Here is a 57,671-nt window from a genome sequence, read left to right as displayed (position 1 = left end):
ACTGGTTGTTAATGAAGTTGATCACTTGCGCGATGTTTTTACTGCACGGGCCTAATACCAAAGGCGCCTGTTGGTCTTGTAGCAAGCTAAGACCTGTCTTAAATTTCTTGATCCAGCGGCCGCCTTCTGGCGCATCAAGATAGCCTTCTTTGCGCCCTTGTTTGCCTGCTTCACGGGGCACTTCAAGCCACGCCAGCTCATCGCCGACCACCGCCTGCTCGATGACATAAAGCGTCTTATGCGTCAGCGATTGCACCGTCTCATTGTGATAACTTTTGTAGTATGTCTCGAGCATCTCAAGCAGTGCTACGTCGTTACTTTTGACCACGACCGCCAGATCGGCAAAGACAAACTCACGCTGGTGCTCGCAGGCTGTTTTGGCTTGTTTAAGTTGCGCCGTATCGAGAATATTGCTCACCATCATTGTGCTGCTCCCTTTGTGACACTAGCGACCACATGCTCGGCGTAAGCTTGGGCTGCATCTAAACCACAGCCTTCTAGTGCGCCTTTAAAACCACCAAAGGCCGACACTTCAAACACCACTGGGCCTTGATCGGTCAGCGCAATGTCTACCGTGGTAAAACTAAGGTTGAAGCAGGCTTGCGCCTTACGACCAAGCTCGATTAGCTCGTCGCTCGGCTCGAATTTTTCGTAATGACCGCCGCTATGAATCGTGGTATTCCAGGAGTCTTTATTACCCACGCGTGCGTAGGTGCAGTAATACTCGCCGGCGACAAACACCATGCCCAGATCACGACCATCTAAGTTTACGGTCTGCTGGATATAGTACAGATCGTTATCTTCGCGATAGGCTTTGAGCGCCGCGCGTAGCTCGGCTTCGGGCTGGTCTGCAGTGAGCATCATCATGCCGCGCGCCTTGGTCGAGTACAGCGGCTTAAGCACGATCGAGCCAAACGCTTGTAAGGTGGCAAAGGCCTGCTCTGGGCATTCGGTAATGCGAGTTTTGGGCATCGGCACGCCGCCTTGCTGCAGCGCTAAGGTGCCACTTAAACGGTTGATCAAACCACCGATAGCGTCTGCTGAACTAAACACCGGCACGCCCAAGCGCTCTAGATGTGACACCATCAAAACACGATCTTCAGCGGCAGGCGCGTACACTTGGCTGATCTTTTTCACGATCACGCCGTCTAATTGCGCCAGATCCAAATCCTTGTACATCACTTGATTGGTGTCCAAGCGTAATTCCACTTGGGCCATATCAATGACAGCGCGAAAACCAGTCAAGGCTTCAAGACGATCGGCTAACACTTCGGTTGACCACTTTCCTGGGATGCCGATCACCCCGATTCTAGGTTTATTCACTGTATAACTCCTTTAAGGGAAGCTTAAATTTTGCTTCTTTCTCTGACGCCAACGACGCCAGTTTTTCTAACAAATATCGTGCCCGTAAATGCATGCGCGACGATAATTTTTTATCCAATATAAAACGCGTCGAAGTGGCAAAAGAACGCGCCAAGCCCACCGCCAAACGCAGCTCAAAGGTGTCATCATCATGGCGTTTGGCAAAGCGTTTACCAAATTGATAAATCTGACGCGCCGCATCCATCATGATGTCGCGCTGGGAGGTCTCAAGCACCTGCAAGCGATAAATAGACACCATCAACACCGACAGATCCTGCACATAATCAAAATAGTCCGAACGATGCAGGTCGATGAAATACACCTGCTGTTTGACGTCATCGTAGATCACGTTATCGACGTTAAAATCGCCATGAATCAACACCGAAAACGGTGCTTTCCAATTGGCTTCTTTGTGACCCACTTGATCAATCAAGCGCTCAAAACTAGGTCGCACGTGCCCACAAATCACCTGCTCTTTGCTAAAAAAGTCTGGATGTACCGCTTGGCTGTCTTTGATGCGTTTACGCAGCTGCTGCATAAAGTCGGCAAATGCGGGCTCTTTCGTAAGGGTCGTGCCCCAAGTGCGATTTAAGGTCTGAAATAAGGTACTTAGCGCCTCTTGTAAGGGCTGAGCTTGACCCGCCAGCAACAATGCTTCGAGCGTGTTGCCTGGGATATGCTCAATCAGTAGCGCCGAAGTATCACCTTTGGCGCTAGTCTGTGCTAAGACATCTGGCGCCAGCGCAGGATCCACTTTGCGCCAGTGCGCCACGCCCTGCACTTCTTCGTCGATTTTGCTGCGCTCGCCCTCTTTGTACACCGCCAGCACTTGCTGCCCAGTCTCGTTTTCATGGGACAAGGCGGCGATGGCACTGCCTGAACGGGTTAGCGCTAGGCGGCGCACTTTAAGATCACTCAGGTCATAATTAAGAGAGGTCGAAGCATTTTTAAGATGGCTGTAATTATTAAGCGTCGCCACTTGGCCCAAGTCGACTTTGATCAAGGCGTCTGCTACTTGCTCTAGTTGAGCAATCAATTGCTTAAGCCCAAAATTGGCCAACAACGCTGCTTGCAGTTGCGCATCACTAAGGCCTGCTTTATGGTTCAAGGTTTGGGTTTGAATCTCGTCATACAGTGCCATCAACTTACGCGTGCGACGACCCAGCTTAATGCCCGTGCGGCGCACATCTTGGTCAAGGCCAAACTTGATTAACTTGAGCGAGCGCTCAATGCGCTTCACCAACTTACGACAAGCGCCAGCACTTGGGTGAACGTAGCTTTCGCTTAAGGTGCCTTCTTCGACACAGAGTAAAAACTGCTGGGCGAGGCTTTCTAGCGCCAGCGCCAAACTGCGCACGGCGACGGTTTGATTATAATAAGGGGTGCCTGCTTTACGGCGCTCCAGTAGATTGGCGCAGCCTAGCTCAATTTTCTCGCGCAGGGTTTGCACATAGCCCTTACGGGCGCGGACACGGCTCGCAATATGAGTGGAGCCTAACTTAAAAAACAACTCAGTGTATTCGCAGTGTTTTTCAAGCTCATTCAGTAAGAAATACAAATCATCCTGAACAACTAAAAGGGATGGATTGGAAGACATGAACAATCGCTTTTGGTAAATATTGACGCCACCCTAACCGATGCAAATGACACTTTTGTTACCTTGTCATATTTACACACTCCTTACACATTGAACGCCAAGCGCTCATGTTGTGTCAAAACAAGCACGCAGGTTCACTTTTGCACCGAATGAACCTTTTTACTTCCACGCTCAAGCGCCACGGTTATGTTACGTTGAGATGACAGTGTTAACTGATCTGTTTTTAAGTCATTGAAAAAGGAGCAACAGGATGAAGAAACTTTTACTGACAACCACACTAATGGCCGCAAGCACAATGTCTATGGCTGCCACGGACATGAAGGTATCCGAAGCGTTGGACGCACGTGATGACAGCATCGCTACCCTGACTGGCACCCTAGGGAAATCACTGGGCCATGAGCGTTATGAATTCAGCGATGACAGTGGCACCATGGTGGTCGAAATCGACCGTGATATCAGCCGACACATTGATCTGAAAAGCGGCCAAGATGTCACCCTTTATGGTGAGATCGAACGCGAACACGACGGCAACGAGCTAGAAGTCGACTTCTTGAAAGTCAACTAAGTCATTGCCCAGCGCTTAAAGAAGGTGTCCTCTGGGCACCTTTTTTTATGGCTCTGGCACTGCTGCGCCAACCCTCGTAAAATACCTGCTGTTCACTTATAAGACAGCGATAATACTGACATGTCTGACGCCTTAAAAATCACCGAGCAATCACCGCCGAGCGACTTAGCGCCCTTTATCGAGAGCTTTTGGCGCATTGATAATCCTCATGATCAAGATGAAGACGTGGTGACCTTTCCTGATGGCGGCATCGACTTATACTTTTTTCAAAATGCCGAGTGCCCGCTGCACATCTCCTTGGTCGGCCTAGAAACTCAAACACAGGTCGCCAGTATGCCCAAGCGCTCTAGCTTGTTAGGTGTACGTTTGAAGTTGTTGGCCGCCGAATACCTGCTGCATCGCCCGATCGCTGAGCTACTCAACACCCGCACCACCCTTGATAATGGCTACGCCCAGATCACGCCCGAAACCTTCAAAAGTTTCACAGCGTTTTGTCAAACACTTACCGAGCACTTCGAAGTACAGCTCACGCAAACAAGCCTTGTAGATCCGCGCAAAATGGCCATGTCAGAAGCCATCTACTTGGCGCACGGCAATGTCAGTGTCAGTGAGATCGCTGATCACGCCTCTTGGAGCAGTCGTCAGATCAACCGCTACTTTAATAAATGGTTGGGGCTACCGATGAAAAGCTACTGCGACATTCTGCGTTTTCGTCATAGCTTCGACACCTTAAAAGCGGGTGAGCTCTACCCCAGCGAAGGCTTCAATGATCAGTCCCATTACATCAAGTTGATTAAGAAGTACTCAAGCCTGACACCCAAGCAACTAGCACGTGATGAAAGTGACCGATTTATACAATTATTGACACAAAAATAGCGTTAATCTCCTTTCGCAATTGATAATCACTAACAACAACATTTCTAATAGTAACTATTACGAATGGAGACATCATGAAATCCCCGCTGAAAAACAGCCCTTACCTTGTGGCGACCTTGGTTTGCTATTCAGTCATCACCCCAGCCCTTAGCCATGCTGAGCCCTTTCGCTTGTCACCGATCTTGGTCAACGACTACGTCGAGGAAGACAACGACACCGAATCCGTCGTGGCCAAAGAGCTTTGGGTGGGCGGCAAAGTTGCCACTAGCATCCAAGATACGCCCGCGTCCGTCTCAGTGATCACGCAAAAAGAGATCGAACAACGCGGCGCCGCCACCACCGAGGAAGTACTGGAATACACGCCTGGCACCATGACTGGCTACTTCAGCAGCGACGATCGTAATGACTACTACCAAATCCGTGGCTTTGACGCGACCACTTACCGCGATGGTCTGACCCTTGGCTCGCTACGCGGCGTCCGTGAAGATGCGTTTGCCTTTGAGCGCGTCGAAGTGATCCGCGGCGCCAACTCTACCTTGTTTGGCCCGGCAGATCCTGGTGGCTCGATCAACTTCGTCACCAAGCGCCCGAAATTCACCCCGTTTGGCAACGCCTTTGTCAGCTACGGCTCTTATGACCACAAAGAAGTCGGCGTCGATGTCGGTGATACCCTAGATCAAGACAAAACCCTCGCTTATCGCCTAACCGCAAAAGTCAAAGACAGCGACCGCGAATACGACTACTCCAAAGACGACTCACAGTTCATCATGACCGGCCTCACTTGGGAGCCGACTGATGCAACCAGCGCCACGCTGATCTTTGATTATCTGAAAACCGACAGTACGCCCAACAGCGGTGGCGCGCCGTTTGATAAAGAATACGATCGCAGCCGCTTCTTTGGTGACCCAGCGTTTAACGACCAAGACGTAGAGCGCACCAACATCAGCGCACAAATCAGCCACGACTTGGGCAATGGCTTTAAGCTGCGCTCTAACTTGCGCTACAGCGATCTCACCAACGACTACGGCTACACCTACATCAGCGACTCGATAGATCGTACCGGTAGCATTGTGAACCGTGGCTACCTCACCTCACAAAGCGACGCCGAGCAATTCAACGGCAACTTAATGGCCCAATATGACCACTCGTTTAGCCGCCTCGACAGCAGCACCGTGGTCGGCATCGAATACCAAGACTCGACGTCTTCAAGCTTTAGCTCTTATGGTCTTGCTGATCCTATCGACTTGAACAATATTGTTTACTCAGACGGCCCAAGCGCCCTGACGCCATACGCCGATCAAACCACGGACTATCAAGCCAAGGCCGCGTTTATCCAGCAAAACTTCGCCCTCGACGACAAGTACATCGTCTCATTTGGCGCGCGCCATGATGATATCGACTTAGCGCAACAGAATTACTTTGCCGGCACAGATGCCAAACGTAGCTTCTCAGAAAACACCGTGCGCTCGGCGTTTACCTATAAGTTCAATGATGAAATCTCGGCTTACATCAGCCAAGTCGAATCCGTATCACCACCGAGTATCGGCACCGAACTGGTACGCGGCGAACAAACCGAGATCGGCGCCAAATACGCCCCAGCGAATATGAACGCCCTCTTCTCGATCGCTGTGTATGAGCTAGAGAAAAGCAACGTCAACATTGCCGTGACCCAAGCCAATGGCAGCATCGAACGCGAAGTGGTCGGTAAAAACGAAGTCAAAGGCATCGATCTAGAAGCCCGCGCCGAACTGACTGACACCCTCAGTATCTCCGGCGGCTACTCGTACATCGACTCGGAAGTCACCCAGGACGATCAATACCAAGGCAACGACTTCACCACCACGCCGCAGCACAGCGCTTCACTTTGGGGACACTACCAACAAGAAGCCCTGAGCCTAGGCCTCGGTGCACGCTACGTCGGCAGCTACTACTTTGACGCAGCCAACAGCAAAAAAAGCGATGACGCCATCACCTTCGACGCCAGCGTCGGCTACGCCCTCACCCAAGCGACCGACCTTAAACTCAACGTGAAAAACATCCTCGACGAACAACACGTCGTCGGCTCCGGCTCGGCTGACTACTACAACCCAGGCCGAGACATCAAACTTACCCTCAGCCACGCTTGGTAAGAGATAAGTTCCGCACTCTTACCTAAAGATTGATAATGCGCCATAGCGAGGCATTTTGCTTTGCATGGCGCATTTTTGTGCACTGTTTATTACCCACAATGACCTCAACCCCACCTAACCATTTCGCCAAAATAGTTGCTTGAGTAGGCGTCTGCCGCTTTTACTCCTAGCTTTCGAAATAATTTATTTTTATTAAAAAACATAAAAACAGGCAACAAAACGTCGCTAACGTCTAAAAAAACACTAAAAAACCTATCAAAGGTAGTGAGTGTTATCAGAGCAGGATGCTTAAATTGGCACGAACAGTGCAAATATATTTTTACGTTCGTATCCTTGGCAGATCGGACTACACAATTTGCAAAATGGAAAGCTAGGGTTCCGGTTTCTTTTGAAATGTCTGGTCCAAGAGCTTTCGACCTTGATGTTGTTTCAAGGTTACACGGCGGGACAAAAGCCCGGGAGACCACATGGCGATTTGCCAAGGGTACTCCATGTGTAACAAAAACAAACTGAAAAGGTGATCATCTATGCCATTCCAATCAAAAAAAACACCCGCTTTATTGTTGGCTTTTTTAGCCTCTTCACAAACTTTTGCACAAGATAACTTTAAAGTCTGCTGGTCGATTTACGCAGGCTGGATGCCTTGGGCTTACGCCAATCAATCCGGCATCATCGATAAATGGGCTGATAAATACGACATCAATATCGATGTGATACAGATTAATGATTACGTAGAGTCCATGAACCAATACACAGCTGGTCAGTTTGACGCCTGCACCATGGCGCAAATGGACGCGCTTACCATTCCTGCTGTGGGAGGTGTCGACAGCACAGTATTGATTGCTGGTGATTACTCTAATGGCAACGACTCCATCATTTTGTTTGAGCAAGACAACTTAGAAGACATCAAAGGCCAAGATGTCAGCTTGGTTGAATACAGCGTCTCTCATTACCTATTGGCACGTGGACTTGAAAGCGTCGGCATGAGCGAGCGTGATGTGCAGGTGATCAATACTTCCGATGCAGATCTTGTATCTGTCTTTGGTACGGGCGATATCCAAGCTGCGGTGACTTGGAACCCACTTGCAAATGAAATTCTATCGATGCCCAAAACTTACGATGTGTTCAACTCTTCGCAAATACCCGGTGAAATAATTGATGGTTTAGTCGTTAATACTGAAACGCTCAACGCTAACCCTGCCTTAGGCAAAGCACTAACGGGCGCTTGGTACGAGATCATGTCACTGATGTCAAAAGATACTGCGGAAGCAAAAGAAGTACGCAGCATGATGGCTGAGGCGGCTTATACGGATCTAGCCGGTTACGATGCTCAGCTTGCCAAAACACACATGTACTATTCCCCTGAAGCCGCGTTAGAGCTGGTAAATAGCCCCAAACTTGTCGACACCATGAAACATGTTGCCGAGTTCTCATTTGAACATGGTCTATTAGGTGAAGGAGCCCCGAGTGCTGACATCGTTGGTATCGAAATGCCTGCCGGTATTTACGGTAACGCCGATAACATCAAACTGCGCTTTGACAACCGCTACATGCAAATGGCCGCTGACGGCGAACTGTAACCGTTCCCAATAGACGAGCTGCGCGCCAGCGCGCAGCTCGTACCAAAGAACCTTGCATGAAGACATACCTATGAAAAAACTAATTAACTACGCTCCGTCCTCTACTAGCACCATACTGCTTGGATTGTTGCCATTCGCATTGTTACTGCTCTTATATGTGATGAGCTCAGAGGCGCGCCTAGCCATTAATCCAAACGACAAACTACTGCCTTCATTAGGACAAATGGGGGATGCCATGTACCGTTTGGCCTTTGAGCCCAGTCGTCGCACCGGTGAGCTAGTCTTTTGGCAAGATACGTTGAGCAGCTTAATGCGCCTTGGAGCAGGCGTCGCCATCGCCGCCTTGTTTGGCTTGCTGGTGGGCCTATTAACTGGCGCTTTGCCAATATTATTTGCCAGCTTGGCTCCGCTACTGACTGTAGTGTCTCTCATTCCACCTTTAGCCATTCTACCAATTTTGTTCATTATTATCGGCCTTGGAGAAGCCTCCAAAATAACCTTGATCGCGATTGGCGTTGCTCCATTTATCGCTCGCGATCTTCAACGACGGACACAGGAAATTCCGTCTGAGCAATTGGTGAAAGCGCAAACCCTCGGCGCGAGTACCTCGCAAATTTTAATAAGCGTATTACTACCTCAAGTGATGCCCAAACTTATTGATGCCATACGCTTGTCATTGGGTACAGGTTGGTTATTTTTGATCGCCGCCGAAGCAATCTCATCTACCGATGGCTTGGGTTACCGAATTTTTCTAGTGCGACGCTACATGTCTATGGACATCATTTTACCTTACGTCGCTTGGATTACCCTGCTGGCCTTTTTAATTGATTATCTCCTAAGCACTCTTAATAAACGTTTGTACCCTTGGAGTACGGAGGGCAAAGCATGAGCAAGGTTTTAATTGAAGCGCACAACGTCGGCAAACAATACGGGCAAGACATTATCCTAGAGCATGTCAACACCACCGTGCACGAAGGTGAATTTATTACCTTGGTCGGCGCCTCTGGCTGTGGCAAAAGCACCTTTTTAAAAATGATCTTAGGCATTGATCAACCCTCTTCTGGCAAGCTGCTACTTAATGGTGAAAGCATGCCAGAAGAGCCTGGATCAGATCGTGGCATTGTTTTTCAGCAATATTCTGTCTTTCCTCATATGACCGTTTTAGACAATGTGATTGCTGCGAAAGGCTTTCAAAAAGCGTCTTTAACTGGCTACTTGTTTGGCAAAGATAAGCGTGAAGCCAAACAAGCCGCTACCGACATTCTCACCCAAGTAGGCCTCAGTCACGCACTGGATCGCTATCCACACGAACTGTCTGGCGGCATGAAACAACGTCTTGCCATCGCTCAAGCCATCATCTGTAAGCCAAGAATTTTACTACTTGATGAACCGTTTGGCGCACTAGATCCGGGTATTCGAGCCGATATGCACGCGCTCATTCTAGACCTTTGGAAAAAGCATAAATTGACCATTTTCATGGTGACCCATGACTTAAAAGAAGGCTTTTATTTAGGCACTCGACTCTGGGTCTTCGATAAGTTGCGCCATGACCCACAAGCCCCTAATGCATACGGTGCATCCATAACCTACGACTTACCTGTGGGCGAAACGCACGATCAGCTATATCAGCAAATAGATGATCGAATTCGCCCAAAGCCAGCTCCCATTCACGCTTTCACTGACACAATGGAGACAACCCCATGAATCACTACGAAACGACTATCCCAGCCGCTAGCCACTGGTCACTGCGTGTGCGGCGCGGCACACAAATCACCCTGACAGATGTCACCGGAGGTGCCAATGTAGGCATGGTTTTTTACAACCCAGAGAACCTACTCGAGCGTTACAATGCCCCAGACACGCTAAAAGGGCAGCATACTTTTAAGCTCACCAAAGGTCACTGCCTGTATTCTGATATGGGGCGAATTTTCGCCTCGATTATTGAAGATAGCGTAGGCTGGCATGAAACCGTCAGCGGCAACAGTCATGCCTCTCACGTTGAGTCCAAATGGGGAAAGCGTGATTACCAAAATGACCGCAATGATTGGATGCAAAATGGCCAAGACGCCATGTTGGTAGAAATGGCGAAATATGGTCTGACGCAAGCCGACCTTACTGCCAACTTAAACTTGTTTAGCAAAGTAGAGGCCGACGCCGAAGGCAACATGACACTGGTAGAGGATAACAGTGCACCAGGCAGTCAAATAACCTTGCGCTTTGAAATGGATACACTGGTGATTCTACATACTTGCCCACATCCATTGAGCAAAGCCCAAGACTACCCACGTAAACCCATTGAGCTGCGTTTGGAAAAAGCAGCGCCTGTTCAAGACGACGATTACTGCAAAAACTTGCGCCCCGAGAACCAGCGCGGTTTTGCCAACAACGCCTTATATCACTTTGCAATGGAGGCCTAAGCCATGATCAAAGAAAGCCTACTTAACCCAGACGATGCTCAGCAAAAATACAAAGTCGATGCCGGTGATTATTTCATGCGCTATATCCCAGCAGGCGCCACCTTCCGCTTTGTTGATTTAGAAGGTAATCAGGCGGCAGACACTTTGTTCTACAACGCCCACAACCCAGCCGAGCGCTACAGCGCGACCGATACGATACGCGAACAAGGCAATGTCTATCTAACCGCTGGATCACAACTGCGCTCCAATGAAAATAACATCATGCTGGAAATCGTCGCTGATACCTGTGGTCGCCATGACACCTTAGGCGGCGCCTGCGCCACCGAAAGCAATACTGTGCGCTACGATCTTGAAAAACGCTGTATGCATGCCTGTCGTGATAGCTGGATGTTGGCGATAGCCGAACACCCAGAGTTTGGTTTGGATAAACGAGATATCAGCCACAACATTAACTTCTTTATGAATGTACCGGTGACACAAGCGGGTGGGTTGACGTTCGAAGATGGCATCTCGGCCCCAGGCAAGTACGTAGAAATGAAAGCCGAAATGGATCTAATTGTACTGATTTCAAACTGCCCGCAATTGAATAATCCATGTAACGGCTACAACCCAACGCCCATCAACGTATTAGTTTGGGAAGCATAATCCCCCCCTCGTTTTTAGAATTAGCCCTTTCAGTGGACGACCACTGTCATAAAAAAAGACCGGGACGACCCGGTGAAGGTTGAACTATGTTTCACACAGTCCTAATTGCCAACCGTGGCGCTATTGCTGTACGCATTATCCGAACCCTTAAACGCTTGAACATCAAAGCGATTGCTGTGTACGCAGAATCGGATGCCAACAGTCGTCACGTCAAGCTGGCTGATGAGGCCTATTCTTTGGGAGAAGGCAGCGCCAGTGATACGTATCTTAAGGTTGATAAGCTACTTGAGATCGTCAAAAAATCAGGCGCTCAAGCGGTACATCCAGGCTATGGCTTCCTTAGTGAAAACGCCAGTTTTGTGCGACGCTGTGACGCTGAAGGTATTGCTTTCATCGGCCCGACCGACGAACAAATGTTAGCGTTCGGTCTAAAACACCGTGCTCGTGAGCTCGCAGAACAGGCCAATGTGCCATTATTACCTGGCTCAGAGCTCCTTAAAGACCTCGACACTGCTTGCCAAATCGCACAACAGATTGGCTATCCTGTGATGCTAAAGAGCACGGCTGGCGGCGGAGGCATCGGCATGCACTTATGTCACAGTGAAACAGAATTAAAGGCCAATTTTGACTCGGTTAAGCGTCTTGGTGCCAACAACTTTGCCGATGATGGTGTGTTTCTTGAGAAGTTCATCGCACGTGCCCGCCACATCGAAGTGCAAGTGTTTGCAGATGGCAAAGGTCAGGCGATTGCGTTAGGCGAGCGAGACTGCTCCAGTCAACGCCGCAACCAAAAGGTCGTGGAAGAATGCCCTGCCCCAAATTTAACTGACGCGATACGCCAGCAGCTGCACAGCACGGCCGAATCACTATTGGCATCTGTGCACTATCGTAATGCTGGCACCGTCGAATTTATCTACGACATGGATACCGACTTATTCTATTTCCTAGAGGTCAATACACGCCTTCAAGTAGAGCATGGTGTCACCGAGGAAGTGTACCGCGTTGATCTAGTCGAATGGATGTTACGCCTAGCGGCACAGGAGCCAATGGATCTCTTAGCTATGCGCCAAGCTCTCACACCTAGTGGCCATGCCATCCAAGTGCGCGTCTATGCAGAAGACCCGTATAAAGACTTTCAACCAAGTCCTGGGTTGTTAAGTTATGTGGCGCTACCACCAAGCAACACCAACGATAACGTTGCAGGCCCTCGTATTCGCATCGACCATTGGGTCGAAAGTGGCATTGAAATCCCCCCCTACTTTGATCCCATGATTGCCAAAGTTATCGTCCACGACCAAGATCGTGAGCAGGCCCTAGACTTGCTCGGTCAGACGCTGGCAGAGTGTACGCTGTATGGCACCCAAACCAACCTTGATTACCTACAGCAATTATTAGCAGACGAACACCTAATCAAAGGGCAAATCAGCACACGCTACCTAAACGACTTTGACTATCAGCCAGCACGCATTGATGTCACAAGCGGCGGCACTCAAACCACTTTACAAGACTTCCCTGGTCGCCAAAATCACTGGAATGTAGGTGTGCCGCCATCTGGCCCATTTGATAACTACCATAGCCGCCTTGCCAATCGCCTATTAAATAACAGCATCGATTCGGCCACTATGGAGATCACACTACAAGGGCCAACGCTAAAGTTCAGTTATGACACAGCAATCGCGCTATCAGGCGCACATATTGATGCCAAACTTAATGCCCAGAGCTGCGCGCTAAACCAGATTATTTACGTAAAAAAGGGCCAAACACTTTCACTTGGACGGATCAAAGAAGCTGGTGCACGCACCTATCTAGCAGTGGCCGGCGGGTTTGAGTGCCCAGATTATTTAGGCTCTAAATCTACCTTCACACTGGGACAATTCGGTGGCCATAATGGCCGCGCTCTGCAGGCAGGCGATGTCCTGACAGCAGGTCAAGCGACGGCGCTAGATAGCTTTGCCAAATTACCTGACTCACTAGTACCGACATTAGGTCATAAGCACGAGTTGCGCGTCATTTACGGCCCACATGGGTGCCCTGATTTCTTTACCGATGAAGACATTGATATGTTCTTTGGGACTGGCTGGGAAGTTCACTACAACTCTAGCCGCACCGGAGTCCGCCTGATCGGTCCAAAGCCCAAATGGGCACGTAAAGATGGCGGCGAAGCGGGCCTTCACCCTTCTAATATTCATGATAACGCCTATGCGTTCGGCAGTGTCGACTTCACCGGTGACATGCCAGTTATCCTTGGCCCTGATGGCCCATCACTAGGAGGCTTTGTCTGTCCCGCAACCGTAATCAGTGCCGATCTATGGAAGCTTGGCCAGCTACGTGCGGGGGATACGGTACATTTTGTACCTGTCACACTAGACGATGCAGTCGCCTTAGAAGCCGCACAAAACAGTGCATTAGCAACGCTTGGTGACATGAATCTGACACCTTGCTCTTGTGGCATCACCTCACCGATTCTTAAAACTCTAAGCGCCGACACATTTGGCGACGACATCGTCTACCGAGCACAAGGGGATCACTTCTTATTGGTCGAGTATGGTGAGCAAATCTTGGACATTCGCTTGCGCTTTCGTGCCCATGCGCTGATGCAATGGCTAGAGCAAAACCCTTTTGCGGGAATGAAAGAGCTGACACCAGGTATCCGCTCGTTACAGATTCACTACGATAGCCAGCAGACCCGTCACACCGAGCTATTAAAGATACTGGAGTCAGCCGAGCGTACCTTAAGCCAAAAGCTGGATGCTTTAACAGTACCTTCGCGCACTGTGTACCTCCCCCTATCTTGGGACGATCAAGCCTGCCAAGAGGCGATTGATAAATACGCCCAATCCGTCCGCTCAAACGCACCTTGGTGTCCAAGCAACTTAGAGTTTATTCGTCGTATCAATGGCTTAGAAAGCATTGATCAAGTCAAAGAGATCGTCTTTAACGCAAGCTACCTAGTAATGGGGCTTGGCGATGTCTATTTAGGCGCGCCTGTCGCAACACCGATCGACCCGCGCCACCGACTGGTTACGACCAAATACAACCCAGCCCGTACTTGGACGGCTGAAAACTCAGTTGGCATTGGTGGCTCATATCTATGTGTGTACGGCATGGAAGGCCCAGGCGGATACCAGTTTGTCGGTCGTACCTTACAAATGTGGAATCGCTATCGCCAAACCAGCGCTTTTACTCAGCCATGGCTATTGCGCTTCTTTGATCAGATTCGCTTTTATGAAGTGTCTCACGACGAACTACAAGACATACGTGCGCAATTCCCACACGACAACTATCCGATTCGCATCGAAGAAAGCAGCTTCTCACTGTCTGAATATCAAGCGTTCATCAATGACAATGAGGCAGACATTGAGCACTTTAAACAATCACGTAATAAAGCATTTGCTCAAGAGCTAGAACGCTGGCATGCCAACGGCCAATTCCACTTTGACCAAGAGGAAGCCGAAAACGTAGAGATCAATGTAACCTGGAGTGAAGACGCGATTGTGGTCGATAGCCCAGTATCTGGAAGCGTATGGCAGACACAAGTCTCAGCAGGTGAGCACGTCAAAGCCGGCCAGCTGCTGGTAATTTTAGAATCGATGAAAATGGAGATTCCATTGCACGCCCCACAAGATGGCGTGGTATCGGACCTATTATTAGAGAATGGCAGTCGTGTGAATGCTGGGCAGGCCGTTGTCGTTATGGAAGAAACAAAATTGGAGGCCTTAGCATGAGTATAACTCCCCCGCTTACAGACATCCGTGATATGGGCATTGGCGCACTGCGCCAAGCCTACCTTGAGGGGGCTCTGACACCATCACAGGTAATGTCAGACATTCGCGAACGCGCTCAAGCATACCGCCAACATAATATTTGGATTCACTTGTTATCCGAAGTAGAGCAATCTGTATGGCTCGACGCTCTGGCCGACAAATCTCCCGAATCTCATCCACTCTGGGGTATTCCGTTTGCCATCAAAGACAATATTGATCTTGCCGGTATACCGACAACCGCAGGGTGCCCTGAGTTTGCATATACCCCTGATAGCTCGGCAAAAGTAGTACAGCAACTGATTGATGCTGGCGCCATCCCGGTTGGTAAAACCAACCTAGATCAGTTCGCCACGGGCCTCAATGGCACACGCTCACCTTACGGCGCCTGTCATAATGCATTTGACTTTGACTACATCAGCGGCGGCTCAAGCTCCGGCTCGGCCGTTGCTGTTGCACTGGGCTTATCAAGCTTCAGCCTCGGCACCGATACCGCTGGCTCTGGTCGAGTACCTGCCTGCTTTAATAACCTAGTAGGTGTCAAACCAAGCATCGGTCTACTTTCGGCAACAGGGCTCGTGCCCGCTTGTCGAAGCCTAGATTGCATCACCATTTTTGCTTACAACACAGATGATGCCAATATCGCTCTCGCTACGGCGGAAGGCTTTGATGCCTCAGATGGTTACAGCCGTACCAATCCATATAGCAATCAAGCGCGCCAGTATGGTCTGCGCACTGGCAACGTTAAAATAGGCGTCATCCCTACGTCGCAATTGAAATTTTTTGGCGATCATGACTATGAAACGGCTTACCATGACACCCTCAACAAATTAACAGCACAAGGGTTTGAGCTATATGAGATTGACTATACTCCGTTTGATGAAGTCGCCAAGCTGTTATACGAAGGTCCTTGGGTAGCCGAGCGTTATATTGCCACCCAACCACTGATCGACGATCATCCTGAAGCCATTTTTCCAGTCGTGCGGGACATTATAGAACCTGGATCGAAGCCTGCCGCGACCGCTCTTTTTCGGGCTCAATATCGTCTTAATACTCTAAAGCAAACGTGTCTAGAGCAAATGGCCACGGTCGACTGCCTGTTAACGCCTACAGCAGGGAAGCATTTTACGATCGCAGAGATGCTTGAAAAGCCTATTCAACACAACAGTGAGCTGGGTTATTACACCAACTTTATGAACCTATTGGACCTTGCGTCCATCGCCGTACCGACACAAATTACAGACGGCGGTAGACCCTTTGGTGTTACCTTAGTTGGGCAAACGTTTAGTGATCGCAAACTGCTCTCGATCGCTAATCGCATCCAACAAATATTGCCGCTACCAAAAGGTGCTTTAGCAGCACCGGCAGCGCCCCAAAATCACGCCCCGATCAGTGCACCAGAGACCATTGACGTAGTGGTATGCGGGGCTCACTTAAGCGGTCAACCACTGAACTGGCAACTGACCGAACGTGGTGCGCAATTAAAACAAACCACCTATACCGAGGCGACTTATCAACTGTTTGCCTTAGCGGGTGGCCCACCATTACGCCCTGGGATGAAATACGCTCCACAACAGGGTGGCGCCATTGCTGTAGAAGTCTGGTCTGTTCCAACTAAAGAATTCGGCACATTTGTAGCCAACATCCCTGCGCCACTTGGCATCGGTAAAATCAAACTAGTAGACGGAGAAATGGTTAGTGGCTTTATAGCCGAAGAATATGGCCTCGAAGGCGCTCAAGACATCACCCACTTTGGTGGCTGGTTGAAATACTTAGATACCCTGAGTGACTCTACAACACAATAAAGGAGCAAGGTCGAGCTTGTAAACATGTAGGCGCTAAAGCCCAGTCTGAGAACTGGGCTTTTTTTTGCTTACGCGGGCCGAAACTCGCTCTTGTTTTGCCAGAGGTTGGCGGCGCTGTTATGAGCGATCTGATACGCCCAGTCAGCGACCGCCAATGACTTATCAGCGTCGCACTCGACGTAGCTTGCCAACTGCTCCGTAATCAGCTGACCATGATGCGCAAGATTGGTTTGCTCCCACTTGTACTTATTCTCATAGCTCGCCAGATAATCCCGCTTACTGTTATTACAGCCGCGATCGGCCAAGACAAAATTGTGCCCAAGATCAAAGGTGTATTTAGCGAACGGAATAAAGTGATCCACTTCGGCGTGCTCATTAAGCGTTTTACCGCAGTAGAAACAAGTGTTTTTCTGTAGTTCTTGTAACAAAGGTTTGGCGTACGCCAGCGCTTTACGGTCTTGCCCAAATAAGAACTCAGGTAAGTTTGCTTGGGCGCCAACAAGATATTGGTTGTGCTTAAACGAGATAATCTTATCGATCCAAGCGGCTCGTGCCAGATAAGTGATCAAGTGGTAAAACTCACGAAAGTAACCCGCGACCCCCGCCTTTAATTCGATATGCTGTTGGCCTTTATCGTGTGGGTATAAAAAGCACTCTTCTTGCTTTGCCAAGATCTGCAAGCGCCACAGCGGCCCTTCTTTTAGGGCGTCCTTAGCAACCTTGTGTACGGCTTTATAATGCGGGCTTTTGTAGAGCTGATTGATGTTGTAAAGCCCCGTGGCTTGAATGCTTTGAACCGCAGAGATGATCTTAATTTGCTTCTTAGAGTTGCTGTTTTGATGCAGTTGCTGTGGCTGCGCAGCACCGCCAAACGGCCGTGCTTGGTTCCAATACAGGCGCAGCATCTTATCGGCTAAGAGATCCAATGAGATCGGCAACTTGCCATTCACTGTGACATTAGGGCTCTCAACACAGACATCTGCGATAGCATGCAGTAGCGCGTACTTATAGGTCGCCGAGAAGTCGCCCTCGACCAGCATGCGCTGGACATAGTTAATAAAATCTATTGCACTATTCATTGAGCTACACTTGTTTCCTTACGATCACATTGAGCCACTTTTCCGCGCTACGATCTACGCGTTGATCGCCCGTGACCCACATCTCACACACCTCAAAATCGGCTAGATAAGCAGTGATAGTCTGCTCGGTCTGATCGCAGAAAAAGCGCCCGTCTTTGACACGCTCCTGATCGCCGTACTTAAACGACATATAGATCACACCTTGGGCCGCCAGCGCTCGCGCCAAGCGCTGCATCACATCGCCAAGCTCAGCCTTTGGCACATGCAACAGACTCGCACAACACCAGATCGCATCGTACTGCGCCTGCGCGGTGAAACCTTGAAACGTATCCACCGCAACCTGCACACCCGAATACTCACTGGCAAGTGCCGCAAGCTCGGGACTGGCATCAAATGCCGCCACCCTAAAACTCAACGACTGGAAAAACTTCGCATCCCGACCACTGCCACAGCCTGCATCCAGCAGCGAACACTCAGCTGAAAGATACGGCACAAAGCGCTCATACAAGGCCGACATATCGACTGCTTGCGTACTTTCAGCAAATGACTCAGCGTGATCTGCGTAGTATTGTTGAGTGCTGTGTGTGACGTCCATGTGGTTAACCTTAAAAAGATTTTTACATTATAAAATTCTACAAAATCACTTTGGATAATTTTAAATATCAAATAACAATAAAATTAAAGACACCAATTCTCCTAAATCCCGACCATTCTTTGAACGCTCTGAGTCCAAGATGTCTTGAACGCGATGTCTCCGGCATAAAGCTTGTATAATTCAAGCTCATCTTTTCGACGCTGAAGCATTACGTCTTTTAAGATCTTTTCAAAGGCCAGTTCTCTATTGTGCGGGTCAGGGTTATTTTTGTATTTTGTCTCAAAGTCTTTATGGCTTCTAACACTTTCAGCAATGTTCACAAACTTCACTCTCTGCTCTTCAGGCGTAGCACTCCAACCCTGGAACCAGCGCTCATTAAAGGTTTTGACGATTTCATCAAGGAAATCTGTTTCCTTTTCTCCACCATGCGAACCACGAGGATTAGGATTCTGCGGATCAAGTTCTGCTTCTTCGTCATCTAGTTCAATGGTGTGGTTAAGCTTTACGCGCTGTAGACCATAAGTTGTTAAGTCTACCGACTCTAGAAGAGCGTCGATTGCATCACTATCTGGATCATCAACTTTCAGCTTAGGAATTAGGAATTTCAGGAACCAGAACAGCTTCTCCCACACCACCATTTCAAATGGCATGATGGAAGCCATCTGTCCATAGATCTTCACAAACTGCTTAGCCTTGATCTTGAAATCGACTTTATCATCGTGCTCAAAGCCCAGTTCATGTGTAAACCGTGCAGCGGCCATATCAATGATTGCGCTGATTTGCTCCCCTTCCTCGTTATTAAAGAAGCGTGTTACGAAGTCCTCGACTTCTTGCCATTCATAAACCCCAGCGTCATCTAGCTCATCTTTTAAGTCGTGCAGCACATTGATATCGGTTGCTTGAGACAAGGAGGTAGAGGTATAGAAATCTTGAAAAGCTTTCTGAATATCCTCAACAGAGTTGAAGAAATCCAACACAAATAGGTCCTCTGTTTTCTTAGCTAGCTTTGGAGCGCTTCGGTTAAGGCGAGATAATGTCTGAACACACAGAACGCTAGTAAGCTTTTTATCTACGTACATCGAACATAGCTTGGGCTGGTCAAAGCCCGTCAGATATTTGTTAGCGACAACTAACAGTCGATATTCATCAGTATCAAACTTGTCCTTAGTATCACTTTCAGAGAAGCCATTCAGCTCAGCTTCGGTATGCTCAATACCATCGACTTTCTTCGTACCCGAGAACGCAATCAACACCTTGAAAGGATTCCCCTGAGCTTCAAGAATCTCTTTGATTGCTTTGTAGTATCGAATCGCTGACTCGATACTTTGAGTAACCACCATTCCCTTCCCTTTGCCTTTTAACTTTTTAGCGTTAACAACCTGGGGAATGAAGTGCTCTAACATTATCTCAGCTTTAGTGCTGATCGTTTGTTGACTGCCCTCAACATAAGCCCTTAATTTTTTCTGGGCTTTTTTAGTATCGAATTCTGGGTTTTCAGTGATTGATTTTTCAATCTCGTAATAGCTTTTGTAGGTGGTGTAATTAGACAGCACATCTAGAATGAAGCCTTCTTCGATGGCTTGCTTCATAGAGTAAAGATGGAATGGTTTGAATGTACCGTCTTCTTGTTTCTCACCAAACTTTTCTAAAGTCGTATTTTTCGGCGTCGCAGTGAAAGCAAAGTAAGAGGCATTACCTCTCATCTTTCTACCTTTCATTGCTTGCAAGATTTTCTCTTGTGCATCTTCTGGCTCTTCCTCATTAATATTCCCCATTGCCTGGTTCATATTGTCATGGGCTTTACCAGATTGAGAGCTATGGGCCTCATCAATAATGACAGCAAAGCGCTTATCGCTAAGGTCTTCAATACCATCCACAATGACAGGGAATTTCTGGATCGTCGTGATGATAATTTTTTTACCATTCTCCAGAGCCGATTTAAGTTCAGAAGATTTACTCGCATGAGTAACGATATTTTTAACTTCTGAAAACTCTCGGATATTGTCTCGAAGTTGCTTATCCAGTAGACGTCTGTCAGTTACGACAATGACAGAATCAACAAGAGGCTGCTCTAACCCCTTACCACCAGAGACATCAAGTGATGCAGGGTAGGTCTCTATTAATTGATACGCAGCCCACGTAATGGAATTCGACTTACCTGAGCCTGCGGAATGCTGAATTAGGTAGGTTTGGCCAACACCATTAGTTGATACATGATTTACCAGCTTTCGAACAACATCAAGTTGATGATAACGAGGGAAGAACAAGGTGCGTTTCGCCAGAGGGTCTTTACTCGTACCATCTAAACGGACAAAGTGCTGAATGATATTCGCCAAACTTTCTTTCGTGAAAATCTCTTCCCACAAATAAGCAGTCTTATGCCCATTTGGATTTGGCGGGTTTCCTTGCCCTAAGTTATGGCCTTTATTGAATGGAAGGAAGAAAGTGTTTTGACCCGCTAATTTTGTGGTCATATACACTTCGTCTGTATCGACGGCCATATGCACCAAACAGCGACCAAACGAAAGAAGCGGCTGATTAGCATCTCGGTCTTCTTTGTACTGTTTCTGCCCGTGATAACGCGCTGTTTGTCCTGTCCAAGCATTTTTAAGCTCTAAGGTTATCAACGCTATACCGTTGATAAACAGCACCATATCGATCTCTTGAAGAGGGTTAAGTTGAGAATAGCGAACCTGCCTTGTACAGCTGAAAATATTCTCCTCAAAGTTCTGTTTTACCTTATCACTACTGCTCACCAGTGGTGCAGGAAACATCAATGAGAAGTGAGCGTCATCGACACTCAGTCCTTTTTTCAGCATATACAAAATACCATTCTTTTTGATCATACGATCAAAACGCTCAAGTAATTTACGCTGCCAGTCTACAGGGTTATTTTTTTTAAGCTTATTCAATTCGGCTTCATGAGTGTTTTCTAGAAACATCCAAAAGTACTTCTCATCAATAGCATATTGCATACTGAAGTCTTGAGGTCTGCCTGACTTGTAGAAGCGGTTATGAAGATCTTTTAATGGTGCTTGAACGCTGTCCATCTGCTCCTCTAAGCACGAACCAGTCAATGCTTTTTCAATAGTAGCTTCGAATGCCTGCTCATTAGTGCGACTAACCATTTCTCAAAATTCCTTCTTCATAATGTGTATCTAAGACAGCTAACATCTCTTCACAATGAGTTTCTACATCATCTGCTTTCCAGTCTCCACCATCTTTCATCTTCTCGAAGATGCGCTTGGACTTTAATGAGTCGTATCTGTCTTTTTTCATAAACTCGGCTCGTTTTACACTTTCAGGCTTATCACTGTAAGAAGAGTTTTCTCCTGGACTTAGTAGCACTAAGTTACCGAAATTATGTAAATGCTGCGAAGCCAGTTTACTGTGATTCTGTGGATGAATGTGTTCAACAGAGTTTTTTGAGGTTATGCGAAATAGTTTAAATTTCTTCTGATGCTCTGTGCTAAGGCTAAACTCAGATTGCTTAAGTTGTTTCCAAAGTAGATATTCCAGCTTTTGAAACCAATAATGTTCAAATGATGTACTCATAGGCTTATAAAAATAGGAGCGCTTAACTTGCCACGTTGTCGTCAAAGGCTCGACATTTTTAGCCAACAAGAAGCTTGCATGTATTTGGGTAACCTCAGACAAAGACATGCAATTATCGATACCTTCAAGAAGGCTCAGAGCGGCACTTTCATCGGAAATGTTTTCAGCCAATAGACGAGAAATAAAAGGCGTTAACCAATACTGAGCGCTCCGATCACCTGTAAAGTTCCGCACGCTTTGAAGCAGCACTAAAGCACTTAGTTCTTTTTGAGAGCGGTTTATACGATCCTTACCTTTCGTTTGGCTTGTTAAAGCAAGCTGTGTTTGTGTTGAATTATCTGGCTCAACCCACTTAATCACCCAACGATCAAACTGATACCGGACTTGCCAAAGCATCTTGATAAAACCAGTTATCGTTTCTTCGTCCGATTGCACTAACGGCTCAAAAATCTCTAGAAGACGATCACTGTGCAGTCGAGGCTCAATATCCCCTCCACCATTCAAAGCAAGATACACTCGATAGGCATGGATGAGTAAGAGAGGAAACTTAATAATGGACTGACAATAAACGGTCTCAACATCTAAATCATATGTTTCAAATGAACTACTATCTGCCGTTGAAACTTTTTCTTCTTCCATCAGCCCCGATGCAAGCTCAGCGATACTTAATCCTTTTCGCCTCTGAGTACTATTAGGCTCCTCATTGGCGACTTCAAATCTAAGCAGCTCATTGTTAAAGCTCGCCAGATCAGACGGTGAAATTCTAGCCCAATCACCCTTTTTAAAGACTTTCTGAACATTCCGCTCGAAGTAGCTTTCAAGATGCTCACACGCTAACCACATGGCATCGTATTGAGCTTTGTTAGCTGTAATCTTTTTGAATAGTTTTGCTTTCAGAATATCCGTTTGCTCTAACTGGATACCAGAGGTATTCATTGTCGCGAATAAACGATTTAGATCTATGCCTAGCGGCACAATGTTGTTGACCCACTGAACGTTACTATAAAGATAATCCCCAAACTCACTGATCGTTGGCTCATCGCAATCCCCATCATTATCAATGATCTCTTGGACTGCCTCCTTAAGTACTACCAAAGCTTTCTTTATTTGGCTTAAATAAGGGTTATTTTCAATCTCATAACCAGAAGGCTCCTGAAATCCATCTAATTTAGCGTAAGCCCCAAGTAGTTGCTGCACTTGGTCTCTCACTGTAAATTGAAGTCGAGGCTTATTTCCGTAAGTAGCTAGGCTAGACAGCTTTGTTTTTACCCCAGCTTGTTTAAACGCAATCGTCATCAACATCAAGGTCGTTGTACGTTGCTGTCCATCAATAAGCTCATAAACCTTATCGCCATTCTGATTTAGTTCGGAGGACAGAATCGTTCCGATAAAGTAATTCGGCTCCTTAAGCTTGCAAGCAGTTTTAATGTCATTAAACAGATCCAGCACATCTATATCGCTCCACACGTATGGCCGTTGATAACTTGGAATAGTGAACTGATAATCTTTATCAAAAATGGTCTGTAGCGTTAGCAGCTCTGTTCTGACTTTAGATTGGGAAAAGCTATTCTTAGGCATGATCAGCATCAGCTCCTAGTTGAAGCAGGTGAAGACTGAGCTTTTCACCAAAGTCACTTGCGAAATCAGCTTCCTGGATATTGAGTGTGAAGTATCTGTTTACCGCTTTCACAAAGCGTTTCTTCACGCCGTTCGTGTCATCCGCAGCTAGTCCATTAGGGTCTACTTTAAGCTCGAAGCTATCTAACTTTTCAAATAGCTCTTGAGTGGTATAACTCAGCGCAATCCAATCCAAAATTGGAGTTTCTTGAACAAAACTAGGAACAGAATTTTCTTTAACAGCGGTAGGGTTTTTAACTCGACGGGAGTAAACGACTCGGAATAGCTTTTGAGCAGCGATCAATAGCTGCTTATCGCCAAACTGACTGATATAGGTTAGCAAACAGGCGTCATATAGCTGCTTTAGATAATCGCATCCGTCTAGTTGGCAGATCAGCTCTCTGTAAAAATGCTCATAGGCATTTAGGTCCGCTGCTGCTCGGTCTTTATCTATTTTTAAGTAACGCTTGCGAAGGGATTCAAAGTAACGCAGATAGTGGATGGTATTCACGCCACTATTAAGCGGCTGGCGTAGCTCGTAACCCACTTGAGACTGCACCAAGCTTTCACCGCCGTAATCAGAGATCGTTCGAGCAATACGACCATAAGCAATGTCATCTCCCTTACCTGTCGCATCAGCCAACTCAGATACAATCGTTTGTCGAATTTTATTGGCTTGATTATGCAGCGGGTATTGGCGGAATCTTAGATTTTGCCAATACCGACCGCGCAAGACCGTATCAACTACTGGAGTAAGATTACCTAAAGACTCCCAAAGCAGAGCGAAGCGATTGACAGCGGTTTTATCGTTTTCATCAACAGCCCTTAAATGATGAGCTTTAATGATATCGGGGCCTTTTAAGCGCACTCCACCGGTGTTTTGAGTCTCAAAAAAGTTATACGCCTCATCTTCTGAGTCCGTGACAACTAGACTTAGATTGATCTTTGAAAGCTCTACCCCCTGAAGAAGGGCTGCATTCTTCATAAGCCATTTCAGGTTATGCTTAATTTGCTGCTGGCTTTCCGGTGATTCAAAGCGTAATGATAGATCTTGATACAGTTCCAATACATAAGCGACCAATATCAAGGTCGTCAGGCGCTGCTGGCCATCGATGATATTCAATACTTCATCTTTCTGATGAAGAATGATGCTACCTAAGTAGAAATCACACTGCTGGTCATCTGGCTTATTTAGGAGCTCTCTACGATGCACACTCAAGTCATTCAACAGGCGCTTGATTTGTGATTCTGTCCAACAATAAGGACGCTGATACTCGGGGATCGATAACGCCCCGATGATCTCATTACCAATACTGCTAACGATCGGCTCGATGCTCGAAGCACTATCATTAGTCAAACACTTTGAAATCAGCTGCTCTGCGTTACAGGTCGCGACTTGAACTGACATCCCTTTACTCCCTTTCCTTGGCAGTGGTTACTTAAAGTAGCCACTGCCTAAACACTCAACAAAAACACAGCCAAATAAAAATTAGTGTTTTCAACTAACTTGAATACTTAAGTAGCGTCCTACTCATCGATCATCTCTGGTGTGATCTTAATCTTTCCAGTCACAGCACTATTGATAAGAGTAGTTTTATATTCTTTTAGCTTTTCGATTTGTTTATTTTGTATATCAACCGCTTCTTTCACCTCTAACTCAATTCCATAACAGTATTTATTTATTTTTATTTGCTCATCGATAGGAATTCTAAACAAAAGCAGATTAGATATTTTCAACAAGGAAATTCTTCTTAATGCTGAACCACTTAACACAGCATCAGTTTGCTGCTTTATATGCTCGGATCTAAGAAGAAAATTCAAATACTCTAAATCAAAAACCTCCTTCTTCGCGCGAACAATCACAAGTGAAGAAGCAATAACAAAACTGTCTTCAAAATCAACAATCGCAGTACGACCAACGGTCCCATCCTTACTAAATAAAATATCTCCTTTAATAGGCGAACAACCAGTTTTTACAAGATATTTATAACAAGACTGTGATGTATATATACAGTTTTTTAAATCAATATTGCCATGTTCATCAACATTAACTGTTGAAACGAATGGATGCTTTTCTTCACTTAAATCTGGTGAGATATGAGCACCATCAGTAATTTTTCTGGTTCCCATCTTCAATCGCATTACATTCCAATGCTCTGGAATCTTGCCAATCCAATCCACACCGGAATCTTTCATCGGCATATTCGGATCAAGTCCTTGGGTTACGGCCTGTTGGATGATGATCTGCTTACGCTCTTTCAGCAGACTAATTTGCTGCTCTTTTATGGCGATAGCTTCGTCAATTTGAGCTGTTTTCTTGTCGAGAAAATTGGCGATTAAAGTTTGTTCATTAATCGGAGGCACTATTCCGACAATGTCAAAAAAGTCATCCGTATAAAGTCTTAGTCGACTTTCTATAACGCCGGTGGATCTTCTTTTAAATTCTGCCTTGTAAAGCTCTGTTCTTAAGAGATAGTGATAAAAGCGATCAATGCATTCACTTCCAAATCTATAAATACCGTAAGCAGGACTCGTGATTCCATCAAAGGGAGAAACACCTAAACTGCCGTTCCAAGCCAGCATTATGTTACTAACTAAATCCCCCTTCTTAACCCTTTTGTAACCTTCAAGAGATTCAGCATTTGTTAATAAATCACCATCATTAATTTTGTCTGATTTTCTTGTCACGCCAGTGTATTGAGATACAGAAAGAAGGCAATCTTCACCATTTTCACTTCTTTCATTAACTTCACTTATAAGAAACTTAAAGCGCTTTAGTTCCCAGCTTACAGGGATAGACTGCAACCATGAAATACCTGTCACTTTATATGATTCATATGAAGATGATTCAGAACTAGTCAACATAAAGTATTTACCCCTGAACCTTTTCAATTGATACACCCAAAATCTGGGCAATCAGGCCTTCGGCTTTTTGTTCAAGATCGATGATGTCTTTTGCCACAGCATCTAATGAGCGCAGTGGTTTATGGCGATAGAAGTACTTATTAAAGCTGATTTCATAGCCGATCTTAATGCTATCGAAGTTAAGCCAAGCTTCTTCCACATGAGGTTTCACTTCATCTAAGAAGTACTGATAAATACTGTCTTTTAGAGGGATGGATTCGCTATCACGCAGGTCCGAATTAGGCTCATAAGTAATATACTCATCTGCTTTAGCACCAGGATAGAAACCGAAGTGTGGTAGGTCTGATTCTTGGCAGTCGTAGCGCTCTAGCAAGCCCTGTAACTTGTCTTGCTTAAGTTTAACGACTTGCTTGATTACCTTAACCGCAGACTCGTCATACCAGCTGACAGAATTAAGAATTAGCTTCTTCTCAGGTGCAGACAGTTTGATACCTTGAGCTTTTAGTGTTTTATCCACTAACACTTTAAATGCATTGAAATCGTCAAACTCTTCCTGACCGATTTCAGCCATCAGCATTTGTGCCGTTTCCAAGACGTTTTTAAACGCTAGCCACGTTTTCACATCCAGAAGCTTAGCCTTATTCTTCGCATTTAAGCTAATATCATTGTCATCGCACCATTGAGCGATGTCTTTGTCGATGGATTTTAAGAAGCTTTTCTTTTGGTCACTACCGTGGCCTGTCTTGTCGTAAACCGCATCGCCATATTCTGAATAAAGGTAAGACATTACTTCACTCAAACCTTTATCAAAGCGCAACGTTTCTACGGCCTCTGCTGTGAACTTAGCCTTACGTCGATCAGGACGCTCTACGGTGACCTTGTGGTAGCCAAAGTCTTCATTCGCAAACAGCTTACTCGCAATACCAATCGGATCGCCCATGCCTTCTGGAGCATTAGAGTCTAGTTTACGCTCGACTTCTAAGAATGATAAGTGGGTTTCGGTGATCTCTGTAATATCTTCTGGAGAGAATTCACAGTTTTTATTACCCAAGTTCTTACGCAGTTTACGATAAAGCAAACTTGCATCGATTAGCTGTACTTGGCCTTTTCGTGAGGCTGGTTTGTTATTACTTAGCAGCCAAATATAGGTGGTGATACCAGTGTTGTAGAAAAGGTTGTTCGGTAGTTGAACAATCGTGTCCAACATATCGTTTTCAATGATGTAACGACGAATATTACTTTCACCACTGCCGGCATCACCGGTAAACAGGGACGAACCATTGTGAACCGATGCAATACGGCTTCCCATAGGACTCACTGCGGTATCTTTCATCTTGCTGACCATTTCCATTAGGAACAGCAATTGGCCATCACTGGAACGTGGAGTTGCGTCTAGGGTTTCAACATTGCCCCAGTAATCTTTTAAGTTCACCTTGAAGCGAGGATCGATGACATCCCCATCTTCTTTGATGAACTTCTGCTCTGATGACCAGCTCTTACCGTATGGCGGGTTAGAAAGCATGAAGTCAAAGCGTGTTGCTGCGAAATCATCTGTTGATAGCGTTGAACCTACCTTGATGTTTTCAGGGTTATTCCCCTTGATCATCATATCTGATTTACAGATAGCGTAGGTTTCATCGTTGATCTCTTTACCGTAAAGGTAGATATCACGATTATCACCAAGGCTTGGGTATTTCTCATCGATGAATTTTTGCGATTCGGTCAACATACCACCGCTACCACAGGCAGGGTCGTATACCGTCATCGTCAGTGGTAGTTGGTCTTTTACCGGATCAAATACCAGGTGCGTCATCAATTCGATAACTTCACGAGGTGTAAAGTGCTCACCGGCTTCTTCGTTGTTTTCTTCGTTGAACTTACGAATCAGTTCCTCGAACACATAACCCATACCAAGATTCGTTAGCGGAGGAAGTGCGTACCCATCAGGATCAAACGCAGGTTCAGGGGTTAGGTTGATCTTAGGAGAAATAAACTTCTCAACTACGTCCAACAACACTTGTTTGGAAGCCATATGACGAATCTGCGCTTTAAGGTTGAAGCACTCGATAATCTCTTTAACGTTATCGCTGAATCCCAGCAGATATTCCTCAAAGTTAGCTAACAGAATTTGTTGGTTGTTTGTGGCTGTGTTGAAAAGCGATTTCAATGTCCACTTGGAGGTGTTGTAGAATACATAACCACTCGCCTCTTTTAATGGCGCATCGTCTAGCTCCGTTGCTTGCATTTCTTCCTGTTGGAACCTTACCTCTTCAAGTACCGCTTCTTTTGAGGGCTCTAACAAGGTATCCAGACGGCGCAACACCACCATTGGCAGGATTACATCACGATACTTACCGCGTACATAGACATCACGTAAACAGTCGTCTGCGATGTTCCAAATAAAAGAGATAAGCTTGTTATGTACACTATGATCCATGAGTGATTTCCAGAATATAAGTAAATTTTCTAATATGTATTTTGTTCAGTAAGGCTTAAGCTTTGAGCCTTACTTGCTGCCTGACTAAGTAAAAGAGGCCTTGTTCTAAATCACCTAAAGTCAGCTCTAAATTGAGTTGCTGTTGTAATTGTCTAAGCATACTTAAAAATAAAACATAGCCTTTTGGGTTTAGGGCTATCCCCAGTCCCTGACAAAAGACATCATCGAGCACCACAAATCGCTCGGGGTCTAAGAACCTAAGGTGTTTGCTAGCAAATGATACGCCCAAACCTTTAATAGATGCCCCATGATATATGGCTTGCTCATCATTTAAAGCCTCAACTAATGAAAGCCATACTTTTAATACATTTGATAAATTCGAACCATGATGTCGTTTCAGGTTAGCCCAAACACGTAACCCTCTTCCCCACTCGCAAACAGTGTTCGAGAACTGCAAATAATCGTCTTTAGATGAATCAGCGCCCAGGCTAGCACCTTGAGCTTTAGCCTCATCGTCCAGTCTTGAGGTGATCAAGCTAAGCTCAAACGCAGCCCTTAAAGCAGACGCTGTAAATACAGTACTTGATACTTGGAAGAAGGTCAGTGGAGTTGTACTGCTTGAGAGATCGGAATGCGTGAGAAACCGACCATGCTCATCGATAAATGGGACCTCTACATCATGAGCAATTAATAAGGCTTGATGGTCTGGATTAGATACATCAATTTCAAGCCACTTATCTCTCTCGATATCACCTAACGTGTCTTGAGTAAAATGATCTTTTAAAACGGATGTGGATATTTTATAAACCAAAGAAACACTTGTCATGTCTGTTAAATTTAACCTGTAATTTACCATACGCCTCAAGCAGATGCGCCCTATTGTTGGGCATGTCCAAAAATTTCTTTTGCCCTTTTAACGGATACTTTAGAGTGCTATCAACCACTTAACAAAAAAGGACTCCCCCATGCCATTAATGCAGTTTCATTTGATCGAAGGTCGCTCACCAGAGCAGTTACAACAGTTACTCGACACCGCTCACGATGCGATGGTGGAGGCGTTTGGTGTGCCTTACCGTGATCGTTATCAGGCAGTGACGCAGCATAAACAAGGCGAGTTGATTTTGCAGGATACTGGGCTTGGCTATGAGCGCAGCAATGATGTGGTGTTGCTGAGCGTGGTATCGCGCCCCCGCTCGCAGGAGCAGAAGCTTAAGCTGTATCAGATGATGTCGGATAAGCTGCATGAGCAATGCGGCCTCGCCAAAGATGACTTGATGATTTCACTGGTGGAAAACAGCGATTCCGATTGGTCGTTTGGGCAAGGTAAAGCAGAGTTTATCACTGGCGACCTATAGGTTTTCTCATTAATTTCAGTTACAAAAAAGCCACTCTAGGAGTGGCTTTTGGTGAAGTATTGCTTCGCAATGATGGTTATTTCGCTTTTTTGAGTCGCTTCAAAATAAACGGTGCTACCATGGCGATCAGGGTTGCGACCGCTAAAGTAATGGTGATCGGGCCGTTAAACAGAATCCCCCAGTCACCACCACTGATTGAGAGCGCACGGCGTAGGTTTTGCTCCAGTACCGCGCCCAATACCAAGCCTAAGATCACAGGTGCTAGTGAGAAGCCTAACTTTCTCAAGATAAAAGCAAACACGCCCAATACCACCATGAAGTACAGATCAAAGCTGTCGCCATGGATCGAGTAGATACCGATAAACGTTAGCATCACGATGATAGGCACTAAGTAAGATTGCTTAATCGATAACAAACGAACGAACATGCCGATCAACGGTAAGTTCATCACCAACAGAGCAAGGTTACCGACAAACATCGAAGCGATCAGACCCCACGCGATCTGTGGCTGTTGTTCAAATAGCAACGGACCGGGCGTGATGTTAAACATCAACAGTGCGCCCAACAAGATCGCAGTCGTGCCGCTGCCGGGAATACCGAGTGTCAGCATGGGTAACATTGAGCCTGCAGCAGAAGCATTGTTAGCTGCTTCTGGTGCTGCAAGACCGCGGATATCACCTTTACCAAACTGGTCGTCTTTGCCTTCTGCAAAGCGTTTCTCTGTTCCGTAGGCTACTGCACTACCAATCGAAGCGCCGGTGCCTGGCAATACCCCGATGATGAAGCCGATCAAGGTCGAGCGCAGCACCACCCATTTAACCGCAACGATATCGCTCATTGAGATAAAGCTTTTGCCCACGGGTGTCATCTTCATATCGTTACGCAACCAGCTTTCAAGTAGCACTAAGACTTCACTGATGGCAAACATACCGATCACGACGACCAAGAAATCTACGCCGTCGAAGAAGTTCGGAATGTCCATGGTGTAGCGTAAAACGCCAGTGCCTGGGTCGATACCCACGGTCGCTAACAGCAAGCCAATCACTACGCCAATGGTGGTTTTTAGAGGACGACTGCCAACCATCGTGGCAAGACACGTGAAAGCAAAGGTCATTAACCAAACGAATTCACTCGGGCCAAATTTCACCGCAAGGTCGCTGAGTAGCGGCGCAAATAGCACGATTAAAATCAGCGCGCCCATGCTACCGAAAAAGGACGACACCGCGGATAAGGCAAGCGCTCGGCCGCCCTCGCCCTTTTGCGCCATCGGATAACCATCTAAGGTGGTCATGATCGCACCAGCGTCACCAGGGACGTTAAGCAAGATACTTGAAATACGGCCGCCGTATTCCGCGCCATAATAGACACCCGCCAGCAAAATCAAAGCCGACTCAGGTGGAAAACCCATGGCGTAAGCCAATGGCAACAAAATCGCGACACCGTTAATCGGCCCGATCCCCGGCAGTGAGCCGATCAATGTACCGACAAAACAACCGATCAACACCAGAGCTAAGTTCATCGGCGCGAGGGCGACCGAAAAGCCCGTCGCTAAAAAGTCGAGCGTTTCCATATTACCCTCCGAACAACATACCAGTCGGTACGTTAAGTTGTAGTAAATGTTTCATCAGGAAGTAGCTCACCACACTCAATGCGACTGAGTAGATCACCGCGCGCTTGGTGCTTTCGCCAAACAAGATACAAAACACTGTGCCGACGATGGCGGTAGAGATGATGAAACCCGCTTTTTCAAACAAAAATGCATAGCCTGTCATCAAGGCCACGCCGCTTAGCAATTTGACCAGCACCGCAGCGGTCGGCGCCCATTTGTTTTCACTTGGCTTAAGCAACAGCCACACAGAACACAAGGCTAAGATGGCCGATAAAATGAGAGGAAAGGCTTTTGGCCCAAGAGGCTCGTACTGAAATGGCACTTCAAAATGATAAGCTGTCCAGGCAAGAAGCCCGGACAGTCCTAACAGAGCGCCAGCAAAAAGGCGATCAAACATAACGTGTCCCATTACTGAATTAGACCAGCGGTTTTCGCTAACTCACGCATGTCTTGAACACGTCCTTTGACGTACTCATCCAAGGATGCGCCATGCATGTAAAACGGCATCAAACCTTTTTCAGCAACGGTTTGCTTAAAGCCTTCTGTTTTGTAGGCTTCGGCAAACTTGTTTGACCAGTATTCGTAGGCCTCATCAGATACTTTTGGCCCCAAGTAGTAGCCACGCACAATGGTCCACTCGGCGTTGTAACCTTGCTCGTGTGCGGTCGGGATATCCGCAAACTCACCTTCAAGGCGCTCTGGCGCCATCACTGCTAATACGCGTACTTTACCTGCGTCTAGCTGGCCTTTCATTTCGCCGATATCACCTGGGTATACTTTGATGTGGTTGCCCATTAGTGCGGCAATGGCTTCACCACCACCTTCGTATGCGACATAACGCATTTTCTTTGGATCAACGCCAGAGGCTTTCATCAACAGCGCCGCTTTCATCCAGTCTTGGCTGCCAACACCACCGCCCGCACCCAAGACAAAGCTTGAAGGGTCTTTTTGGATGTCAGTTACCAGTTCTTCAAGGGTTTGCCATGGGGCATCGGATTTCACCATGATGGCGCCGTAGTCAACGCCTGCCGTGCCGACCCAACGAGCGTCGTTTTCGTCAAGACCTTTACCAAACTTACCTTGCGCCAAATTCAATAGTGAGCCTGAGCTGAACGCCACCAATGAGTCGCCATCATCTGGGTTAACTTTGTTGATATGGTTATAGGCTACTGCGCCCACACCACCTGGCATAAATTTCACCGCCATTGGGGCGTCTAGAAGATTGGCGCGTTCAAAGCCAGTCGATACCACACGACAGGTCAGATCAAAGCCACCGCCAGGTTTTGCAGGTGCGATACAGGTAGGTTTGTCAGCTTCGTAAGCGGAGGCAGCAGATGCCATGCCGATCAAAGAGAATGCTAGTAAGGTTTTTTTCAACGTCTTCATTACCAAAGCTCCAATTTTGTTGTTATTGTTCTGCGCTTGCGTACGCAGTTGCGTAAAAGTAAGCATTGAACCTGACAACAAACTGACAGCGTCAGAAAAAATAATAAGAGTAAACTTATGCGCGTTTTATTGACGGAAGATAACCAAGAGCTCGCGCGCTCTATTAAGCACTATTTTAAAGACAATGGTCATGCCATTGATTGGGTAGATAGCGCCGAAAAAGCCGCTACGATCTTACATCACGACGATTTTGACGTGTTGATATTAGACGTAAACTTGCCGGGAAAAAGCGGCTTTGAGCTGCTATCAACTCTCAGATCGAATAAAAACGCCCTGCCCGTTTTAATCCTAACCGCCCGCGCCGACATTGATGACCGAGTCAGCGCATTGGACCTCGGCGCCGACGATTATTTAGTCAAACCATTTGATTTACGCGAGCTTGCGGCACGCTGTCGAGCCTTAGTGCGCCGTGAACGGGGCAAGTCTGATAATGAAATCTTGTGTGGTAATCTTGCTTTTAATAGCGCCACGAAAATCGTCAAAGTGGACGGTGAAGTCATCGATATGCGCCCGCGTGAAGTACAAATGCTTGAGCTTTTTATCACGCATCTAGATCGCATGCTGACTAAGGATGACATTGCCAATCGTTTGTATAACTTTGATGAAGCCTACACGCCCAATGCGATCGAGCAGACGCTTACTCGACTCAGAAAGCATCTACAAGGCTCAAGCGTATTGATCAAAACCGTGCGCGGTATGGGGTATTTGGCGCATGTGGACGATTAAGCAGCGCGCCTTGAGTTGGCTTGCTAAACTCCCTCAATCAAACAGCAAATATTCGCTTCGCCAGCGTATGCTGACACGTACTGCTTTGCTGATGTGTGCGGTGTTGGCGATCTTAAGCGTTGGTGTTTGGCATTATGCCAATACTAGTGCCGATTATTCCTATGACCGTCTACTTTCAAGCGCCAGTGTTTCCATGCTTGATGGAATCAGTGTCTCAGGCGAGCAAATCAACATTGATTTACCTTACTCGGCCTTCGAGATTTTGCAGCTCGCCCCAGACGACAAAGTTTTTTACGGCATCTATGGCCCTAAAGGACGCTTGTTAAGTGGTTACAACGATCTGCCTGTCAGCAACGACGATATCGTCAGCGCCACGCAACAGCCTTACTACAGCTTGAGACATTACCGCCAGCAAAAGGTGCGCTTTATCGTGCGTAGCAAACGTTTGAGCGAACGCTCAGTCGCCGGCGATGTAACCATCGTATTAGGGCAAACGACGCAAGCACGTGACAGCCAAATGCGCGATACCTTGTACACAGCCCTGACCACTCTTATGGCGGTGATGGCGATTGCTTTACTGGTAATGTGGATCGCCATCAACCGCGCTTTAGCGCCGCTTAATTGGCTTTCTGACCAGCTTCAGCCCGACTCAGCGATGCAAGATAATAGTCTTCCGGATACGCGTATCTTAGAAGTGGCGCCGCTCACCCATGCGATCAATAATTATCGCCACCAATGGCTCGACGCCTTAGGGTCTATGCGTGACTTTATTGCCGATGCCTCCCATCAAATCCGCACGGCACAAGCCACGACTAAGGCACAATTAGAAATTGCTCTATCAGCAAAAGCTAACACTATTGATAAAGCCAGTGTTGAGGCCATTTATCAGGATCACACGAAACTGACGCGTTTAACTAATCAGCTGCTCGCTCATGCAACCGTACTGCATCGTGGCGATCGCAAAGCGTTTTTTGCGATCGACTTAAACCAGATGCTAAAGGAAGTCATCACCCATGCAGTGCGTGATTACGCGCATACGGATGTGGAGTTTGAATACCTCGGGCCAGAGCATCCTTTGTCTATGTATGGCGATGAAATCGTCTTAAAAGAAGCCCTACGCAACATCATTGATAACGCAGTAATTCATGGCCAAAGCGATCAACCAGACCACTTAAACCTGATTCGCATTAGTATTAAGCAAGGCGATCATAGCTATGAAATCTGTATCGAAGACTCTGGCTTTGGCATTCCTGAACATGCCAGAGCACAAGCTTTAGAACGCTTCGCCAAAGTCGGCCCGAATCAACACGGCTCGGGGTTAGGCCTAGCCATCGCGCACAGCGCCGCACTGACCCATGAAGGCCAGCTAACCCTTGGCACAAGTTCTTTAGGAGGCTTGCAGGTGTCGTTGCGCTTACCCAATCAATCAGAGTCTGTCACACATTACGTGGAGCAAGATCATGTCTAACTATTGTCTAATGTTGCTCATCGTCATGAGCATCTTTGCCAAGGTAGCACACGCCGATACGCTGACGATTTACAGTGCGACTGACCGCAGTGCGATCGCCCCGTTATTAGAGGAATTCGCCGCACTCTACCCCGAGACAAACATTGATTATGTTGAGTTTAATACGCAAGAGCTCTACGACGAGCTGGTGATGCCAGCACAACCAACGCCGGATGTGGTGATCAGCTCAGCCCCTGATCTACAGGTCAAACTGGTCAATGATGGCTACGCCTTGAGCTTAGATAATCTACCCGATATGTCGCCGGAGCAGCCTTGGGCGCAATGGAGTGATGAGTTATTTGGCTTTAGCTACGAGCCGATCGTATTCGTGTACAACAAGCAGGCGTTTGCGCAGCATGATGTGCCCACCACTCACGAAGCGTTAGCTGAACAGCTGCGCGATCGTCCAGACTTTTATAATGGCCGAATCGGCACTTACGATGCTGCAAACTCAGGCTTGGGCTATCTGGTAGCGACGCAAGACGAAGTGACCTTTAGTTTGACTGGCCGCTTGCAAGAAAGCTTGGGGCGCGCGCAGGCGGATATTCACTGTTGCACATCGATTTTGCTAAACAAACTGTCTCAAGGTGAGCTGGTGTTTGGCTATAACTTATTGGGTTCTTATGCCATGGCAAGAGCCCTTAAAGATAACAACATCGATGTCATTGTGCCGGAGGATTACGCACTGGTTGTCATCCGCTCAGCGTTTGTTCACCAAGCTACTGATAACCCAATTGTTGCCACCAACTTCATCCGCTACTTGCGCTCGCCTGCTGGGCAAAAAACCATCGCAGCACACTCGGCACTATTACCTTTAGATCGCAGCCTAGAACCTCACAGTGATGTCCGACAGCAGCTGACCAAGCCCACGAATTTTCATCCGATACGACTTGGCCCTGAATTGCTGCTGTATCTCGACAAACGTAAGCGCGAGTACTTTTTAAATCGCTGGCAACAGGTGATGAAACATGCGACGCCTTAGTCCCCCATCGAGATCCCTTCACGCCTAGGATCGGCGCCACCGTAGAGTGTGCCTTGGTCGATGATGATGCCTTGTAAGCCGGAGTTGAGGTCGCGGACATTGGTTTGATAACCCATAGCCTCAAGTGCTGGGGCGAGTTGCTCCGCTTGCGTGCCGCGCTCTAGATCAAAGCTACCGAAGCGGTTCAGCATGTTTGGCAAGGCAATAGCCGCTTGCATATCCATGCCCCACTCTAAGTGCGCGATCAGGGCTTTACTGACATAGCCGATGATGCGGCTGCCGCCTGGGGAGCCGACGACCATGTAGGGCTTGCCGTCTTTCAGTACGATGGTCGGTGCCATGGAGGAGCGTGGGCGTTTGCCAGGCTCAAGGCGATTGGCAATCGGGTAGCCATCTTTATGGCTGGCAAAGGAGAAATCGGTCAGCTCGTTATTGAGTAAAAAACCGTTGCTCATGACTCGCGAACCAAAGCCATTTTCGATGGTGGTGGTCACCGACAAGGCGTTGCCTTCGCCATCGACGATAGAGATATGACTGGTGCTAGGGAATTCGATCGATTGATCATCGGCGCGCACCACGGCATTTTGCCAACGCGGCTCACCGGCACTGACATCTTCTAGCGCTTGGCCTGGGGTGATCAACTTGGCACGCTCGGCTAAGTAATCCGCATCCAAGAGCCCTTCGGGCATCGGTACAAAGTCGGTATCAGCGATATAACGACCACGATCGGCAAACGCCAGACGTGAAGCATCGCCGATGATTTGCCAAGCGATCGCTGAATCAGGCCCCATTGACGCTAAATCAAACTGCTCTGTGATGCCTAAGATTTGCCCGATAGTAAGCGCACCAGAGCTTGGTGGCCCCATGCCACACACTTCAAACTCACGATACGGCAAGCAGCTCGCGGCGCGCTCTTTGACTTTATAAAGCTCAAAGTCGGCCAACGACAATACGCCTGGGTTGTCTTCGATAGAACGTACTTTACTTACGATATCTTGCGCGATCTGGCCGTGGTAAAACGCTTCAGCGCCGGATTGGGCAATGCGTGTCAGCGTATTGGCGTAGGCAGGATTTTTTAGCAAGGTGCCAGCGCTTAGCGGTGCGCCGTTGTCATCTAAAAAGTACGCCGCGGTGTCAGGATAACGCGCCAAAGAATCTTGTGCATTGGCGATCGAGCTTGCCATGCGTGGCGAGACGTCAAAGCCTTCGCTTGCCAGTGTGATTGCAGGCTGTAAAAGTTGCTGCCATGGCAGTTTACCGTTGGCTTGATGCATGGTTTGCATCAGCGCCACGGTGCCAGGGGTGCCGACGGAACGCCCGCCGATCACGGCATCGTAAAACTGATAAGGCGTGCCATCTTCGTGTTGAAACAGCTCAGGCTTGGCTTGTTGTGGCGCGGTTTCACGCCCATCAAATGTGGTGATGCGCTCACGCTTGGCATCATAATACACGGCAAACGCACCGCCGCCCAAACCTGAAGATTGAGGTTCAACCAAGCCAAGTACCGCTTGTACTGCCACGTAGGCATCCATCGCTGTGCCGCCATTTTTCAGTACTTCATAGCCTGCGGCCACGGCTTTAGGATTGGCCGCCGACACCATAAATTGCTGGGCTTCGACCAGTGTTTTCTGTTGGCGCTCACTGGCGGCTTCTGGGGCAAACGCATCGGCCGCTTGGCCTGCTGCTAGCGCACCTTGACTGGCGACGAGCGCTAAGGTGATCCCTAGGGCTTGCTTGGTAAATTGCATCACTGTTGTCCTTCTGTTGATCTGGCGTCTTGTGTTACGCGCGATAGGCCATGGTAAGACATTTTTACGCCAAGGGTCTGCCTAAAACCGATACAGATGCACCGTTATTTAAAAAAGTGCGCTAACATAGGCTCAGATTATTCGGTTGTGACAGCTAAGGGGCCACTATGACGACGTTTCGTTACCAAGCGCTTGAAGCGCATTTGCGCCAGCAGATTGAGTCGGGGCGTTATCAAGCGGGTGAAAAGCTGCCTTCGGTGCGCACCTTGTGTCAGCTGCACAGTTTGTCAAAAGCCACGGTGACTCACGCGCTGCAGTCGCTCGAAGCTGAGCGCTTGATCTATGCGGTGCCAAAATCCGGCTACTTTGTTAGCGAAAGCCGCATGCACGACAGCACGCCACAAAAAGTCACGACGCCTTCGATGCCAGCGCCAGTCAACGTGCCCGCGTTGTTTCGCGATATTATGGCGCGCAGTGCGGCGTTTGATATTTTCCCAAGCGATGCCTCAGCGCCCGCCAGCGCCCATTTGGTGACGCTTAATCGTATGATCGCCAAAGCCGCGCGCACCCATCCTGACAAAAAAGCCCACTACTATGATGAGCCCAAAGGCCACCAAGGCTTACGCCAAGCTGTTGCAGAGCTCTATCGCCAACGAGAGACAACGCTGTCGAGCGAAGATCTGTGCATCACCGCAGGCTGTCAGCATGCGTTATTTTTGGCCTTGATGGCCACTTGCCAGCCTGGTGATACGGTGGCGATCGAGTCGCCGGCGTTTTATGGCGCGTTGCAGCAGCTAGAGCAGCTTGGGCTTAGAGTTATTGAGATTGCCTGTGATCCCGACACAGGATTAGACATCGATGAGCTAGAACAAAAGATCGCTCAATGGCCGATCAAAGCGTGTTTGGTGACGCCCAACTTTCATACGCCGACTGGCGCACAAATGCCAGCTGCGGCGATGCAGCGCTTAGTGGCTCTGGCCGAGACGCAGGATTTTTATATTATCGAAGACGATATCTATGGCGAGCTTGGCTTTCAAAAAGCGCCCTGCCCGCCACTTAAAAGCCTGTGCCAGCAAGGACGCGTTATTTTGTGTGGTTCGTTTTCCAAATGTTTATCACGGGATCTGCGCATTGGTTGGATCGCAGGCGGCAAGCTACAAGGCAAGATTGAGCAGTTAAAACTAATCACACAACTGGCGAGCCCGCAGGCGGTACAGCAAGGGCTCACTGAGTTTATCCGCCAAGGGCATTTTAAGCGCCACGTGCAGCAGTTTCGTCAGCAGCTTAAAAGCCAACGCGAGCAACTGCTGGCTGAGCTTGAGCGTTTGGGGGGCGAGCGTATTAAGTTTAGCCACCCAAAAGGTGGCTTGAGTTGTTGGGTGGAGTTGCCCGCTCATATCAACACACAGCGGCACTATCAGGCGCTGCGTGAACAAGGCATTGTGCTGACGCCTGGGGTACTGTTTTCGGCGCATGGCCTGTATCAGCATCACTTGCGTGTTAGCTTTTCGCAGCCTTTAACGGCGGGGCGACAAGCGGCGCTACAGACATTATTGGACACTTTGCTAGCCCAACCTGCCTAGCAACGCCGCATTTATCATGTTCTCGGCGGCTAAGAAACGTAGGCGTATTTAGCACCCGCATTAGGACGATAAAAGCCAAGATGACGCCACAGACTGAATGCGATCAATGCCGGTACGATAATCACCGCAGACCACAGCATTAGGCTCAAGCTAGACGAGGCTGCCGCGGCATCTGCCAGCGTGAGGCTTGGCGGAACCAGCGCCGGCCACAGACTTGTCACCAAGGTGAAGTAAGCCGTGCCGACGACCTGCAACACAATACCAAACGGCCAGACCTTCCACTCTGAAAAACGAATCACATAGTACACCCACACATAGGCCATCAGCGCCAGCATAGGGACAAAGCCCATGTGGAAGAAGTTTGGCAGGGTTAACCAGCGCTCTCTTAGAGCATCGGTTAAAAATGGCATGATTAACTGCAGCGCCATCAATGCGTAACCGCACCACACCAATACGTGACGAGAATAGGCGCGCAAAGTGGCTCTTAGGTTTGTGTCCGGCACAGCAAACAGCGACCACGTCACACCTAGCAAGGCATAGGTCAAGACCACAGTAATGCCGGTCAGACCGCTGAACCATGTCAGCCAATCCCATACGCCACCGACGAACTGTGTGCCCTCAAGCGTCATACCTTGGATCACAGCGCCCAGCATCATGCCTTGACTAAGGGCGATCACCAGCGCGCTAATGCTAAACAAGGCATAGTAAGACGACCCTTGCTCAGCACTCGTACGCAGCAGCTTTTGCCCAGACCAAACACGCACCAACCAAGCGACCAGCATCACGCTGATCGGTATCGTGAGCGCTTCTAGCAACACTTGAAACGCTGCTGGAAAGGCGATCATCAAACCCAATGCACACATCAGTAGCCATAGACCATTGCTTAAATGCACTGGCGCAAAGCTGCGTGCAAAGGTGGTTTTGGCTGACGCTTTGCGCAGCGTCGGTAGCATGATGCCACTACCTAGACTGACGCCATCCAGCACGACGTAGCTAATTAAACCGATCGCCAACAATAAGGCGCTCACGGTGATCAAATCCCATCCCATTGTATTACCTCTATTCACTCAAACATCTGTTCACATGGTAAACAGGATGCGTAAAGCGAGACAGGCACACACTTTTGCAAAATGAATAGGGACAGATGCGTCTGTACCGACTCAATCCTTCTATCGCTCTATTGGTACAGCCTAGAAAAGCTCTAGCGGCAGTTGCCTTAATTCGTCTTCGGGTTTGAGCATCACACTGAGCCCAAGCAAGCGGATTTCACGGCCATTTTGGCGGGTTAATACCTCTTGCAGCAGCTCGCGAAAGTATGGCAAATCCAGCCGGCCATGCACGTGCTCAATGGTGGTAAGCTGGAAGTCGGCGAATTTGACTTTGATGCCCTGCTTGGTGATCGAGTAATCCGGCGAAGCTTTGCCTAAGCGCTCGTAAAGCTCCGGAAAAAGCTTATGCTCAATGATCTGCCAGCATTCATCAAAGGTGGAAATATTGGTCGGAAAGGTCCGTTCGACGCCGACGGATTTACGCTGGCGATGGGGGGTGACTTCGCGATTATCCACGCCATGGCTGCGATTCCAAAGCGAATGGCCAAGACGCCCAAAGCGCCGTGTCAGCGCTAAGTAGTCAGTGTTACGAATATCTTCACAAACGAAAAAACCCGCTTGCTGCAGCTTTTGTAGGCTGACCTTACCTACCCCAGGGATTTTCTCCAGCGGCAAGGTATCGATAAACGACTGCATTTCGTTGGGCGTGATGACGAATTGACCGTCGGGCTTATTCAGATCCGAGGCGATTTTGGCCAAGAACTTAATCGGCGCCACGCCTGCGGACGCAGTCAGGTTCAGCTCGTTGCGAATATCATTACGAATGGCTTCTGCAATAAGTGTGGCCGAGCCGTGCAATTGCTGACAGTCGGTCACATCCAGATAAGCTTCATCGAGCGATAGCGGCTCGATTAGATCGGTATAGCGCGCAAAAATGGCGCGTACGCTTTGGGAAATCTCACGATAAACCTGCATACGCCCACGCACGACCGTCAAATGCGGGCACAGCTTTTTGGCCCAAGCGGTGGACATGGCCGAACGCACGCCGTATTTGCGTGCTTCGTAGTTGCAGGTACTGATCACACCACGCTGACGCTCACTGCCACCCACCGCCAACGCAATATCGCGGTACTTAGGCTCATCACGCATCTCGACCGACGCAAAAAAAGCGTCCATATCGATATGAATGATTTTTCGTTGGCGTGGCTCAGGGTTGGTCATAGTCAAACACTGTTGAAATAAACAGTATTAAGGCACAACAAGATTGGCTTTGTCTAGGGCGAGCGCCACGGGTGCGCCCGCCTCTAGCTTGAGCCAGTTAGGGTTGCTCGCTAGGCAAGCGAAATGCCCGCTTGCTTGGCACGGTGCGCGTGCAGTTTTTTGTAGCTTTCGATCAGTTTCTGGTGACGATCGAGGCCTTCAAGCTTCATATTAGTCGGGGTCAGTCCGTAGAATTTAACCGAGCCTGCCACCGAGCCGATGACGTTTTGCATCACCTCTTCACCAAACATGCGCGACAGATTCGCCACGAAGTCTTCCAGTGCCAGCTCGTCATCTAGGGTGATTTCCAGTACCGCCAACACTGCTTGATAAAATAAGCCGCGCTCCACGGTATTGTTGTTAAAGCTTAAGAAGGCTTCGACTTGATCTTTGGCTTCTTCGTGCATGCCAAGCGCTAAATACAGCATCAGCTTAAGCTCGCCCACATCGAGTTGGCCCCAAGGGGTATTTTCATCGAATTCGACACCGATCAATGTGCGAATGTCGGTGTAATCGTCCAGCTCGCTTTCTTCTAAACGCTCAAGCAGCGCTTCAAGCGCCTCATAGTCTAGCTTGTGGATGTTGAGAATGTCTTCACGGAACAACAAAGCCTTGTTGGTGTTGTCCCAAATCAGATCGTCCGCTGGGTACACTTCTGAGTAATCCGGCACCAGAATACGACAGGCATTGGCACCAAGGTCATCAAACACCGCCATGTAGACTTCTTTGCCCATGTCTTCAAGGATGCCCATCAGGCCATCGCGCTCTTCTTCAGTAGTGCCTGAGAAATCCCACTGGCAGAATTCGTAATCCGCCTTGGCGCTAAAGAATTTCCATGAGATCACACCGGTCGAATCAATAAAGTGTTCAACGAAGTTATTCGGCTCTTGTACCGCAAACGAATTAAACGTCGGTAATGGAATATCGTTAAGACCTTCGAAGCTACGCCCTTGCAGCAGCTCGGTTAAACTGCGCTCTAGCGCTACTTCAAAGCTTGGGTGCGCCCCAAACGAAGCAAATACGCCGCCAGTACGTGGGTTCATCAAGGTGACGTTCATCACCGGAAATTGACCGCCCAAGGACGCGTCTTTCACCACCACAGGGAAGCCATTGTCTTCTAAACTCTTGATGCCTTCTAAGATGCTTGGGTATTGCTCAAGCACTGACATGGGCACATCTGGCAAGACGATCTCTTGCTCAATGATTTGCTTTTTCACCGCGCGCTCAAAGATCTCAGACAAACACTGCACCATGGCTTCAGGTAGTGTGTTGCCAGCACTCATACCGTTACTTAAGAATAGGTTCTCGATCAGGTTCGATGGGAAGTACACCGTCTCTTGATCCGATTGACGCACATAAGGGATCGCACAGATACCGCGCTCAATGTTGCCTGAGTTGGTATCGATCAGGTGTGAGCCTTGCAGCTCTTGCTCAGGGTCGAAGATGTCCAAGCAGTAATCGTCTAGCAGACCTTCAGGTAGAGAGTCGTCTTCGGTCAGCGGGAACCATCTTTCCGTTGGGTAATGCACAAACTCGGCATTGGCCAGCTCTTCACCAAAGTATTGATCGTTGTAGAAGAAGTTACAGCTGGCGCGCTCAATAAACTCACCTAACGCCGAGCACAAGGCGCTCTCTTTGGTGGCACCTTTGCCGTTGGTAAAGCACATGTGTGAGGCGGCATCACGCAGGTGTAGCGACCATACGCCCGGCACGATGTTGCGCCAAGACGCTGCTTCGATCTTCATGCCTAAGTCGGCCAATAAGCCCGACATATTGGCGATGGTTTCTTCTAAAGGTAAATCTTTACCCAAAATCGTGGTTTTGGCTTCGGCGTCTGTCTGCGCCATCGCCATTAACGAAGCGCCCGCATCCAAGTCTGCTACGGTTTCGATATTAAACTCAGGCCCCTGCTGCACCACTTTTTTCACGGTACAACGATCGATCGAGCGTAGGATGCCTTGGCGATCTTTTTCGCTAATGTACTCAGGCAGCTCGACATTGATCTGGAAGGTTTGGTTATAGCGATTCTCAGGGTCGATGATGTTGTTTTGCGACAAGCGAATGTCTTCGGTCGGAATGTCACGCGCTTTACAGTAAACCTTCACAAAGTACGCCGCACACAAGGCCGACGATGCTAAGAAGTAATCAAACGGGCTTGGCGCAGAGCCGTCCCCTTTGTAGCGAATCGGTTGGTCAGCGACGACGGTGAAGTCGTCAAACTTGGCTTCGAGGCGTAAGTTGTCTAAAAAATTTACTTTGATTTCCATGGGGCATTCCAAGATGTATTTGGCGCGCAGTGTAGCATTTTTGCGTGCTAGTGCCTAAGAGCAGAATTGAGAATATAGAATTCAAAAAACGATCTGGATGCAGAGCAAAAGGAGTGAAATAAAATAAACTTGAGTGTACGAAATACTGGGGAGATAGATAAGGGAAATCTAACAAAAGATGGTGGGTGTGGAGAGGTTCGAACTCCCGACATTCGCCTTGTAAGGGCGACGCTCTCCCAACTGAGCTACACACCCATCTTTAAGATGGTGACTTACTTTACTGATGAAAGTAAGTGGCGGAACGGACGGGACTCGAACCCGCGACCCCCTGCGTGACAGGCAGGTATTCTAACCAACTGAACTACCGCTCCTAACCTCAACACAAACACAAACAATTGTCTGCGTCAGAAGATGGAGCGTATTATAGGCAAACCATTTCGGAACGCAACAAGTTTTTTAAATTTATTTCTTTATATTACAAGAGCTTAAATTTTGATCAGCATTGACTTAAAAGTCCCCTAGGCTGACGCGCACGCTTGCGTCAATTCCGTTGGTACTGGTTCATCTGGTGAAGCGCCATGGTCAAAGCTATTACCCTCAAAACCATTAAGCACCCGACTACACACCTTACTCAACAACGCTTGATCGTGGCTGATCACCAACACCCCGATTTGCTGCTGTTTGGCGATGCGCTGCAATGCTTGCCAGAGTTTGGCTTGAGAGATCGGATCGAGGGAAGCGGTGATTTCATCGGCGATCAGGTATTCGGGGCGCCCTGCTAGCGCGCGTAAGATCGACACCCGCTGCAGCTGACCGCCCGACAGTTCATGGGGGAAGCGCTTTAGCCACTCCTGCTCGATGCCAATCATTTGCATCAAGTCATGATCTAGCGGCGCTACTTCTGTCAGGATGCGCTCAATGCGCCATCGAGGGTTCATCGCTTGCAGTGGATTTTGATATAGGTATTGCACCGGGCGGAAGCCCTTTTTGGGCAGTGGCTTGGCGTTTACTAAAACACTACCTGCGGTCGGCTTATGTAAGCCTGACAAGACTCGGCCAAGGGTGGTCTTGCCGGTCCCCGACGGACCATACAGCCCGACACACTCGCCAGGCGCAAGACACAGTGAGAATTCGCTGAATAATGGGCGTTCATAACCGACGGTAAGATGGTTCGCTTGCAGCATGTTAACAGAATCCATTTTGTGGCAGCGCCTGCCATAACGCTCGAGCATGATGAGACTGCAACCCCTCGCCCTCTTCTAAAAACGCATGGGCGTGTTCTACGCCTACTAGTCTGCCTTCATCAAGCATTACCACGCGGTCCGCCAACGGCAGTACGGCACTTAAATCATGAGTGATGACCAGTGCCGCGCGCTGCGCCTGAGCTTGGCCACGCAACAGCTGCAGTATTTGCTCACGATTGGCGCTATCCAAACCGACTGTGGGTTCGTCGGCAATTAATAGATCTGGCTTGCCCAACACTGCCAAGGCCATCAGTACACGTCGCGCCATTCCGCCCGATAACGCGCTGGGGTATAGATCCGCAACCGCTTTAGAAAGCCCCACCTGTGCCAAACATGCAGCGGGATCTACGTCTGTCAGGCCGACTCGACGCCCAGCCCAACGAATTTGTGCGCCAACTTTAGCTAAGGGGTCGAGGTGACCGATTTCTTGGGGCATCAAGGCAATCTGGCGGCCGCGCACCCCTGCAGGATAAGCACCTGACAGCGCATGACCTTTAAATGCTATTTGCCCGTATTGCTTAGCATTGTTGGGCAGCAATCCCATAATGGAATGCGCCAATAAGCTCTTGCCCGCACCAGAGCCACCAATAATCGCCACCAACTCCCCTGGATGTACTGTTAGATTTAACTCAGATAAACGAGGTGTCTCAACACGACGCAAAAAACCCGCATAAGTGTGAAGCGTAAGAGAGTAGTTTGATAAGGTTAGCATTGCGCCTCCCGCGGCGTAAGAAGACGACGAGACGCGCTGCCGAGCGCTTCAAATGCCAGCACCAAGACCATTAACATCAGCCCTGGAAACAATGCGAGCCACCAGCGCCCCGCGCTAATATGACGCATGGAGTCAGACAGCATCACGCCGATCGCAGGTCGCGATGGCTCCAGCCCAAACCCTAAAAAGGTTAGCCCTGCTTCATGCAAAATTGCGTGCGGAAACATCAATAACGCCCCTACCAATATATGCGGTGCTAAATGCGGCAAAATGTGCGACCACGCGATAAATAAGCGTGATTTACCCAGTGCGTAAGACGCTTCCACGTAAGTCGCCGCCTGCACTTCACGTAACTCCACTCGAAGCACGCGCGCCAAGCGTGGCCAATGACTGATAGCCACCGCCAAAATAACCGCAGACGTGCCGCCACCCATAGCAAACGACAACAAAATTAATAGCATCAGGTGCGGCATGGACAACATGGCATCGGTGATAAAAGTCGCTACCCGATCAGCACGCTCGCCTAGCGCTGACGTCAACGCCACTAAAGTGGAAATCAATACCGACAAACTGGCCGCCAACAGCCCAACCCAAAGACTCAACGCCAAGCCATGCAGAGAGCGTGCGAGCATATCGCGCCCCATTTGATCGGTGCCAAATGGATGCAACCAGCTCGGTGCTGATAAACGATTCATAAAGTCGGCGCGCACGCCAACGTCTCCCGCTAACGCAGCTGCCACTAATACGGCTACGATGAGTAGCAGCGCTAGGCCGATACGATACAGTGCACTTACGCGGCCATTCATAAGCGCCTCGTGCGGGGATCAATAATATGTTGTAGGCGATCCGCCAATAGGTTCATAGAGGACACAATCAAAGTGGTTAATAAAGCGATCGCAAGCAATAACGGCACATCGCCTTTTAGCCCTGCCTCGACCGTCGCACGCCCTAGCCCCGGCCAAGCAAAGACTTGCTCCGCGAGAATCGAACCGCCAAAGATTTCACCACTGGCCGCCATGGTCACCGTTAGCGCTGGCAAAGCCGCATTACGAATGCCATGACGCAGAATAATGTCCATCAAGGATGCGCCTTGCGCCCGTGCTAGCAGCACATAATCCGACTGCAACACCTCGATCATTTTGATGCGTGTATGCAACGCGATCGACGCCACGCCCAATACCGTCAGTACTGACAGAGGCAACAGCAAATGTTCCAGCCTTTGCCCCAAGGTGACTTGCTGGTCTGGCACGCCAATCGGACCTGAACAGCAAATCGGCGCCCAGCCCCACTCGACTGACACCACCATGATGGCAAGAATCGCCAACCAAAATGCCGGCGTACCGGCCAATACATAACAGACCACGCGTATGACACGATCCATCCAACCGCCCGCCAACGCAGCTGCGATCACACCTAACAAAAAGCCCAACAAGCCTGAGAAGAGCCAAGCTAAACCGGTTAATGCCAAAGAAGCGCCGATACGCTGACCGATCACTTCAGAAACGGGCATACGATAAGTAGTACTAAAGCCCAGATCGCCCTGAATTAGCTGCCCTGCCCAGACGAAAAACTGCTCTGCTACGGGGCGATTGAGGCCCCAAGCCGCTTCTATTTGAGCTTTTTGTTCGGGGCTGACGCGCGATACGGCCGCCCCAAGATACGCATCCACAGGATCCACGGGGGACAGTTTCATCAGCATAAACACCACTAAGGCGACGCTAAATAGCAGCATTAGCTGGCGTGTGATGAGTCGCAGCACCGTCATCTATTGGCAAGTCCAACGCCATTCGACGATGTTGGCGGTAATCGGCCAGCCATGTCCATGCGACTCAATCTGCGTTTCGCCAAGGTCCAGACACTCATCAATAAAGTACACATGATCAAGATTGACCAGCCACACCCAAGCATTATCACCGGCAAAGCCATACTGCTGAGCAGCTTCGGCCCATAGCGGGTAGGAAGCTTCGGCATCAGGTGCAGACTGCGCTTGCTCAAATAGCGCATCAACTTTTTCGTTGGCATAGTAACTAGGATTTGAGTAGCCTACGCCGCCAAGCGAAGACGCATAAATACCGTATAACTGATAAGCAGAGTGACTACCAAAGCCAAACACCACCGGCTCAGAATGCATCACACGTGTAATCGAATCCCAGCTGCCGCCGACAGGGGTTGCCATGATGCCTAACGGGCGCAATAACTCCGCGGCAGTTTCTGCAAGTGCTTGGCGCGTGGCATCACCCGCTGGGTAATTGATCGCAAACGCCGCCTTAATACCGTCTTTGACACGCACACCTGCATCCGTCATCAACCAGCCCGCTTCATCCAATAGCGCCATCGCCGCTTCAGGATCGTGCGCAATAGCAGTTTCACCTGACCAAGGCAGTTCGTCTGCTGGCCCATAACCGGGTGTGCCATGGCCGTTTAGCGCGACGTCCACCACCAGCTCACGATCAAACCAAAGGTTCATGGCTTTACGAATGGCAAGGTCAGAGGTTACTGCATTACCGACCTTTTTACCGTCAAGCTGCTGTGGTGGTAAAAATGGCATGCTTAAACCACGGTTATCGACGGTTTGTACTGACTTGGCGTAAAAGCCTTCTGGTACGGCATCCGCCAATTGTGCGGGCACAGACACCATCTGCGCCGCACCAGCATTAGCTGCGGCTAGGCCTGCGTCTTCGCCAGTGAATAAAAAGGTAATGCGTTCAAACGCCGCCGGCTCGCCATAGTAGTAAGGGTTACGCTCGACGATTAACTGCTGGCCTTCTTGCCAAGCGACCAACTGAAATGGCCCTGAACCAATCGGATGGCGAGCATATTCCGGACCATAAGAATCCGCTGGCACGATGCCTAAGGTGTGGAAGAAGTTGACAAAGGTAATCCAAGGTTTCTTTAAGTGAATTTCCACCGTCGTAGGATTCAGTGCTTCGGCCTTCTCCATGACTTGTAGATCCAGCTCACCCGCCGCCGCTTTCGCTTGATTAAAGGTAAACGCGACATCTTTGGCGGTCAGTAAGCTGCCGTCAGAAAATTGCACATCATCGCGCAGCGAGAGCGTCCACGTTAAGCGGTCTTCAGACAACGACCACGACGTCGCCACGCCAGGCAGTGTGTTAAGTTCGGCGTCACGGCGCAACAAGGTCGATTGAAACAGTGGATTACCATAACTCCCCCAACCCAACAGCGGATCGAAGCCTGTCTCAGGCTCACCACCGATGGCTAATACAAGGTTTTGAGAGGATGGAGAAGAAGGCGCAGCCTGCGCACCAGAAAAGACAGTAAGAGCGATTAATAACGCCGCAGTGGTATTTTTTAGGAGGGTCATTGCCTACGACCTTAGGTGAGAGTTTTAGTATGATGAATTTTAAAAATCATCATACTAAGCGTGTCATATAAATGCAATCAGACCTAGGCGAATGTATAATCGCTAATATACTAAAGGTTGCTCTATTTTAGGCTGCCTCACTCGCCAGAATTCAAACTCATGGAGTATGCAATGCAACGTGTCACCGTCACCCTAGACGACGATCTAATGGCAGAGCTGGATCAACTTATGCAAGAAAGGGGCTATGCTAATCGCTCTGAAGCCATCCGCGATATGACGCGCGCAGGCTTGGCTCGCAAACGCATAGAAGCCTTGCCCAATACACCGTGTGTCGCTGCATTGGTCTACACCTATGACCATCATGCTCGAGAAGCGTCTTCACGACTCACTTCCGCCCACCATGATCATCATGATCTGACCGTCTCGTCTTTGCATGTGCATCTGGATCAGCACCAGTGCATGGAGGTCTCTATCCTAAAAGGGAACGTAAACGAAGTGCGTCACTTTGCCGATCACTTAGTGTCAGATCGCAAAGTACAGAACGGTGAAGTCGTGATCATCCCTACGGAAGCAGACGCCTAACCTTTTTAAGCCCTTTTCAAGGCGCTGCTCGCACCGAAGCGGGTATGTGCCTTAGCCTTAGACACGTCATATCTTCCGAAAAATAACTTTTTCATCGCAAAATAATAGAGTATGGATTGCCAAACAAGATAACGAGAAATCACGTCGAAAGCGTATAGCTTAAATACAGATCGAAATATTGAATCAAACAACAGGAAGGAGAAGAGAGAATCTTAGGATAGATGGTGGGTGTGGAGAGGTTCGAACTCCCGACATTCGCCTTGTAAGGGCGACGCTCTCCCAACTGAGCTACACACCCATCATAATGATGGCTTGCTACCAACTTACTCTCATCAAAAGTAAGTGGCGGAACGGACGGGACTCGAACCCGCGACCCCCTGCGTGACAGGCAGGTATTCTAACCAACTGAACTACCGCTCCATTGTCATAGGTTGTTTAACCACTTTCCTATAAGTGGTGGGTGTGGAGAGGTTCGAACTCCCGACATTCGCCTTGTAAGGGCGACGCTCTCCCAACTGAGCTACACACCCATCGTAATGATGGCTTACTACCAACTTACTCTCATCAGAAGTAAGTGGCGGAACGGACGGGACTCGAACCCGCGACCCCCTGCGTGACAGGCAGGTATTCTAACCAACTGAACTACCGCTCCATTGTCATAGGTTGTTTAACCACTTTCCTATAAGTGGTGGGTGTGGAGAGGTTCGAACTCCCGACATTCGCCTTGTAAGGGCGACGCTCTCCCAACTGAGCTACACACCCATATCAAACTGAAGTAATGGTGCCGCCACCAAGAGTCGAACTCGGGACCCTCTGATTACAAGTCAGATGCTCTACCAACTGAGCTATAGCGGCAAAATTCGTTTATGCCATCTATTTGATGTGGTGCCGCCACCAAGAGTCGAACTCGGGACCCTCTGATTACAAGTCAGATGCTCTACCAACTGAGCTATAGCGGCAAAACCGTTTTACATCAATTTGATGGTGCCGCCACCAAGAGTCGAACTCGGGACCCTCTGATTACAAGTCAGATGCTCTACCAACTGAGCTATAGCGGCATAAACGCTTTTACTATCAATTTTTAATGGTGCCGCCACCAAGAGTCGAACTCGGGACCCTCTGATTACAAGTCAGATGCTCTACCAACTGAGCTATAGCGGCAAACCGATATATTGCCAAGTGTTTAAGTGGTGCCGCCACCAAGAGTCGAACTCGGGACCCTCTGATTACAAGTCAGATGCTCTACCAACTGAGCTATAGCGGCTTAAACGCTTGTGCAAATTGTCTAACCAGATAAGAAGTGGTGCCGCCACCAAGAGTCGAACTCGGGACCCTCTGATTACAAGTCAGATGCTCTACCAACTGAGCTATAGCGGCAATACAAATTGTCTGGTCGGGACGGCAGGATTTGAACCTGCGACCACTAGCACCCCATGCTAGTGCGCTACCAGGCTGCGCTACGCCCCGATACTGACTAGGACGCTGCCCCTGTCAGCGGGTGCGTATATTACTATAACAATGAGAAAAGGGAAGGTTTTTTTTAAATTTTTTTTAGAAAACGCAATTTAATTTACGTCCTCTCATCTCATCTAACTACTTTATATATATACAAAAATCACCTTATGGCTAAATCCTTAGGCTTAACCATAGAGTCAAAGCACTGCACTTCATCCACGACATGGCAGTAAGGCCAATACTATTCGACAGAAGCGAGATCGTAAAAATATTAAAAAAGCCGTACTCAACGAGTACGGCTTTTTGTATTTTGGAGCAAGAGACGTTTAGTCCTGCATGTAACTCTCGACCTTAGTCTTAAGCTTTTGCCCAGGCTTAAACGTCACCACACTGCGTGCGGTAATCGGAATCTCTTCACCAGTTTTCGGGTTACGCCCTGGACGCTGACTTTTTTCACGGACTTCGAAATTACCAAAGCCAGACAGTTTTACCTGTTCGCGCTCGACAAGAGATTCTCTGACTGTATCAAAAAAGCTCTCAACAAGGTCTTTCGCATCTTTTTTACTTAGACCCAGTGAGTCTACTAAATTTTCCGCTATATCTGCTTTCGTCAAGGACGCCATAATCATTACCCCCGAATCACTGCTCCTAGCTGTTCTGCAAGTGCACCCGTCACTGCTTCGACGGCGCTGTTCACTTCTTCATCACTAAGAGTGTGTGAAGGATGCTGCCACGTCAAGCCTAAAGCGACACTTTTTTTAGTTTCATCAATGCCTTGGCCTTGATAAACATCGAAAACAGCGACTTTTTTGAAGGCTTCGCCAGCGTTTGCAGTGATGACTTTTTCCAGCGCATTTACAGGTGTCGCGCGATCAACCAACAAGGCAAGATCACGACGTACTTCTGGGAATTTCGATACACGCTGGTACTCAGGAAGCTTAGCCCCTAACACGGCATTCAAATCGATTTCAAATACGTAAACCGCTTGGTTTGTGCCCAGCTCTTTTGACAACTGTGGATGCAGCTCACCGATCACACCGACGCGCTCGCCATTGACCAACACATAGGCTGAGCGGCCTGGGTGCAGATACGTTTCGTCAGCACGCTCAAACTCAGGCGTCGCACCTTGGTTTAAGTCAAATAGTGCTTCTACGTGCGCTTTTAGGTCGTAGAAATCCACTTTTTCATTATTGTGGTACCAACCTTCAGGGTAACGAGAGCCTGCAATTAGACCCGCTACTTGGTGCTTCTGATCCAACTCATCAAGTTTGTTCACATCGCCCACGAAACGGCTACCCGTCTCAAAGATACGTACACGTGATTGCTGACGGTTTTGGTTGTGTAGATACACCTTCACAAGACCTGGTAGCAAACTTGGGCGCATCACACCCATATCGCCAGAGATTGGGTTGGCCAAAGGTACCGGCTCAATCGCAGGGAAGAACTGCTTGCTCATCACCGGATCGATGAAGCTGTAAGTCACGGCTTCTTGGTAACCTTGAGACACTAACGTCGCACGTAGTGATTGAATCGGTGTTTTGCTTTCTGACGCTGGCGTGAAATTCACTGCAGCTGTTGGCATAGAAGACGGTAGATTGTCGTAGCCGTAGATACGCGCTACTTCTTCAATCAGGTCGGCTTCGATCTCGATATCAAAACGATGTGATGGCGCAACGGTTACCCATTGCTCATCTGTGACTTCAACCATTTCAAGACCAAGACGCGTCAAGATATCGGTTACCAAGTCTTTCTCAAGAGACACCGCTAAGTATTGATCTAACTTCTTACGACGTAGCGTTACTTGATTCGCCTTTGGCAGATTCGCCTCAGTCGCTACTTCGTTAACAGGGCCCACTTCACCACCGGCAATCTCAACGATCAGCTGAGTCGCACGCTCCATCGCCTTAGCAGCAAGCGTTGCATCAACGCCACGCTCAAAGCGGTGTGATGAATCTGTGTGCAAACCGTAAGAACGCGCTTTACCCGCTAAAGCAAGCGGCGCAAAGAAAGCGCTTTCTAGGAAGATTGTTTGGGTTTCTGCATTCACACCGGAATGCTCACCACCCATCACACCCGCCATCGCCAGTGCCTTTTGCTCATCCGCAATCACCATGGTGTCCGCACGTAGCGCAATCTCTTGACCGTCTAGCAGCAATAGCTTCTCGCCCTCTTCTGCCATACGTACAACGATCGAACCAGACAGATTATTTAGGTCAAACGCATGCATTGGCTGACCCAACTCGATCATCACGTAGTTGGTGATGTCGACGATCGGATCGATAGAGCGGATACCACTGCGACGTAGCTTCTCAACCATCCACAATGGCGTCTCAGCTTGAACGTTAACACCTTTGATCACACGACCTAGGTAACGTGGACAGCCTTCTGTGGCGTCGACACGAATCGGGAAAGTATCGTCAATACTGTGAGCTGGCGCTTCAATAGCCACCGGCTTAACGTCTACTTTATTGATCACACCTACTTCACGCGCCAAACCAGCAATGCTCAGACAATCAGCGCGGTTAGGCGTCAGGTCTACATCAATGATGTTGTCGTCAAGGTTTAGGTATTCACGAATGTCAGTACCCACTGGCGCGTTCGCAGCCAACTCTAGGATGCCATCGTTTTCTTCACTGATCGCAAGTTCCGATGCAGAGCACAACATACCAAAGGATTCAACTTGGCGTAGCTTGGCTTTTTTAATTTTAAAATCACCGCCAAGTACGGCGCCGATTTTAGCAAATGGGATTTTAATACCAGGACGGGCGTTGGGCGCACCACATACCACTTGGAACTGCTCGGTACCATCAGACACAGTACAGACTTGTAGTTTGTCAGCATTAGGATGCTGCTCAGCCGCTAGGATTTCCCCTACTACAACACCGGTGAATTCACCTGCTGCTGCCTCTACTTCGTCGACTTCAAGACCTGCTAGTGTGACTTGGGCAACAAGCTCGTCTGATGTGACCGCTGGATTGACCCACTCTCTTAGCCAATTTTCACTGAATTTCATAGTTAGCCTGGTCCTTACTTGAATTGCGTTAGGAAACGAAGATCGTTTTCGAAGAACATACGTAGGTCATCAACCTTGTAACGCAGCATGGCAAAGCGCTCAACGCCCATACCGAAGGCGAATCCAGTGTACTTCTCAGAGTCGATACCTGACATTTCCAATACTTTTGGATGCACCATGCCACAGCCTAATACTTCTAACCAAGACTCTTCACCTTTGCTGTTAGTACGCATGATGTCTACTTCGATCGAAGGCTCAGTAAACGGGAAGTAGCTCGGGCGGAAACGCACTTTAAGGTCATCCTCAAAGAATACGTTAAGGAACTGCTGCAAAATGCCTTTCAGGTCTGCAAAGGAGATATTTTCGTCGATCAACAAACCTTCCACTTGGTGGAACATCGGCGTGTGCGTTTGATCGGAGTCGCTGCGGTACACTCGACCAGGACAGATGATACGGATCGGTGGCTGGTTGTTTTCCATGGTACGTACTTGTACCGGAGACGTATGCGTACGCAGAACCGTATTAGGATTGAAATAAAATGTGTCTTGCATCGCACGCGCAGGGTGATGCGCTGGAATGTTTAGCGCCTCGAAGTTATGGTAATCGTCTTCGATTTCAGGGCCTGATGCGACATCAAAACCAATACCACGGAAGAAGTTTTCAATACGTTCCATGGTACGTGTAACTGGGTGCAAACCACCGATCTCTTGGCCTTTACCAGACAAAGAAATATCGATCGTTTCATTGGCAAGTTTGGCATTGAGTGCCGCCGCTGCTAGCGCAGTCTTACGCTCGTTCATTTGCTCTTGAACTTGCTGTTTTGCTTCGTTTACCAATTGACCGAATTTAGGGCGGTCTTCAGGTGCAACATTACCTAGTTGCTTAAGAAGCGACGTCAGAGCACCTTTCTTACCAAGATACTGAACACGTACCTCATCAAGACCGGCCTCATTGTCAGATGCAGCTACCGCAGCTAAGGCGTCAGCAAGAATCTGGTTTAGGTTCTCCATTACATACTCCAAAAAATAAAATAGGGGAAGAGCCGTTGGCTCTTCCCCTATCAAAGACTGCTTGAGTGAATAAGCATCAGATGCATGGTCACTCTAGGCACTACGTCTCAATTAAGCCAAGCTTGCTTTCGCTTTTTCAACGATCGCAGCAAAAACTTCTTTCTCGTAAACTGCCAAGTCAGCCAATACTTTACGGTCGATTTCAATAGAAGCTTTCTTAAGGCCAGCAATGAAGCGGCTGTAAGATAGACCGTTTAGACGAGACGCCGCGTTGATACGAGCAATCCATAGAGCACGGAATTGACGTTTGCGCTGACGACGGTCACGGTAAGCGTATTGACCTGCTTTGATAACCGCTTGTTTCGCTACACGAAATACACGGCTACGAGCACCGTAGTAACCTTTAGCTTGCTTTAAAATCTTTTTGTGACGGCGACGAGCCTGAACACCACGTTTTACGCGAGGCATAATATAAACCCTTTAACTAGTTGTTGACTGAAAAATATCGATTAAGCGTATGGAAGCATGCGAACGATAAGTGGCTTATCGCTAGCTTTAACTTGGTGCATAGCACGAAGTTGGCGTTTACGCTTAGTAGACTTCTTAGTCAAGATGTGACTAGTGAAAGACTGCTTATGTTTAAAACCGTTAGCGGTACGTTTGAAGCGCTTTAGAGCACTACTGTTAGATTTAATTTTTGGCATGGTAAAACCACTCTCGCATTCGTTAATGTTAAATGTAATAAACAGGGCTAAGCACAAGACTTAGCCGCTTTTATTACTTCTTCTTTTTAGGGGCCAGCACCATAGTCAATTGACGACCTTCCATTTTCGCAGCCTGCTCTACAACACCATACTCTTCCAAGTCATTAGCGACTCGGTGCATAAGTTGCATGCCAAGCTCCTGATGGGCCATTTCACGACCGCGGTAACGTAGAGAAACCTTGGCCTTATCCCCTCCTTCAAGGAAACGTATCAGGTTGCGGAGTTTTACCTGATAATCCCCTTCCTCCGTCCCTGGACGGAATTTAATTTCTTTTACTTGAATTTGCTTTGCATTCTTCTTCTGAGCGGCTTTCGCTTTTTTCTGCTCGAAGATATGCTTACCGTAGTCCATGACTTTGCAAACAATCGGATCTGAATCAGCAATCTGCACTAGGTCTAGACCAGCTTCTTGCGCTGCTTCTAGTGCTTCTTCAATCGAAACAACACCAATTTGATCACCATCAGCACCGATAAGGCGCACTTCGGTAGCTCGTATGTTTTCGTTGATTTGAGGACGTTGCTTAGCGTTAGCGCGTCCACGATTCATATTACCTTTTATAGCTCTATCTCCATTATTTATTTACGACTACGGCGTGAGATTTCAGTTTGAAGCAATTCTTCAAATTCTTGGATACTCATCACACCCAGATCATCACCTGTACGAGTACGTACAGCAACTTGCTGATTCTCGACTTCTTTATCACCGATGACGATCATGTAAGGCACTCTCTGTAGAGTATGCTCGCGGATTTTAAACCCGATCTTCTCGTTTCTCAAGTCAAGTTTTGCTCGGAAGCCCTGTGAATTTAGAGATTTCTCTAAATTCTTACAATAATCAGCCTGACGATCGGTAATATTCATGATTACCACTTGTTCTGGCGCAAGCCAAACTGGGAACGAACCTTCGGTTTCTTCAATCAAGATACCGATGAAACGCTCTAGCGAACCCACGATCGCGCGGTGCAACATAACCGGTGTCTGGCGTGAGCCATCTTCGGATACGTATTGCGCACTAAGACGCGTTGGCATTGAGAAGTCCACCTGAATAGTACCGCACTGCCATACTCGGCCAATCGCGTCTTTCAGAGAAAATTCAATTTTCGGTCCGTAAAAAGCACCTTCACCTGGTAGCTCTTCCCACTCAAGTTC

46 protein-coding genes, 14 tRNA genes and 1 riboswitch (2 of these 61 only partly in view) are annotated in these 57,671 nt (G+C 48.3%); of the genes, 16 read left to right on the top strand and 44 right to left on the bottom strand.

From position 1 onward, the window contains the following. The 3 genes in view from JQX58_RS01840 to JQX58_RS01830 are tightly spaced (each overlapping or abutting the next) and all read right to left on the bottom strand, a layout consistent with a single transcriptional unit that may run on beyond the window. A protein-coding gene (locus JQX58_RS01840; RefSeq protein ID WP_239090119.1) for an HprK-related kinase B crosses the window boundary here: on the bottom strand, positions 1-424 show its beginning. The gene continues 668 nt to the left of window position 1, outside the view; only the first 424 of its 1,092 coding nucleotides appear in the window; its start codon is at positions 422-424; its stop codon lies beyond the left edge, outside the window. Then, positions 421-1,323, bottom strand: coding sequence for a GAK system ATP-grasp enzyme (locus JQX58_RS01835; protein WP_204145111.1), 903 nt, complete (start codon positions 1,321-1,323; stop codon positions 421-423). Before JQX58_RS01835 ends, JQX58_RS01840 begins: the two co-directional genes overlap by 4 nt. Beyond that, positions 1,316-2,959, bottom strand: coding sequence for a phosphotransferase (locus tag JQX58_RS01830; RefSeq protein WP_204145110.1), 1,644 nt, complete (start codon positions 2,957-2,959; stop codon positions 1,316-1,318). The genes JQX58_RS01835 and JQX58_RS01830 overlap by 8 nt, the downstream gene beginning before the upstream one ends. A 250-nt stretch (positions 2,960-3,209) precedes the next feature. Between JQX58_RS01830 and JQX58_RS01825 the strand changes: the two genes are divergently transcribed. From JQX58_RS01825 to atzF, 10 genes are all read left to right on the top strand, one after another. Continuing rightward, the gene (locus JQX58_RS01825) at positions 3,210-3,524 is read left to right on the top strand and encodes a NirD/YgiW/YdeI family stress tolerance protein (RefSeq protein ID WP_204145109.1); all 315 of its coding nucleotides are present in this window, start codon (positions 3,210-3,212) and stop codon (positions 3,522-3,524) included. Between the two features lie 120 nt (positions 3,525-3,644). Next, positions 3,645-4,400 carry a helix-turn-helix domain-containing protein gene (locus JQX58_RS01820; protein WP_204145108.1) on the top strand — a complete coding sequence of 252 codons (756 nt, stop codon included), beginning with the start codon at positions 3,645-3,647 and terminating at the stop codon, positions 4,398-4,400. A 74-nt stretch (positions 4,401-4,474) separates the two neighbouring features. Further along, positions 4,475-6,529 (top strand): TonB-dependent siderophore receptor, encoded by a 2,055-nt coding sequence (locus tag JQX58_RS01815; protein WP_204145107.1) that lies wholly within the window; start codon positions 4,475-4,477, stop codon positions 6,527-6,529. Between the two features lie 359 nt (positions 6,530-6,888). Then, positions 6,889-6,993: riboswitch (guanidine-I (ykkC/yxkD leader) on the top strand. A gap of 63 nt (positions 6,994-7,056) precedes the next feature. Continuing rightward, the gene (locus JQX58_RS01810) at positions 7,057-8,109 is read left to right on the top strand and encodes a putative urea ABC transporter substrate-binding protein (RefSeq protein WP_204145106.1); all 1,053 of its coding nucleotides are present in this window, start codon (positions 7,057-7,059) and stop codon (positions 8,107-8,109) included. Positions 8,110-8,179: 70 nt separating this feature from the next. Continuing rightward, positions 8,180-8,998, top strand: coding sequence for an ABC transporter permease (locus JQX58_RS01805; protein ID WP_204145105.1), 819 nt, complete (start codon positions 8,180-8,182; stop codon positions 8,996-8,998). Then, positions 8,995-9,813: an ABC transporter ATP-binding protein gene (locus JQX58_RS01800; RefSeq protein ID WP_204145104.1), complete on the top strand. Its 819-nt coding sequence runs from the start codon at positions 8,995-8,997 to the stop codon at positions 9,811-9,813. The genes JQX58_RS01805 and JQX58_RS01800 overlap by 4 nt, the downstream gene beginning before the upstream one ends. Beyond that, a complete protein-coding gene (locus JQX58_RS01795; protein WP_204145103.1) occupies positions 9,810-10,526 on the top strand; it encodes an urea amidolyase associated protein UAAP1 in 717 nt (238 codons plus the stop codon). Before JQX58_RS01800 ends, JQX58_RS01795 begins: the two co-directional genes overlap by 4 nt. Before the next feature lie 3 nt (positions 10,527-10,529). Next, complete coding sequence (locus JQX58_RS01790) at positions 10,530-11,171, top strand: urea amidolyase associated protein UAAP2 (protein WP_204145102.1); 642 nt, start codon at positions 10,530-10,532, stop codon at positions 11,169-11,171. 86 nt (positions 11,172-11,257) lie between these two features. Further along, on the top strand, positions 11,258-14,896 hold the full coding sequence (gene uca / locus JQX58_RS01785; RefSeq protein WP_204145101.1) for an urea carboxylase: 3,639 nt from the start codon (positions 11,258-11,260) through the stop codon (positions 14,894-14,896). Continuing rightward, a complete protein-coding gene (gene atzF, locus JQX58_RS01780; protein WP_204145100.1) occupies positions 14,893-16,737 on the top strand; it encodes an allophanate hydrolase in 1,845 nt (614 codons plus the stop codon). Before uca ends, atzF begins: the two co-directional genes overlap by 4 nt. Before the next feature lie 68 nt (positions 16,738-16,805). Here atzF and JQX58_RS01775 read toward each other — a convergent pair whose 3' ends face one another. The 8 genes from JQX58_RS01775 to JQX58_RS01740 all read right to left on the bottom strand — a co-directional run bounded on the left by JQX58_RS01775 (position 16,806) and on the right by JQX58_RS01740 (position 29,711). Continuing rightward, positions 16,806-17,816 (bottom strand): HNH endonuclease, encoded by a 1,011-nt coding sequence (locus JQX58_RS01775; protein ID WP_204145099.1) that lies wholly within the window; start codon positions 17,814-17,816, stop codon positions 16,806-16,808. Positions 17,817-17,820: 4 nt separating this feature from the next. Next, positions 17,821-18,411 carry a class I SAM-dependent methyltransferase gene (locus JQX58_RS01770; RefSeq protein WP_204145098.1) on the bottom strand — a complete coding sequence of 197 codons (591 nt, stop codon included), beginning with the start codon at positions 18,409-18,411 and terminating at the stop codon, positions 17,821-17,823. 101 nt (positions 18,412-18,512) lie between these two features. After that, on the bottom strand, positions 18,513-21,539 hold the full coding sequence (locus JQX58_RS01765; protein WP_204145097.1) for a type I restriction endonuclease subunit R: 3,027 nt from the start codon (positions 21,537-21,539) through the stop codon (positions 18,513-18,515). Next, positions 21,532-23,544, bottom strand: coding sequence for a DUF262 domain-containing protein (locus JQX58_RS01760; protein ID WP_204145096.1), 2,013 nt, complete (start codon positions 23,542-23,544; stop codon positions 21,532-21,534). The genes JQX58_RS01765 and JQX58_RS01760 overlap by 8 nt, the downstream gene beginning before the upstream one ends. Beyond that, positions 23,537-24,940, bottom strand: a complete 1,404-nt coding sequence (locus tag JQX58_RS01755; protein ID WP_204145095.1) for a DUF262 domain-containing protein — start codon at positions 24,938-24,940, stop codon at positions 23,537-23,539. The genes JQX58_RS01760 and JQX58_RS01755 overlap by 8 nt, the downstream gene beginning before the upstream one ends. 170 nt (positions 24,941-25,110) lie before the next feature. Further along, a complete protein-coding gene (locus tag JQX58_RS01750) occupies positions 25,111-26,448 on the bottom strand; it encodes a restriction endonuclease subunit S domain-containing protein (RefSeq protein ID WP_204145094.1) in 1,338 nt (445 codons plus the stop codon). Positions 26,449-26,455: 7 nt separating this feature from the next. After that, a complete protein-coding gene (locus tag JQX58_RS01745; protein WP_204145093.1) occupies positions 26,456-28,885 on the bottom strand; it encodes a type I restriction-modification system subunit M in 2,430 nt (809 codons plus the stop codon). Positions 28,886-28,940: 55 nt separating this feature from the next. Next, positions 28,941-29,711 carry a hypothetical protein gene (locus JQX58_RS01740; protein WP_204145092.1) on the bottom strand — a complete coding sequence of 257 codons (771 nt, stop codon included), beginning with the start codon at positions 29,709-29,711 and terminating at the stop codon, positions 28,941-28,943. Between the two features lie 139 nt (positions 29,712-29,850). On the opposite strand from JQX58_RS01740, the gene JQX58_RS01735 reads away from it, so the two are divergent. Next, positions 29,851-30,240, top strand: coding sequence for a tautomerase family protein (locus JQX58_RS01735; RefSeq protein ID WP_204145091.1), 390 nt, complete (start codon positions 29,851-29,853; stop codon positions 30,238-30,240). Between the two features lie 76 nt (positions 30,241-30,316). Here the strand turns inward: JQX58_RS01735 and JQX58_RS01730 are convergent, their stop codons facing one another. Genes JQX58_RS01730 through JQX58_RS01720 form a run of 3 tightly spaced genes read right to left on the bottom strand, consistent with a single transcriptional unit; the run spans position 30,317 to position 33,235 of the window. Next, on the bottom strand, positions 30,317-31,810 hold the full coding sequence (locus JQX58_RS01730) for a tripartite tricarboxylate transporter permease (protein WP_204145090.1): 1,494 nt from the start codon (positions 31,808-31,810) through the stop codon (positions 30,317-30,319). A gap of 1 nt (position 31,811) precedes the next feature. After that, entirely contained in the window at positions 31,812-32,246 is a 435-nt protein-coding gene (locus tag JQX58_RS01725) for a tripartite tricarboxylate transporter TctB family protein (protein ID WP_204145089.1), read from the bottom strand. An 11-nt stretch (positions 32,247-32,257) separates the two neighbouring features. Further along, positions 32,258-33,235 carry a Bug family tripartite tricarboxylate transporter substrate binding protein gene (locus JQX58_RS01720; RefSeq protein ID WP_204145088.1) on the bottom strand — a complete coding sequence of 326 codons (978 nt, stop codon included), beginning with the start codon at positions 33,233-33,235 and terminating at the stop codon, positions 32,258-32,260. Between the two features lie 117 nt (positions 33,236-33,352). Here JQX58_RS01720 and JQX58_RS01715 point away from each other — a divergent pair, with 117 nt between their 5' ends. From JQX58_RS01715 to JQX58_RS01705, 3 genes are read left to right on the top strand one after another with little or no spacing between them, the layout of a single operon-like run. Next, positions 33,353-34,021: a response regulator transcription factor gene (locus JQX58_RS01715; protein ID WP_204145087.1), complete on the top strand. Its 669-nt coding sequence runs from the start codon at positions 33,353-33,355 to the stop codon at positions 34,019-34,021. Continuing rightward, complete coding sequence (locus JQX58_RS01710) at positions 34,008-35,489, top strand: sensor histidine kinase (protein ID WP_204145086.1); 1,482 nt, start codon at positions 34,008-34,010, stop codon at positions 35,487-35,489. Before JQX58_RS01715 ends, JQX58_RS01710 begins: the two co-directional genes overlap by 14 nt. Beyond that, positions 35,482-36,510 (top strand): ABC transporter substrate-binding protein, encoded by a 1,029-nt coding sequence (locus JQX58_RS01705; protein WP_204145085.1) that lies wholly within the window; start codon positions 35,482-35,484, stop codon positions 36,508-36,510. Before JQX58_RS01710 ends, JQX58_RS01705 begins: the two co-directional genes overlap by 8 nt. On the opposite strand, the gene ggt is transcribed toward JQX58_RS01705, so the two are convergent. Beyond that, complete coding sequence (ggt, locus tag JQX58_RS01700; RefSeq protein WP_204145084.1) at positions 36,507-38,258, bottom strand: gamma-glutamyltransferase; 1,752 nt, start codon at positions 38,256-38,258, stop codon at positions 36,507-36,509. The two genes, JQX58_RS01705 and ggt, sit on opposite strands and share 4 nt — an antisense overlap. 167 nt (positions 38,259-38,425) lie before the next feature. On the opposite strand from ggt, the gene JQX58_RS01695 reads away from it, so the two are divergent. Further along, a complete protein-coding gene (locus JQX58_RS01695) occupies positions 38,426-39,841 on the top strand; it encodes an aminotransferase-like domain-containing protein (protein ID WP_204145083.1) in 1,416 nt (471 codons plus the stop codon). Between the two features lie 29 nt (positions 39,842-39,870). Here JQX58_RS01695 and JQX58_RS01690 read toward each other — a convergent pair whose 3' ends face one another. From JQX58_RS01690 to JQX58_RS01645, 10 genes are all read right to left on the bottom strand, one after another. Then, positions 39,871-40,890, bottom strand: coding sequence for a cytochrome d ubiquinol oxidase subunit II (locus tag JQX58_RS01690; protein ID WP_204145082.1), 1,020 nt, complete (start codon positions 40,888-40,890; stop codon positions 39,871-39,873). A 141-nt stretch (positions 40,891-41,031) separates the two neighbouring features. Next, the gene (dinB, locus tag JQX58_RS01685; RefSeq protein ID WP_204145081.1) at positions 41,032-42,111 is read right to left on the bottom strand and encodes a DNA polymerase IV; all 1,080 of its coding nucleotides are present in this window, start codon (positions 42,109-42,111) and stop codon (positions 41,032-41,034) included. Between the two features lie 110 nt (positions 42,112-42,221). Continuing rightward, positions 42,222-44,417, bottom strand: a complete 2,196-nt coding sequence (locus tag JQX58_RS01680) for an OsmC domain/YcaO domain-containing protein (protein ID WP_204145080.1) — start codon at positions 44,415-44,417, stop codon at positions 42,222-42,224. Between the two features lie 179 nt (positions 44,418-44,596). Further along, positions 44,597-44,672: transfer RNA gene (locus JQX58_RS01675), tRNA-Val, on the bottom strand. Positions 44,673-44,711: 39 nt separating this feature from the next. Continuing rightward, positions 44,712-44,788, bottom strand: a tRNA-Asp gene (locus JQX58_RS01670). Positions 44,789-44,935: 147 nt separating this feature from the next. Further along, positions 44,936-45,616, bottom strand: a complete 681-nt coding sequence (locus JQX58_RS01665) for an ABC transporter ATP-binding protein (RefSeq protein ID WP_239090118.1) — start codon at positions 45,614-45,616, stop codon at positions 44,936-44,938. Continuing rightward, a complete protein-coding gene (locus JQX58_RS01660) occupies positions 45,603-46,373 on the bottom strand; it encodes an ATP-binding cassette domain-containing protein (RefSeq protein ID WP_204145079.1) in 771 nt (256 codons plus the stop codon). Before JQX58_RS01660 ends, JQX58_RS01665 begins: the two co-directional genes overlap by 14 nt. Beyond that, positions 46,367-47,179 carry an ABC transporter permease gene (locus JQX58_RS01655; RefSeq protein ID WP_204145078.1) on the bottom strand — a complete coding sequence of 271 codons (813 nt, stop codon included), beginning with the start codon at positions 47,177-47,179 and terminating at the stop codon, positions 46,367-46,369. The genes JQX58_RS01660 and JQX58_RS01655 overlap by 7 nt, the downstream gene beginning before the upstream one ends. Then, positions 47,176-48,138, bottom strand: a complete 963-nt coding sequence (locus JQX58_RS01650) for an ABC transporter permease (RefSeq protein ID WP_204145077.1) — start codon at positions 48,136-48,138, stop codon at positions 47,176-47,178. Before JQX58_RS01650 ends, JQX58_RS01655 begins: the two co-directional genes overlap by 4 nt. Next, on the bottom strand, positions 48,139-49,698 hold the full coding sequence (locus JQX58_RS01645; RefSeq protein ID WP_204145076.1) for an ABC transporter substrate-binding protein: 1,560 nt from the start codon (positions 49,696-49,698) through the stop codon (positions 48,139-48,141). Positions 49,699-49,869: 171 nt separating this feature from the next. Between JQX58_RS01645 and nikR the strand changes: the two genes are divergently transcribed. Next, positions 49,870-50,280 (top strand): nickel-responsive transcriptional regulator NikR, encoded by a 411-nt coding sequence (gene nikR, locus JQX58_RS01640; protein ID WP_204145075.1) that lies wholly within the window; start codon positions 49,870-49,872, stop codon positions 50,278-50,280. A gap of 222 nt (positions 50,281-50,502) precedes the next feature. On the opposite strand, the gene JQX58_RS01635 is transcribed toward nikR, so the two are convergent. From JQX58_RS01635 to thrS, 19 genes are all read right to left on the bottom strand, one after another. Further along, positions 50,503-50,578, bottom strand: a tRNA-Val gene (locus JQX58_RS01635). A 45-nt stretch (positions 50,579-50,623) separates the two neighbouring features. Continuing rightward, positions 50,624-50,700, bottom strand: a tRNA-Asp gene (locus JQX58_RS01630). A 34-nt stretch (positions 50,701-50,734) separates the two neighbouring features. Further along, positions 50,735-50,810: transfer RNA gene (locus tag JQX58_RS01625), tRNA-Val, on the bottom strand. A gap of 45 nt (positions 50,811-50,855) precedes the next feature. Then, positions 50,856-50,932 (bottom strand) — tRNA-Asp (locus JQX58_RS01620). Between the two features lie 34 nt (positions 50,933-50,966). Continuing rightward, positions 50,967-51,042: transfer RNA gene (locus JQX58_RS01615), tRNA-Val, on the bottom strand. A 17-nt stretch (positions 51,043-51,059) separates the two neighbouring features. Further along, positions 51,060-51,135: transfer RNA gene (locus JQX58_RS01610), tRNA-Thr, on the bottom strand. A 28-nt stretch (positions 51,136-51,163) separates the two neighbouring features. Continuing rightward, positions 51,164-51,239, bottom strand: a tRNA-Thr gene (locus JQX58_RS01605). A 23-nt stretch (positions 51,240-51,262) separates the two neighbouring features. Beyond that, positions 51,263-51,338, bottom strand: a tRNA-Thr gene (locus JQX58_RS01600). Positions 51,339-51,365: 27 nt separating this feature from the next. Next, positions 51,366-51,441: transfer RNA gene (locus JQX58_RS01595), tRNA-Thr, on the bottom strand. Positions 51,442-51,468: 27 nt separating this feature from the next. Beyond that, positions 51,469-51,544, bottom strand: a tRNA-Thr gene (locus JQX58_RS01590). Between the two features lie 37 nt (positions 51,545-51,581). Beyond that, a tRNA-Thr gene (locus tag JQX58_RS01585) sits at positions 51,582-51,657 on the bottom strand. Between the two features lie 13 nt (positions 51,658-51,670). Beyond that, positions 51,671-51,747, bottom strand: a tRNA-Pro gene (locus JQX58_RS01580). A 314-nt stretch (positions 51,748-52,061) separates the two neighbouring features. Continuing rightward, entirely contained in the window at positions 52,062-52,358 is a 297-nt protein-coding gene (locus tag JQX58_RS01575; RefSeq protein WP_204145074.1) for an integration host factor subunit alpha, read from the bottom strand. A 5-nt stretch (positions 52,359-52,363) separates the two neighbouring features. Beyond that, positions 52,364-54,748 (bottom strand): phenylalanine--tRNA ligase subunit beta, encoded by a 2,385-nt coding sequence (pheT, locus tag JQX58_RS01570; RefSeq protein WP_204145073.1) that lies wholly within the window; start codon positions 54,746-54,748, stop codon positions 52,364-52,366. Between the two features lie 14 nt (positions 54,749-54,762). Further along, positions 54,763-55,758, bottom strand: coding sequence for a phenylalanine--tRNA ligase subunit alpha (gene pheS / locus JQX58_RS01565; protein ID WP_204145072.1), 996 nt, complete (start codon positions 55,756-55,758; stop codon positions 54,763-54,765). Positions 55,759-55,869: 111 nt separating this feature from the next. Continuing rightward, positions 55,870-56,226: a 50S ribosomal protein L20 gene (gene rplT / locus JQX58_RS01560; RefSeq protein WP_133559386.1), complete on the bottom strand. Its 357-nt coding sequence runs from the start codon at positions 56,224-56,226 to the stop codon at positions 55,870-55,872. Positions 56,227-56,267: 41 nt separating this feature from the next. After that, on the bottom strand, positions 56,268-56,462 hold the full coding sequence (gene rpmI / locus JQX58_RS01555) for a 50S ribosomal protein L35 (RefSeq protein WP_204145071.1): 195 nt from the start codon (positions 56,460-56,462) through the stop codon (positions 56,268-56,270). A 73-nt stretch (positions 56,463-56,535) separates the two neighbouring features. Further along, on the bottom strand, positions 56,536-57,069 hold the full coding sequence (gene infC / locus JQX58_RS01550; protein WP_204145070.1) for a translation initiation factor IF-3: 534 nt from the start codon (positions 57,067-57,069) through the stop codon (positions 56,536-56,538). A gap of 29 nt (positions 57,070-57,098) precedes the next feature. After that, positions 57,099-57,671, bottom strand: the 3' portion of a protein-coding gene (gene thrS / locus JQX58_RS01545) for a threonine--tRNA ligase (RefSeq protein ID WP_204145069.1). Its footprint extends 1,344 nt past the window's final position; 573 of the gene's 1,917 nt are visible here — the last part of the coding sequence; the start codon falls outside the window, past its right edge; its stop codon occupies positions 57,099-57,101.

It is taken from the genome of Marinomonas ostreistagni, assembly GCF_016888445.1.
Taxonomy (GTDB): domain Bacteria; phylum Pseudomonadota; class Gammaproteobacteria; order Pseudomonadales; family Marinomonadaceae; genus Marinomonas; species Marinomonas ostreistagni.
Note: the sequence above shows the minus strand (reverse complement) of the source record. Positions and strands in the feature narration are given on the sequence as shown.

Bases quoted from the DNA above. Each gene is read 5' to 3' on its own strand.
- JQX58_RS01830 (WP_204145110.1), bottom strand. From the start codon at position 2,959: ATGTCTTCCAATCCATCCCTTTTAGTTGTTCAGGATGATTTGTATTTC.
- JQX58_RS01740 (WP_204145092.1), bottom strand. From the start codon at position 29,711: ATGACAAGTGTTTCTTTGGTTTATAAAATATCCACATCCGTTTTAAAA.
- JQX58_RS01760 (WP_204145096.1), bottom strand. From the start codon at position 23,544: ATGCCTAAGAATAGCTTTTCCCAATCTAAAGTCAGAACAGAGCTGCTA.
- JQX58_RS01705 (WP_204145085.1), top strand. From the start codon at position 35,482: ATGTCTAACTATTGTCTAATGTTGCTCATCGTCATGAGCATCTTTGCC.
- JQX58_RS01660 (WP_204145079.1), bottom strand. From the start codon at position 46,373: ATGCTAACCTTATCAAACTACTCTCTTACGCTTCACACTTATGCGGGT.
- JQX58_RS01815 (WP_204145107.1), top strand. From the start codon at position 4,475: ATGAAATCCCCGCTGAAAAACAGCCCTTACCTTGTGGCGACCTTGGTT.
- JQX58_RS01645 (WP_204145076.1), bottom strand. From the start codon at position 49,698: ATGACCCTCCTAAAAAATACCACTGCGGCGTTATTAATCGCTCTTACT.
- JQX58_RS01820 (WP_204145108.1), top strand. From the start codon at position 3,645: ATGTCTGACGCCTTAAAAATCACCGAGCAATCACCGCCGAGCGACTTA.
- rplT (WP_133559386.1), bottom strand. From the start codon at position 56,226: ATGCCTCGCGTAAAACGTGGTGTTCAGGCTCGTCGCCGTCACAAAAAG.
- JQX58_RS01790 (WP_204145102.1), top strand. From the start codon at position 10,530: ATGATCAAAGAAAGCCTACTTAACCCAGACGATGCTCAGCAAAAATAC.
- atzF (WP_204145100.1), top strand. From the start codon at position 14,893: ATGAGTATAACTCCCCCGCTTACAGACATCCGTGATATGGGCATTGGC.
- JQX58_RS01750 (WP_204145094.1), bottom strand. From the start codon at position 26,448: ATGTTGACTAGTTCTGAATCATCTTCATATGAATCATATAAAGTGACA.
- JQX58_RS01795 (WP_204145103.1), top strand. From the start codon at position 9,810: ATGAATCACTACGAAACGACTATCCCAGCCGCTAGCCACTGGTCACTG.
- JQX58_RS01825 (WP_204145109.1), top strand. From the start codon at position 3,210: ATGAAGAAACTTTTACTGACAACCACACTAATGGCCGCAAGCACAATG.
- nikR (WP_204145075.1), top strand. From the start codon at position 49,870: ATGCAACGTGTCACCGTCACCCTAGACGACGATCTAATGGCAGAGCTG.
- JQX58_RS01810 (WP_204145106.1), top strand. From the start codon at position 7,057: ATGCCATTCCAATCAAAAAAAACACCCGCTTTATTGTTGGCTTTTTTA.
- JQX58_RS01730 (WP_204145090.1), bottom strand. From the start codon at position 31,810: ATGGAAACGCTCGACTTTTTAGCGACGGGCTTTTCGGTCGCCCTCGCG.
- JQX58_RS01720 (WP_204145088.1), bottom strand. From the start codon at position 33,235: ATGAAGACGTTGAAAAAAACCTTACTAGCATTCTCTTTGATCGGCATG.
- uca (WP_204145101.1), top strand. From the start codon at position 11,258: ATGTTTCACACAGTCCTAATTGCCAACCGTGGCGCTATTGCTGTACGC.
- JQX58_RS01775 (WP_204145099.1), bottom strand. From the start codon at position 17,816: ATGAATAGTGCAATAGATTTTATTAACTATGTCCAGCGCATGCTGGTC.
- ggt (WP_204145084.1), bottom strand. From the start codon at position 38,258: ATGCAATTTACCAAGCAAGCCCTAGGGATCACCTTAGCGCTCGTCGCC.
- JQX58_RS01805 (WP_204145105.1), top strand. From the start codon at position 8,180: ATGAAAAAACTAATTAACTACGCTCCGTCCTCTACTAGCACCATACTG.
- JQX58_RS01575 (WP_204145074.1), bottom strand. From the start codon at position 52,358: ATGGCGTCCTTGACGAAAGCAGATATAGCGGAAAATTTAGTAGACTCA.
- JQX58_RS01695 (WP_204145083.1), top strand. From the start codon at position 38,426: ATGACGACGTTTCGTTACCAAGCGCTTGAAGCGCATTTGCGCCAGCAG.
- JQX58_RS01735 (WP_204145091.1), top strand. From the start codon at position 29,851: ATGCCATTAATGCAGTTTCATTTGATCGAAGGTCGCTCACCAGAGCAG.
- JQX58_RS01665 (WP_239090118.1), bottom strand. From the start codon at position 45,616: ATGGATTCTGTTAACATGCTGCAAGCGAACCATCTTACCGTCGGTTAT.
- infC (WP_204145070.1), bottom strand. From the start codon at position 57,069: ATGAATCGTGGACGCGCTAACGCTAAGCAACGTCCTCAAATCAACGAA.
- JQX58_RS01800 (WP_204145104.1), top strand. From the start codon at position 8,995: ATGAGCAAGGTTTTAATTGAAGCGCACAACGTCGGCAAACAATACGGG.
- JQX58_RS01650 (WP_204145077.1), bottom strand. From the start codon at position 48,138: ATGACGGTGCTGCGACTCATCACACGCCAGCTAATGCTGCTATTTAGC.
- JQX58_RS01725 (WP_204145089.1), bottom strand. From the start codon at position 32,246: ATGTTTGATCGCCTTTTTGCTGGCGCTCTGTTAGGACTGTCCGGGCTT.
- JQX58_RS01690 (WP_204145082.1), bottom strand. From the start codon at position 40,890: ATGGGATGGGATTTGATCACCGTGAGCGCCTTATTGTTGGCGATCGGT.
- JQX58_RS01710 (WP_204145086.1), top strand. From the start codon at position 34,008: ATGTGGACGATTAAGCAGCGCGCCTTGAGTTGGCTTGCTAAACTCCCT.
- rpmI (WP_204145071.1), bottom strand. From the start codon at position 56,462: ATGCCAAAAATTAAATCTAACAGTAGTGCTCTAAAGCGCTTCAAACGT.
- pheS (WP_204145072.1), bottom strand. From the start codon at position 55,758: ATGGAGAACCTAAACCAGATTCTTGCTGACGCCTTAGCTGCGGTAGCT.
- JQX58_RS01655 (WP_204145078.1), bottom strand. From the start codon at position 47,179: ATGAATGGCCGCGTAAGTGCACTGTATCGTATCGGCCTAGCGCTGCTA.
- JQX58_RS01745 (WP_204145093.1), bottom strand. From the start codon at position 28,885: ATGGATCATAGTGTACATAACAAGCTTATCTCTTTTATTTGGAACATC.
- JQX58_RS01770 (WP_204145098.1), bottom strand. From the start codon at position 18,411: ATGGACGTCACACACAGCACTCAACAATACTACGCAGATCACGCTGAG.
- JQX58_RS01680 (WP_204145080.1), bottom strand. From the start codon at position 44,417: ATGGAAATCAAAGTAAATTTTTTAGACAACTTACGCCTCGAAGCCAAG.
- JQX58_RS01715 (WP_204145087.1), top strand. From the start codon at position 33,353: ATGCGCGTTTTATTGACGGAAGATAACCAAGAGCTCGCGCGCTCTATT.
- dinB (WP_204145081.1), bottom strand. From the start codon at position 42,111: ATGACCAACCCTGAGCCACGCCAACGAAAAATCATTCATATCGATATG.
- pheT (WP_204145073.1), bottom strand. From the start codon at position 54,748: ATGAAATTCAGTGAAAATTGGCTAAGAGAGTGGGTCAATCCAGCGGTC.
- JQX58_RS01765 (WP_204145097.1), bottom strand. From the start codon at position 21,539: ATGGTTAGTCGCACTAATGAGCAGGCATTCGAAGCTACTATTGAAAAA.